This window comes from Candidatus Spongiihabitans sp., assembly GCF_965237845.1.
GTDB lineage: Bacteria > Pseudomonadota > Gammaproteobacteria > Arenicellales > Poriferihabitantaceae > Spongiihabitans.
The window spans coordinates 1,438,524-1,496,194 of record NZ_OZ250154.1 but is presented as its reverse complement, the minus strand read 5'-3'; the positions used below and the strand labels follow the sequence as shown (position 1 = coordinate 1,496,194).

58 protein-coding genes and 2 pseudogenes (2 of these 60 cut by a window edge) are annotated in these 57,671 nt (G+C 48.0%); 16 read left to right on the top strand and 44 right to left on the bottom strand.

The genetic code is table 11. The features are described 5' to 3' along the window. The 4 genes from ACPXXB_RS07220 to ACPXXB_RS07205 all read left to right on the top strand — a co-directional run. Window positions 1-2,297: the 3' portion of a BPTD_3080 family restriction endonuclease gene (locus tag ACPXXB_RS07220; RefSeq protein WP_423905972.1), read on the top strand. 577 nt of this gene lie to the left of the window's left edge; 2,297 of the gene's 2,874 nt are visible here — the last part of the coding sequence; its start codon lies off the left edge, out of view; the stop codon is at window positions 2,295-2,297. A gap of 322 nt (window positions 2,298-2,619) precedes the next feature. Beyond that, a complete protein-coding gene (locus tag ACPXXB_RS07215) occupies window positions 2,620-4,167 on the top strand; it encodes a DegQ family serine endoprotease (RefSeq protein ID WP_423905970.1) in 1,548 nt (515 codons plus the stop codon). A 124-nt stretch (window positions 4,168-4,291) separates the two neighbouring features. Then, the gene (gene cysE, locus ACPXXB_RS07210) at window positions 4,292-5,125 is read left to right on the top strand and encodes a serine O-acetyltransferase (protein WP_423905967.1); all 834 of its coding nucleotides are present in this window, start codon (window positions 4,292-4,294) and stop codon (window positions 5,123-5,125) included. 307 nt (window positions 5,126-5,432) lie between these two features. Continuing rightward, entirely contained in the window at window positions 5,433-5,660 is a 228-nt protein-coding gene (locus ACPXXB_RS07205) for a hypothetical protein (protein WP_423905964.1), read from the top strand. 164 nt (window positions 5,661-5,824) lie between these two features. On the opposite strand, the gene ACPXXB_RS07200 is transcribed toward ACPXXB_RS07205, so the two are convergent. The 7 genes from ACPXXB_RS07200 to ACPXXB_RS07170 all read right to left on the bottom strand — a co-directional run bounded on the left by ACPXXB_RS07200 (window position 5,825) and on the right by ACPXXB_RS07170 (window position 12,941). After that, the gene (locus ACPXXB_RS07200; RefSeq protein WP_423905961.1) at window positions 5,825-6,796 is read right to left on the bottom strand and encodes an ROK family protein; all 972 of its coding nucleotides are present in this window, start codon (window positions 6,794-6,796) and stop codon (window positions 5,825-5,827) included. A 14-nt stretch (window positions 6,797-6,810) separates the two neighbouring features. Beyond that, window positions 6,811-7,920: an ABC transporter ATP-binding protein gene (locus ACPXXB_RS07195; protein WP_423905959.1), complete on the bottom strand. Its 1,110-nt coding sequence runs from the start codon at window positions 7,918-7,920 to the stop codon at window positions 6,811-6,813. 3 nt (window positions 7,921-7,923) lie between these two features. Continuing rightward, the gene (locus ACPXXB_RS07190; protein WP_423905958.1) at window positions 7,924-8,778 is read right to left on the bottom strand and encodes a carbohydrate ABC transporter permease; all 855 of its coding nucleotides are present in this window, start codon (window positions 8,776-8,778) and stop codon (window positions 7,924-7,926) included. Window positions 8,779-8,791: 13 nt separating this feature from the next. Then, a complete protein-coding gene (locus tag ACPXXB_RS07185) occupies window positions 8,792-9,670 on the bottom strand; it encodes a carbohydrate ABC transporter permease (protein WP_423905955.1) in 879 nt (292 codons plus the stop codon). Between the two features lie 62 nt (window positions 9,671-9,732). Further along, a complete protein-coding gene (locus tag ACPXXB_RS07180) occupies window positions 9,733-10,980 on the bottom strand; it encodes an ABC transporter substrate-binding protein (protein ID WP_423905953.1) in 1,248 nt (415 codons plus the stop codon). Between the two features lie 35 nt (window positions 10,981-11,015). Beyond that, entirely contained in the window at window positions 11,016-12,512 is a 1,497-nt protein-coding gene (locus ACPXXB_RS07175) for an acyl-CoA dehydrogenase family protein (protein WP_423905951.1), read from the bottom strand. 183 nt (window positions 12,513-12,695) lie between these two features. Further along, window positions 12,696-12,941 carry a hypothetical protein gene (locus tag ACPXXB_RS07170; RefSeq protein WP_423905948.1) on the bottom strand — a complete coding sequence of 82 codons (246 nt, stop codon included), beginning with the start codon at window positions 12,939-12,941 and terminating at the stop codon, window positions 12,696-12,698. Window positions 12,942-12,953: 12 nt separating this feature from the next. Here ACPXXB_RS07170 and ACPXXB_RS07165 point away from each other — a divergent pair, with 12 nt between their 5' ends. The 4 genes from ACPXXB_RS07165 to ACPXXB_RS07150 all read left to right on the top strand — a co-directional run bounded on the left by ACPXXB_RS07165 (window position 12,954) and on the right by ACPXXB_RS07150 (window position 16,219). After that, window positions 12,954-13,430: a DnaJ domain-containing protein gene (locus ACPXXB_RS07165; RefSeq protein ID WP_423905945.1), complete on the top strand. Its 477-nt coding sequence runs from the start codon at window positions 12,954-12,956 to the stop codon at window positions 13,428-13,430. Between the two features lie 211 nt (window positions 13,431-13,641). Next, complete coding sequence (locus ACPXXB_RS07160; RefSeq protein WP_423905942.1) at window positions 13,642-14,829, top strand: penicillin-binding transpeptidase domain-containing protein; 1,188 nt, start codon at window positions 13,642-13,644, stop codon at window positions 14,827-14,829. 4 nt (window positions 14,830-14,833) lie between these two features. Then, entirely contained in the window at window positions 14,834-15,703 is an 870-nt protein-coding gene (gene thyA, locus ACPXXB_RS07155) for a thymidylate synthase (protein ID WP_423905941.1), read from the top strand. Continuing rightward, window positions 15,704-16,219: a dihydrofolate reductase gene (locus tag ACPXXB_RS07150; RefSeq protein ID WP_423905938.1), complete on the top strand. Its 516-nt coding sequence runs from the start codon at window positions 15,704-15,706 to the stop codon at window positions 16,217-16,219. 33 nt (window positions 16,220-16,252) lie between these two features. On the opposite strand, the gene cmoB is transcribed toward ACPXXB_RS07150, so the two are convergent. From cmoB to ACPXXB_RS07015, 27 genes and pseudogenes are all read right to left on the bottom strand, one after another. Continuing rightward, complete coding sequence (cmoB, locus tag ACPXXB_RS07145) at window positions 16,253-17,269, bottom strand: tRNA 5-methoxyuridine(34)/uridine 5-oxyacetic acid(34) synthase CmoB (protein ID WP_423905936.1); 1,017 nt, start codon at window positions 17,267-17,269, stop codon at window positions 16,253-16,255. Further along, window positions 17,269-17,994 (bottom strand): carboxy-S-adenosyl-L-methionine synthase CmoA, encoded by a 726-nt coding sequence (cmoA, locus tag ACPXXB_RS07140; protein ID WP_423905933.1) that lies wholly within the window; start codon window positions 17,992-17,994, stop codon window positions 17,269-17,271. Before cmoA ends, cmoB begins: the two co-directional genes overlap by 1 nt. Before the next feature lie 35 nt (window positions 17,995-18,029). Then, entirely contained in the window at window positions 18,030-18,434 is a 405-nt protein-coding gene (gene mce, locus ACPXXB_RS07135) for a methylmalonyl-CoA epimerase (protein WP_423905930.1), read from the bottom strand. Between the two features lie 42 nt (window positions 18,435-18,476). Beyond that, window positions 18,477-19,478 carry a methylmalonyl Co-A mutase-associated GTPase MeaB gene (meaB, locus tag ACPXXB_RS07130; RefSeq protein ID WP_423905927.1) on the bottom strand — a complete coding sequence of 334 codons (1,002 nt, stop codon included), beginning with the start codon at window positions 19,476-19,478 and terminating at the stop codon, window positions 18,477-18,479. 1 nt (window position 19,479) lies between these two features. After that, entirely contained in the window at window positions 19,480-21,522 is a 2,043-nt protein-coding gene (locus ACPXXB_RS07125) for an acetyl-CoA carboxylase biotin carboxylase subunit (RefSeq protein ID WP_423905924.1), read from the bottom strand. 13 nt (window positions 21,523-21,535) lie between these two features. After that, complete coding sequence (locus ACPXXB_RS07120; protein WP_423905921.1) at window positions 21,536-21,745, bottom strand: type II toxin-antitoxin system HicB family antitoxin; 210 nt, start codon at window positions 21,743-21,745, stop codon at window positions 21,536-21,538. A 128-nt stretch (window positions 21,746-21,873) separates the two neighbouring features. Next, window positions 21,874-22,011, bottom strand: a complete 138-nt coding sequence (locus tag ACPXXB_RS07115; protein ID WP_423905919.1) for a hypothetical protein — start codon at window positions 22,009-22,011, stop codon at window positions 21,874-21,876. 52 nt (window positions 22,012-22,063) lie between these two features. Next, a complete protein-coding gene (locus ACPXXB_RS07110) occupies window positions 22,064-23,176 on the bottom strand; it encodes a hypothetical protein (RefSeq protein WP_423905916.1) in 1,113 nt (370 codons plus the stop codon). Between the two features lie 335 nt (window positions 23,177-23,511). Then, window positions 23,512-23,730, bottom strand: coding sequence for a DUF1902 domain-containing protein (locus ACPXXB_RS07105; protein WP_423911044.1), 219 nt, complete (start codon window positions 23,728-23,730; stop codon window positions 23,512-23,514). 122 nt (window positions 23,731-23,852) lie between these two features. Beyond that, window positions 23,853-25,385, bottom strand: a complete 1,533-nt coding sequence (locus ACPXXB_RS07100) for an acyl-CoA carboxylase subunit beta (RefSeq protein WP_423905913.1) — start codon at window positions 25,383-25,385, stop codon at window positions 23,853-23,855. Window positions 25,386-25,435: 50 nt separating this feature from the next. Then, complete coding sequence (locus ACPXXB_RS07095) at window positions 25,436-25,756, bottom strand: hypothetical protein (RefSeq protein WP_423905910.1); 321 nt, start codon at window positions 25,754-25,756, stop codon at window positions 25,436-25,438. A gap of 2 nt (window positions 25,757-25,758) precedes the next feature. Then, window positions 25,759-25,977, bottom strand: coding sequence for a hypothetical protein (locus ACPXXB_RS07090; protein WP_423905908.1), 219 nt, complete (start codon window positions 25,975-25,977; stop codon window positions 25,759-25,761). A gap of 30 nt (window positions 25,978-26,007) precedes the next feature. Further along, on the bottom strand, window positions 26,008-26,370 hold the full coding sequence (locus tag ACPXXB_RS07085; RefSeq protein ID WP_423905906.1) for a hypothetical protein: 363 nt from the start codon (window positions 26,368-26,370) through the stop codon (window positions 26,008-26,010). Window positions 26,371-26,400: 30 nt separating this feature from the next. After that, entirely contained in the window at window positions 26,401-28,575 is a 2,175-nt protein-coding gene (gene scpA, locus ACPXXB_RS07080) for a methylmalonyl-CoA mutase (RefSeq protein ID WP_423911041.1), read from the bottom strand. 119 nt (window positions 28,576-28,694) lie between these two features. Continuing rightward, the gene (locus ACPXXB_RS07075; protein WP_423911038.1) at window positions 28,695-29,702 is read right to left on the bottom strand and encodes an alpha/beta fold hydrolase; all 1,008 of its coding nucleotides are present in this window, start codon (window positions 29,700-29,702) and stop codon (window positions 28,695-28,697) included. Between the two features lie 84 nt (window positions 29,703-29,786). Further along, the gene (locus tag ACPXXB_RS07070) at window positions 29,787-31,211 is read right to left on the bottom strand and encodes a glutamine synthetase family protein (protein ID WP_423905903.1); all 1,425 of its coding nucleotides are present in this window, start codon (window positions 31,209-31,211) and stop codon (window positions 29,787-29,789) included. A 115-nt stretch (window positions 31,212-31,326) separates the two neighbouring features. Beyond that, window positions 31,327-32,259: an NAD(P)-dependent oxidoreductase gene (locus tag ACPXXB_RS07065; protein ID WP_423905900.1), complete on the bottom strand. Its 933-nt coding sequence runs from the start codon at window positions 32,257-32,259 to the stop codon at window positions 31,327-31,329. 30 nt (window positions 32,260-32,289) lie between these two features. Next, window positions 32,290-33,546, bottom strand: coding sequence for a DUF1688 family protein (locus ACPXXB_RS07060; protein WP_423905898.1), 1,257 nt, complete (start codon window positions 33,544-33,546; stop codon window positions 32,290-32,292). An 11-nt stretch (window positions 33,547-33,557) separates the two neighbouring features. Next, window positions 33,558-34,812 (bottom strand): annotated as a pseudogene (locus ACPXXB_RS07055) (GTP cyclohydrolase II). Between the two features lie 19 nt (window positions 34,813-34,831). Further along, window positions 34,832-36,019 (bottom strand): ABC transporter ATP-binding protein, encoded by a 1,188-nt coding sequence (locus ACPXXB_RS07050; protein ID WP_423905896.1) that lies wholly within the window; start codon window positions 36,017-36,019, stop codon window positions 34,832-34,834. 5 nt (window positions 36,020-36,024) lie between these two features. Next, a complete protein-coding gene (locus tag ACPXXB_RS07045) occupies window positions 36,025-36,840 on the bottom strand; it encodes an ABC transporter permease (RefSeq protein ID WP_423905894.1) in 816 nt (271 codons plus the stop codon). 20 nt (window positions 36,841-36,860) lie between these two features. Then, window positions 36,861-37,721: an ABC transporter permease gene (locus ACPXXB_RS07040; RefSeq protein WP_423905891.1), complete on the bottom strand. Its 861-nt coding sequence runs from the start codon at window positions 37,719-37,721 to the stop codon at window positions 36,861-36,863. A gap of 245 nt (window positions 37,722-37,966) precedes the next feature. After that, the gene (locus ACPXXB_RS07035; protein WP_423905888.1) at window positions 37,967-39,121 is read right to left on the bottom strand and encodes an extracellular solute-binding protein; all 1,155 of its coding nucleotides are present in this window, start codon (window positions 39,119-39,121) and stop codon (window positions 37,967-37,969) included. A gap of 64 nt (window positions 39,122-39,185) precedes the next feature. Further along, the gene (locus ACPXXB_RS07030; protein WP_423905885.1) at window positions 39,186-39,824 is read right to left on the bottom strand and encodes a phosphoribosyltransferase family protein; all 639 of its coding nucleotides are present in this window, start codon (window positions 39,822-39,824) and stop codon (window positions 39,186-39,188) included. Between the two features lie 23 nt (window positions 39,825-39,847). Further along, window positions 39,848-40,540 carry a BtpA/SgcQ family protein gene (locus ACPXXB_RS07025; protein ID WP_423905883.1) on the bottom strand — a complete coding sequence of 231 codons (693 nt, stop codon included), beginning with the start codon at window positions 40,538-40,540 and terminating at the stop codon, window positions 39,848-39,850. A gap of 381 nt (window positions 40,541-40,921) precedes the next feature. Next, a complete protein-coding gene (locus ACPXXB_RS07020) occupies window positions 40,922-41,554 on the bottom strand; it encodes a glutathione S-transferase family protein (protein ID WP_423905880.1) in 633 nt (210 codons plus the stop codon). A 150-nt stretch (window positions 41,555-41,704) separates the two neighbouring features. Then, the gene (locus ACPXXB_RS07015; RefSeq protein ID WP_423905878.1) at window positions 41,705-42,577 is read right to left on the bottom strand and encodes a deaminase; all 873 of its coding nucleotides are present in this window, start codon (window positions 42,575-42,577) and stop codon (window positions 41,705-41,707) included. Between the two features lie 105 nt (window positions 42,578-42,682). On the opposite strand from ACPXXB_RS07015, the gene upp reads away from it, so the two are divergent. Continuing rightward, entirely contained in the window at window positions 42,683-43,309 is a 627-nt protein-coding gene (gene upp, locus ACPXXB_RS07010; protein WP_423905876.1) for a uracil phosphoribosyltransferase, read from the top strand. Window positions 43,310-43,422: 113 nt separating this feature from the next. Here upp and ACPXXB_RS07005 read toward each other — a convergent pair whose 3' ends face one another. Next, complete coding sequence (locus tag ACPXXB_RS07005; RefSeq protein WP_423905873.1) at window positions 43,423-44,379, bottom strand: NAD(P)-dependent oxidoreductase; 957 nt, start codon at window positions 44,377-44,379, stop codon at window positions 43,423-43,425. 180 nt (window positions 44,380-44,559) lie between these two features. Between ACPXXB_RS07005 and ACPXXB_RS07000 the strand changes: the two genes are divergently transcribed. The 3 genes and pseudogenes from ACPXXB_RS07000 to ACPXXB_RS06990 all read left to right on the top strand — a co-directional run. After that, on the top strand, window positions 44,560-45,153 hold the full coding sequence (locus tag ACPXXB_RS07000; protein ID WP_423905870.1) for a TIGR00730 family Rossman fold protein: 594 nt from the start codon (window positions 44,560-44,562) through the stop codon (window positions 45,151-45,153). 50 nt (window positions 45,154-45,203) lie between these two features. Further along, window positions 45,204-46,349: a hypothetical protein gene (locus ACPXXB_RS06995; RefSeq protein WP_423905867.1), complete on the top strand. Its 1,146-nt coding sequence runs from the start codon at window positions 45,204-45,206 to the stop codon at window positions 46,347-46,349. Window positions 46,350-46,432: 83 nt separating this feature from the next. Beyond that, window positions 46,433-46,528: pseudogene (locus tag ACPXXB_RS06990) on the top strand (DNA/RNA nuclease SfsA); the annotation flags it as partial. A 35-nt stretch (window positions 46,529-46,563) separates the two neighbouring features. Here ACPXXB_RS06990 and ACPXXB_RS06985 read toward each other — a convergent pair. Both ACPXXB_RS06985 and ACPXXB_RS06980 read right to left on the bottom strand, forming a co-directional pair. Further along, a complete protein-coding gene (locus ACPXXB_RS06985; protein ID WP_423905865.1) occupies window positions 46,564-47,751 on the bottom strand; it encodes a pyridoxal phosphate-dependent aminotransferase in 1,188 nt (395 codons plus the stop codon). Window positions 47,752-47,889: 138 nt separating this feature from the next. Then, on the bottom strand, window positions 47,890-49,248 hold the full coding sequence (locus tag ACPXXB_RS06980; protein ID WP_423905864.1) for an MmgE/PrpD family protein: 1,359 nt from the start codon (window positions 49,246-49,248) through the stop codon (window positions 47,890-47,892). Between the two features lie 111 nt (window positions 49,249-49,359). Here ACPXXB_RS06980 and ACPXXB_RS06975 point away from each other — a divergent pair, with 111 nt between their 5' ends. Continuing rightward, window positions 49,360-49,812: a DM13 domain-containing protein gene (locus ACPXXB_RS06975; protein ID WP_423905861.1), complete on the top strand. Its 453-nt coding sequence runs from the start codon at window positions 49,360-49,362 to the stop codon at window positions 49,810-49,812. On the opposite strand, the gene ACPXXB_RS06970 is transcribed toward ACPXXB_RS06975, so the two are convergent. The 5 genes from ACPXXB_RS06970 to ACPXXB_RS06950 all read right to left on the bottom strand — a co-directional run bounded on the left by ACPXXB_RS06970 (window position 49,809) and on the right by ACPXXB_RS06950 (window position 54,183). After that, window positions 49,809-50,834, bottom strand: a complete 1,026-nt coding sequence (locus ACPXXB_RS06970) for an aromatic ring-hydroxylating oxygenase subunit alpha (RefSeq protein WP_423905859.1) — start codon at window positions 50,832-50,834, stop codon at window positions 49,809-49,811. The two genes, ACPXXB_RS06975 and ACPXXB_RS06970, sit on opposite strands and share 4 nt — an antisense overlap. After that, window positions 50,835-52,106: a D-cysteine desulfhydrase family protein gene (locus ACPXXB_RS06965; protein WP_423905856.1), complete on the bottom strand. Its 1,272-nt coding sequence runs from the start codon at window positions 52,104-52,106 to the stop codon at window positions 50,835-50,837. It abuts the gene before it with no gap. Between the two features lie 57 nt (window positions 52,107-52,163). After that, window positions 52,164-53,129, bottom strand: a complete 966-nt coding sequence (locus ACPXXB_RS06960; RefSeq protein WP_423905854.1) for an electron transfer flavoprotein subunit alpha/FixB family protein — start codon at window positions 53,127-53,129, stop codon at window positions 52,164-52,166. Beyond that, window positions 53,130-53,879, bottom strand: coding sequence for an electron transfer flavoprotein subunit beta/FixA family protein (locus ACPXXB_RS06955; protein ID WP_423905852.1), 750 nt, complete (start codon window positions 53,877-53,879; stop codon window positions 53,130-53,132). A gap of 64 nt (window positions 53,880-53,943) precedes the next feature. After that, on the bottom strand, window positions 53,944-54,183 hold the full coding sequence (locus ACPXXB_RS06950; protein WP_423905851.1) for an integrase core domain-containing protein: 240 nt from the start codon (window positions 54,181-54,183) through the stop codon (window positions 53,944-53,946). Between the two features lies 1 nt (window position 54,184). Between ACPXXB_RS06950 and ACPXXB_RS06945 the strand changes: the two genes are divergently transcribed. After that, window positions 54,185-54,883, top strand: coding sequence for a hypothetical protein (locus tag ACPXXB_RS06945; RefSeq protein WP_423905848.1), 699 nt, complete (start codon window positions 54,185-54,187; stop codon window positions 54,881-54,883). Here ACPXXB_RS06945 and ACPXXB_RS06940 read toward each other — a convergent pair. Then, on the bottom strand, window positions 54,835-54,987 hold the full coding sequence (locus tag ACPXXB_RS06940; RefSeq protein WP_423905846.1) for a helix-turn-helix domain-containing protein: 153 nt from the start codon (window positions 54,985-54,987) through the stop codon (window positions 54,835-54,837). The two genes, ACPXXB_RS06945 and ACPXXB_RS06940, sit on opposite strands and share 49 nt — an antisense overlap. A 715-nt stretch (window positions 54,988-55,702) precedes the next feature. Next, a complete protein-coding gene (locus ACPXXB_RS06935) occupies window positions 55,703-56,038 on the bottom strand; it encodes a transposase (RefSeq protein ID WP_423905844.1) in 336 nt (111 codons plus the stop codon). Window positions 56,039-56,211: 173 nt separating this feature from the next. Between ACPXXB_RS06935 and ACPXXB_RS06930 the strand changes: the two genes are divergently transcribed. Together ACPXXB_RS06930 and ACPXXB_RS06925 are read left to right on the top strand one after the other, a co-directional pair. Beyond that, entirely contained in the window at window positions 56,212-56,601 is a 390-nt protein-coding gene (locus ACPXXB_RS06930; RefSeq protein WP_423905841.1) for a hypothetical protein, read from the top strand. Continuing rightward, window positions 56,601-57,671: the 5' portion of a 6-phosphofructokinase gene (locus ACPXXB_RS06925; protein WP_423905839.1), read on the top strand. 195 nt of this gene lie beyond the right edge of the window; only the first 1,071 of its 1,266 coding nucleotides appear in the window; its start codon is at window positions 56,601-56,603; the stop codon falls past the right edge of the window. Before ACPXXB_RS06930 ends, ACPXXB_RS06925 begins: the two co-directional genes overlap by 1 nt.

The window sequence follows — 57,671 nt, the reverse complement described above, 5'->3', positions numbered from 1 at the left end:
TCACCGTAAAAAACCGGTTGCAGGTATTGCAACCCGCTCATGAAGAGAACTATTACGAAGCATTTAATATCGTCCCGACCACTTTGATGGACAAACTCAGGCAGGGCACGGTGTTGATTCAGAACTGGCATACACTGGCATGGGATACCCAGGAAAAGCTTGATAAGAAGATTGAAAAAGGGCAATTGCGCTCGGTGGATAAAAGGAAGCGAACTGAAATAAGCGGGGCCGCCTATGTGCGGCAGGTTTTGGGCGAGATGGCCAATGCGCGGAATATTCTGGTTATTAACGATGAAGCGCATCACGCTTGGCGAGTGAACCCGGAGGCAATCGGCAAGTATCAGCGCATTGGCTCAGAGAAAGACAGCGCGGAAGAAGCCACCATCTGGGTCGGCGGTTTGGACCGGATACACGAGCAAAGAGGAATCCTGCGCTGTTTTGACCTTTCCGCCACGCCGTTTTCGCCTTCCGGCAAAAGAACAGCGGAGGACGCATTGTTCACCTGGATTGTGTCTGATTTTGGCTTGAATGACGCGATTGAATCGGGGTTGGTGAAAACACCGAGAGTGGTGGTTCGGGATGACAGCATCGTCACCAGGGAACTGAAATCACGGCTCTACCATATTTATGCCGATGATGAAGTGAAAGACGATATCAATCGTCCGGCGGAGGAGGCAGAGCCGCTGCCTGACTTGATCGCCAATGCCTATTATTTACTCGGCATGGATTGGCAAATCGCCAAACAAGCGTGGGAGCAAGCCAAGCATCCCGTGCCGCCAGTGATGATTACTGTTGCCAACAGAACGGAAACTTCGGCGCGGATAAAATACGCTTTTGAGCATAACAAAATTTTAATCCCTGAACTGTGTAACACAGATCAAATTTTGCAGATAGACAGCAAAGTGCTCAATGCAGCCGAAGCCGAAACGGAAGCGGTTGAAATCGAAGTGGCGGCCGGGGATGTAAACCAGGAAGCCGCGCCGAAACTTACGAAAAGACAGCAAGCGGAATGGTTACGGCAAACAGTCGACACGGTCGGCGAGGAGGGAAAGCCGGGCGAGCGGATTCAAAATGTAATTTCGGTAGGCATGTTGTCAGAGGGATGGGACACCAAAACAGTTACCCATATTATGGGTCTGCGCGCCTTTTCCAGCCAGTTATTATGCGAGCAGGTGGTTGGGCGCGGGCTTCGACGAGTCAGTTATGATGTCGGCGAAGACGGTTTGTTTGAAGCGGAATATGTCAATATATTCGGCATCCCTTTTACCTTTCTGCCGCACGAGGAAGGCGAGGACGGCCCACCGCCGCCGCCATTGCCGAAAACAAGAATTGAGCCGATGAAGGAAAAGTCAAAGCATGAAATTAGATGGCCGAATGTTATTCGCATTGATCATGTCTATCGCCCTTTGCTTACATTGGATTGGCAGAAGGTTAAAATCCTGGAAATAGATCCTTACGAGACGATTACCCAAGCGGATTTGGCCGCTATTATTTCCGGGCAGGCAAATCCTGCGGTTAAAGCGGCTATTGGCTTGGAGAAAATTGCAGCAGAGACAAGAGTGCAAACCATCGTTTTCAAGGTAGCCGCTTCGATCTACAACGCCGAGCAACGACCGGATTGGAAAGGTCCCAAGGAGATGTTTCTCGCAAAAGTTGTCAGGTTGGTTGAAGCGTTTATTCAATCGGGAAAAATTGTAATTAAAAACAATTTGTTTAATGAGGATGAGTCAAAAAATAAAATATTGATTATTCTCAACATGAATAAAATCATTCAATACATTTGGTCGGAGATTCGAGCAGAGAACACTGAAAAATTAACGCCAGTGTTTGACCGGGAAAATCCAATCAGATCAACCTCCGGGGTGCGAGCCTGGTTCACCAGCAAACCCTGCGAGCGGGTTGAAAAGTCACACCTCAGCCATTGCGTGTATGACAGTGGGTGGGAAGCGACGGAAGTTTATTTTCTTGAACAATCCGATCTAGTGACATCCTTTGTCAAAAACGACCATTTAGGATTTTCAATTTTGTATAATCACCATGGCATCATTAGAAAATATTACACCGATTTTCTGGTCCGGCTAGCTAACGGCGAATATTTGATACTGGAGGTCAAGGGTACCGATAGCCAACAAGATAAAACCAAGCGGAAATACTTAAACCAATGGGTGCAAGCCGTGAATGAGCAAGGCGGCTTTGGAACATGGCATTGGGATGTTTCTTTTCATCCCTCTGATATCGAACACAAAATCAGAAAATGTATGGAAAACTCGCCTGCGCCGTCCGTGGTTGCGGCATAAGTTTGGCAGATGAGGCATTCCTTAAAGCTTTTATCATTTTGAGGCCGACCTGTTTCCGCGCATTCTGTCAATTAATTGCCTCGTTCTTTAGCCAGCACGCCCTAATGAAGCAGAATCAATCTGGCATCGTCACCGACTGGCGCAAATTGCGGTCAAAAGCGGCTGGGCTGATTGTCTCCGACTAGCCCATTTGCAGCGAATAACCATTGCCGAAAAGTTCCCCGCTTTAAGTTACAATAATGTAATACCCGGTTCATGTATTATAAGCATTCGTTTGCTTATAATTGCGCCAATCTAACGTTTTTGAGGCAATATCAATATAATGAGCAACAGCAACCAACCACTCTCGGTTACAAACGCAAGACGGTGGCATGGCAAAGCACCGTTGGCAGTGTTGACCTTGCTATTAGCTGCAACTTTAGTAGCCGTCTCGGTTCTATCGAAACCGTTGCTCGCCAAGACAGAGCCTGCACATGCGGCTGCGAGTTTAACTAAAATCAATGTTGACGACGGTTTCGCCGAATTGGTGAAAGCGGTTAAACCGGCGGTGGTGAATATCTCGGTCACGGGACATGTCAACATGGGCGGCCAGGGTCAGCGATTTGATTTTCACGGTCAATCACCACAGTTGGAAGAATTTTTCAAGCGGTTTTTTGGCGAGCCAAACTCGAGACAACAGCAGAAAAAGTACAATCAGCGCCCGGTTGAGAGAAAAACCATAGCAGTCGGCTCCGGATTCATAATCGATCCTGCTGGACTTGTGGTGACCAATTATCATGTCATTGAAGACGCTGATGAAATTGAAGTGGTATTTGATGACGGCACGCGGATGCCCGTTATCCTTAAAGGCATCGATAAAAAAACCGACCTGGCGTTACTCGAAATTAAAACCGATAGCGTATTGCCATATGTTGTGTTTGGAAATTCCGATGAAGCCGAGGTCGGAGATTGGGTCATCGCAATCGGTAACCCATTTGGGTTGGGCGGCACCACCACCAGCGGTATTATTTCCGCCCGGGGTCGAGATATTCGATCAGGGCCGCTGGATGATTTTATTCAAATAGATGCCTCTATAAACCGTGGCAACTCAGGCGGGCCGCTGTTTAACACCAAAGGCGAAGTGATCGGCGTCAACAGCGCAATTTATTCTCCCAACGGAGGCAGCGTCGGAATTGGTTTCGCAATTCCCTCCGACATGGTTGCTAACGTCATCGCGCAACTACGGGAAAACGGCACCGTGCAACGAGGATATCTCGGTGTCCACATCCAGTCAATTACCGAAGAAATTGCTGAAAGCCTTGGACTGGATGATGCCAGTGGCGCGTTGGTAACCCAGGTTATGGAGGATAGTCCGGCAGACAAAGCCGGGGTCAAATCCGGTGATGTAATCCTCGCTTACGACGGCAAGAAAATTGCGAAGATGCGTGATCTGCCCAAGCTCGTGGCATTGACCACGAAAGACAGCGAAGTGGAGATAAAGTTATGGCGCAATGACAGCACTAAAACCCTGCGTGTCGCTGTGGGCAGTAATGATGAAAATCAGATCGCAAGCGTCTTGGGTAATGGCGATTCGTCACTCGATTTTGGTCTTAAATTGGCGAAAGTCGATAAGGATAAAGTTGAAAAATATAATCTCGATGAAGACACCGTCGGCGTCGTCATTGTCGATGTTGCACCTAACAGTTCTGCGCAACAACGTGGTCTTCGTGAAGGCGATGTCATAAAGCGGGTCAATAAGACTGTCGTAGTCAATCCTGCGGATGTTGTAAAAGCAATAGAATTATCCAGGGAAAACAAAAAAGAGTCGGTCCTGCTTCTGGTCGAAAGGAATAAACAGGCACGTTTTGTTGTTATCCCCATGAATACATAATACTAATCTCTGCACTTATGCCACACTACTTTGGCCGCGCGCAAGGAAGCGCACGCTGTATTCCAGTATGGCTTACACACCGCCAAATCCAATGCGCAAGCTTTATTTGTTATAATTCCGGCTCATGGCAAAAACTGCCCATAAGCGATTACCCAAGCGATTGCATGACACCAACGACATCTGGCTTTTATTGAGGGCCGAAGTAGAAGACTTGCTTCTCGCCGAGCCGGTTCTCGAAAAATTTTACCGCGACGCGGTGCTGGATCACGATAGTTTCGGTAACGCCCTGTGTTCAGTGCTGGCCTCTCGATTACAATGCGAAGTTCTCGATAAAGCAACTTTGGCAAGAACAATTTACAATGCCCTGCAAAACGATCACGATATTATCGATTCCGCAAAATTTGACCTCCTTGCATTTTGTCAGCGCGACCCCGCATGCAACCGCTATTCCTTGCCGTTTTTATATTACAAAGGCTATCAGGGGTTGCAGATTTATCGCGTAGGACGCTGGTTATGGAAAAACCACCATCGTGGGCTATCTCGTTTTTTGCAAAGTCGGGTGAGCCAAGTATTTGGCATGGACATTCATCCGGCTGCAAGCATCGGCAAAGGAATATTAATTGACCATGCCACCTCCATTGTCATCGGAGAAACCGCAGTGGTTGGGGACAATGTATCCATGCTCCACGAAGTTACCCTGGGCGGCACCGGAAAGGATACCGGTGATCGCCATCCGAAAGTCAACAGCGGCGTGCTTATCGGCACTGGCGCAAAAATTCTTGGCAATGTCAGCATCGGAAAAAATGCAAAAGTCGGCGCTGGCAGCGTCGTATTAAATGATGTGGATGATTATTGCACAGTGGCAGGCATTCCCGCACAACCCGTGGGAGATTGTGCCGATGGAACGCCGGCATTAGAAATGGATCATTCCTTGGATAGCGCCCTGAATAGCCCCTGAATAGAACATAATCATCCCGTGCAATGCCCATAAATAATTCACCAGAATCTAACGGAAACAACCATGAATTTTGAAAAAGTACTGTTTGCTTTAACCTGGTGAAGCAGCAATCCGATGAATGGGCGAGTGCGCTGGCGAACAAATTGACAGCATGCGAGGAGGGCATGAATCCGCTTTCCTGGGTAATCTCATTGAATCACCAACGCACCGCCGCTTTCATTGAACGATTTAACCGAGGGGATAATATCCATTTGCATCACTTGATGCGCGAACCCACTAATCGAAAGAAAAACTGCCCTGTGTGGCATTGTTGCTGCAGCGGCACGGCAAAGAACGATTACCGACCGAAATATTGCTGCCCGATGATAAAACCCGGGTACATCCTGATGACCGTATTTTGTTTGCCGGGGACATTAAAGCAAAATGGAAAATTAACCATATCATCACTTCCTCCGAGGCGTTGCGCTATACCCTCACCGGAAGCCATCCTCCAACCAGCATTTTCTGGCGCTGGGTCACTAGGGCATCAGGTTAGGGTCGGGCCAGGACATCAGGCTCACAAACCGGTTGATTAAAGTTAGCTCTGTTTTCGTGCAATATCCGGGCTTATAAATCCACGTTATTCTTTGGTGTCTCCTGTGTAACACTGCATTTCTGCGGAGCAACCGCTAAAATAGCAATTTAATCAAAAAGCGTTCATTAAGCTGACCTTATCCTTGCAGCTAGATACGGGTTATTGATGGCATGACGCGCACCTTTTAATCCTGAAAAAGGATCAATGGATAGCCACACAGGAATATCCGTTATAAAAGAGGATAACCTTCCTTTTCGGGTTAATCGATCCCAAAAAAGGCTTTGAGGAATAACCGACTGAATTTTTGGCATGATGCCTCCGACGATGACGATTCCTTGACGGGCGCCTAGCACAAGCGCAAGATCAGAAATTATCGTTCCCAGAAAATCCAACATCAAACGAACCGCATCTATTGAAGAGGCGTCACCGTTAATGGCGGCGTTTCCAATCTCTGCTGCATTAGCGTATTTTGCTGGTTTGCCGGATTGTTTGGTTAAATGCTGATAGAGATACTCAAGCCCAGCACCACTCACAACGCGCTCAACAGATACATGTGAATAACATTTTTGCAGGGAATGTAAAATATGTTGCTCAGCTTGATTTTGCGGTGAAAGTGAAATGTGTCCACCTTCGCCTTCCACCGGGAAAAATCCGTCATTCGTTGGAATCAAAGCGGAAATCCCTAATCCTGTTCCCGGCCCAATAACCAATAAAGGCGCAGTGGTTTCTGACTTTCCTTTACGCAACAATAATCTTTCGTCGTTGCTTGGAAGGGTTTGCGCCAGTGCCTGCGCGGTAAAATCATTAATAACCAATAATCTGGATAGATTTAGCCGACCCATCAGATCCCGCTGGCAAAATTGCAAGTGACTGTTGGTTACTGATATGTGATCATCTAATACAGGACCAGCTACGGCAATAACCGCCTCTTTGATAGATGATAAGTTGTGTAACTCAATATAGGATGAAAGTGCATCTAACAGGGTTTTGTGATGGCAGCCAGAAACAACTTCAATATCTGTTAGCGTGTCTGCAGTTGTTGGAATATGTGCAAAACGGATATTTGTACCGCCAATATCCGCAACCAATAGAGACATGCTATACCAACTTACTAGGTAAGTCTTTCGCCTGTTTTCTTATCAAAAAAAGAGGCATTGGATAAGTCGAAATAAAGTTGAGCCTTGCTTCCTGCCTGAATAGATTTATTTGCATTTAATCGAGCGGTTACGGTTTTACCGCAAAGCTCGGTAATGATATAGGTGTCTGCGCCAGCGGGTTCGACAACATCAATATCACACTTGCCTACGCCATGCTGTGCCGAATCGGTATTTTCAACATCCGATATATGCTCAGGACGTATGCCCAAGATTACCTGGCATCTTTTCTTGACATATTTTAGACAGTTGGGATGTCTAAGTATTATTTCTTCTCCGGCGCGATTATATAATTCGACCGTCATCCATGCGTCATCTGGTGTGACATAGGCATCAAGCAGATTTATGCTGGGTGACCCCATAAAATCAGCAACAAACACATTGTGAGGCTTATGATAGATTTCAGCAGGGGTCCCAATTTGTTGTGTCTCTCCATCCTTCATAACAACAATTTTTGTAGCCAACGTCATCGCTTCAATTTGATCGTGGGTAACATAAACCATCGTTGCACCGAGATCTTCATGAAGTTTTTTAATTTCTGTACGCATGCTGACACGTAGTTTTGCATCTAAATTAGACAGCGGTTCGTCGAAAAGAAACAAAGACGGTTCACGTACAAGAGCACGGCCCATAGCAACACGTTGGCGCTGTCCGCCTGAAAGTTGCCCCGGTTTTCGATGCAATAGATTTTCCAACTGTAATTTTTCTGCTACCTGGTTTAATTTTTCCTGTCGGGTTTTCTTGTCAATGCCACGAACCGCAAGAGAGAATGTAATATTTTTAGCAACGCTCATGGTTGGATAGAGCGCATAAGATTGAAAAACCATGGCAATATCACGATTGCCAGGATCCACATTTTGCATATCGCGACCGCTGATATTTATGCTCCCACTGGTTAACGATTCCAGTCCAGCAATGCACCCGAGCAAAGTCGATTTACCACAGCCAGAAGGTCCTACCAATACCAGAAAATCACCCTGTTTTATTTCAAAATTAATATCCTTGAGCACCTCGGTTGGGCCATAGGATTTGCATAGATTGGTTACCGATAATGCTGTGTTTTTCATAAATTATCCCTTGACTGAACCTGAGGTTAATCCCCGAACAAAATACTTTCCCGCAACAACATAGACCAATAAAGTCGGCAATGCTGATAACACGGCTGCCGCCATATCGACATTGTATTCTTTTACCCCGGTTGTTGAATTAACAATATTGTTCAACGCAACCGTAATGGGCTGCGTTCCTGCCTGGCTAAAAGAAACGCCAAACAAAAAATCATTCCATATTTGCGTAAATTGCCAAATCACGGTGACCACAATAACTGGTAATGACAGGGGAAGAAAAATAGACCAGCAAATTCTAAAAAAACCTGCGCCATCTATTCTGGCAGCACGCATCAGCTCCTTTGATATCGTCACAAAATAATTTCTGAAAAACAAGGTGGTGAAACCAATGCCATAGACTACATGGACCAGCACCAAACCCGGGATGGAGCCTGCGAGACCAAGCAATCCAAGCATTTTTGCCATTGGCAATAAAACGATCTGGAAGGGAATAAAGCACCCGAACAGCATCAGTGAAAAGATTAAATTTGCGCCGCGAAATTTCCATTGTGCGATAATATATCCATTGAGCATTCCAAGAATTGTTGAGATAGCCACAGCAGGAATAGCAATAATCACTGAATTCCAAAAGTAGGGCCGCACGCCGTCGCACTGAATACCTGCGCACGCTTCCGACCATGCTGTAATCCAAGGTTGGAATGTTAGCGTACGCGGTAGGGATATCAAAGAGCCGGTACGAATTTCCTCCATATCCTTCAACGATGTGATCACCACAATAAATAAAGGAATGAGATAAACCAGTGCCATCCCTATCAGCATAGCATACAGGCTGAAGCGTAAAAAATATCGGATAATCAATGCAGTAACACGGCTAAAATTGGTCTCGTGTGGAACGTAACTCTGAATAAAGGTAGGGCACCACAATGGCAAACACAATCATCATCATAATTGATGCCGAGGCGGCTGCCTGGCCTAAACTTCCTCGTGAAAAGGCCATGGCGTACATATAGGTCGCAGGCATATCGGTGGCATAGCCTGGGCCTCCCCCGGTCATCGAGATCACCAGATCAAAAGACTTTATAGCGAGATGTATTAAAACGATAAAAGATGAAAGAAAAATGGAAGACATCGCAGGAATAATAACCGATGCATAAATTCTATAGGTGGGGACACCATCAATTTGTGCGGCCTGGATAATTTCTTGATTGATAGATCTCAGGCCGGCTAAAAAAAGCGCCATAACAAATCCAGAGGCTTGCCAAATTGCGGCAATGACTATCGCATATATGGCCATATTTGGATCAATAATCCAATCAAATTTAAAATTTTCAAACCCTAATTCCTGCATCTGTGCTTGAAAGCCAAGACCTGGATTCATCAACCATTTCCATGCGGTTCCGGTAACTATCATGCTGAGTGCCATCGGGTAAAGATAGATCGTTCGAAGCACCCCTTCACCGCGAATTTTTTGATCAAGAAAGATCGCCAGAATTAAACCCAACAGCATCGATATAAGGACAAATACAGTGGTGAACACAAATAAATTATCCAGCGCAACCCCCCATCTTGGCGATTCAAATAGTCGGTTATATTGAATCGTGCCTACCAGGTCATACTTTGGAAGTAGTTTCGACTTTGTAAAAGAAATATAGCCAGTCCACGCAATAAACCCATAGACAAATACCAAGGTAACAGCAAATGAAGGGGCCAACACGAGCTTGGGGATATGTCTTTCTATCCATGTCATCATAGATTTTATTTTAGTTAATAAAAGAGCCTCACCGGGTAATGACGAGGTTCTTTCATGGGTAATTACAGAGAATTTTTAATCGCTGTCGACAAACGTCCGACTGCTTCATCTGATGACATATTACTGTTAAAGAAAGCAGTTACCACATCAGTGATTGCCCCAGCTTGTGCGCCGCGTAGCGCCATGCCATGCGCATAGGACGGTAATAACGAACCATTCACGGACGAAACTGCCATGTCATAGGCAGATTGCTGGGCGCAAAAGTCAAACTCATTCAGTGGAGTCGTTACCCGTGCCGGGATTGAGCCCTTATTCAGGTTAAACACTTTTTGGAAATTTTCACCCATAATGAGTTTTGCTAACAATGCCTGTCCTTCTGCTTTTTCACTACCGGAAACCCTGAACATCGCAAATGAATCCACATTGTAGAGGTAGCCTCCGCCAGGGGCTGAAGCGCACAAAAAATCAATGCCGGGCACTTTACCCGCCGCTGTAAATTCACCCTTTGCCCAATCCCCCATGATTTGAAAAGCGGCCTCACCATTGATGACCATGCTGGTTGCTAAATTCCAGTCGCGGCCAGAAAAATTATCATCAACAAAACCGCGTAAAATTCGCACTTGATCAAACACCGCTATCATGGTATTTGATTTCAGGCTGGCATCGTCCAATTCTACAAATGCCTTACGAAAAAACTCCGGGCCACCGATGCCAAGCGCAACCACCTCAAAAACGGTGGCATCCTGCCACGCTTGCCCACCGTGAGCCAATGGAATAATCCCCATAGATTTGAGTTTTTTTGCACTTGCATTAAATTCTTCCCAAGAGGTTGGCATTTCAATGTCTGCTTTGGCAAGAACCTCGGCATTCGCCCAAATCCAGTCAACTCGATGAACATTGACCGGAGCCGCACACCAGGAACCTTCACATTTCATATGTTGCGCGATGGCGTTTGGAAGCAATTTGTCCCACCCTTCCGCATTGGCCACCGCACTAATATCAGCCAGCGCATCTTCTTCATACCATTCCTGAATGGCCGGACCTTTCACCTGAGCGGCAGCCGGGGCATTGCCTGCCAGAACACGCGCGCGCAAAGCCGTCATTGCGGCATCACCGCCGCCACCCGCAACCGGCATATCTGTCCAGATTCCGCCATTCGCCACAAACTCCTTTTGTAAAACAGCGACAGAACGAGCCTCGCCTCCTGAAGTCCAAAAATGTAATACCTCTGCTTGTGGTTCGGCCATAGCCAGCGGGCTTAACCCGAAGATTGTTGCAACAGCAGCTAACACCAAGAATTGTTTACGCATAATATTTATTCCTGTTTCATTGGTTTAAATTAATTTTAGGGGTTTATTTCCGTTAAAACCCTGCCAAAAGTTTTAGCGGTAAAAAAGGCAAGGCCTCTGGAAAGCGCTTGTTTATCTGAGGCCTTTTTAAATTCTCGACTCTTGCTTTTCCACTGTTCATTTAAAGTTTTATCAGGAGAGTTGTCTTCGACAAACTTTGTTAACGACGAAAGCCCCTTTGTTTTTTCAATGGCTCTTAAAAAATCAAGACTCAAAACATTTGTGGACCCCTCCCAAATGGAAAAAACATGACTATCTCTAAGAAATCGAGAAACGCCCACATCTTCGACATATCCAGCGCCGCCAAATGTTTCGACGCACTCGCTGGCCGCCTTGATTGCAAATTTAGCTGTTACAATTTTAACAACAGGAGTAAGAAGTCTTAATAAATTTTCTTCTTCGGAACTGGCTTTTTTGTGTTCGACTTTACCAAGAACATTGCTGACAAAAAATGTGAGGCAAAAAAGTTCTTTGAATTCTTGCTTGAGAGTCTCTTGAGTTTTTTTATATAAAACCTGATCGCAAAGTTTTTTTCCAAAAACATCTCTAACTAAAGAGTATTCTTTCATTAAAGTCAGACACCGTCTTGCAGAGCCCATGCTACAAATTGAGTTGTAGAGTCTTGTGATGTTTAACATTGAGGACACAGTGGCAACACCTCGCCCGACCTCTCCAATAAGTTGAGCTTTGCATTTTTTTAAGGTCAGCTCGGCGGTGGGAAGAGCCCTTGTTCCCAACTTATCTTTTAATCGATTCACTTGAACGCCGTTGTAACTTTGATCTTTATTTTTAAGTTGAACAAAAAATAAACTGAGTTTATCGGGAGACACTTCATCAACATATGCCAAAGCTAAAGCCATTTGTGCATCTACCGCTGAAGTGAAGTGTTTGTCTCCTGTGAGTTCATAGTGGTCGCCCCTTTTCTTCGCCATGGTCGAAGTGCGACTCACATCTGATCCGCCCGCTCTTTCAGTCATCCACTGGCCCGAAGTCCATGCTGTTTTTGGATCGCAAGATGTTACTTTTTGAAGAGCCGCTTGAGTTTCGCGAGTTTTTCCATAAATATCTAAGATTTTTGCCGCTCCATCTGTCATAGCCATGGGGCAGCTGGCAAAAGCTGAAGAGGGATGAAAAAGATAGAGTTTCGCCATTTGCACAAGCCGTCCATGCTCTGCGTATTTTTTGTCATAGCCGATTGAAACAATCCCCTCTTGCTGAGCTTTCTGAATTAAAGATTTCCAAGCCGAAGAAGTTTTCACCTTGTCGATCCTCTCTCCCCATGCAGAGTAGGGAATGTGTTCTGGAATCTCTTTGTCGGCTTGCAGTGAAAGTTGGTCACCCTCGTTAGCAGCCCACTCACCGAGATTGGTCAATTCTTGAGTTATTTCTTTATAAATTTTTTCAGGCAAATATTTTTTAAGATAACCAGACAAAATATCATCGTCTAAAAATTGATTTTTAAGCTGAAAAGTTTTTTGGTAAAATTCACTCATCTTAAGAACCCCCTAAATAGTAACTTGCACATTGAACCAATTGTCCATTGCCTCGGCCTTCAACCAAGGCTCCTTGCGGTTTATCTGTCCAAGCATGAAAATCTATATGCGCTCCCTATATGCACTCAAGGGTAGTTTCCATTATTACTATGGCGGTGTCAAATCGTTGTTCGGGTTTACTGCCTATTGCGGCAAAATCCGGCAGTCATGGTGAGCTGCCGATAATACGCCATCGGTGTCATTAAATCCAGACTTGGGTGGATTCTGTTCATCACGGTAAGCCGCATCATTTAAAAAGTCGGGGAAAATTGCGACAGCAATTTTCCCCGACATAAGGGGCTGTAATTTTTGGCTACGCCAAAAAACTGCCCCTAAATACTGACAAAACCAATCAAAATCCATTACATTTAGCCTAATTATATTAAGCATTTTAATTCGGCAATGGCAGCAAGATTATTTCTCGCCCTGGTTGGTCTGATTGGTGTAATGTGGTATTTGGCCTGGTACCAGCGTGTCGACAATCAGCAACGAAATCGATCGCTACTCAGTATTTTACTATACGGAACCGCCGCCGCCCTGCTGATTCTGGTGCTGACAGGTCGAATCCCTTGGTTATTCGCCCTGTTCGGCGCCGCTGTGCCGTGGATAAATCGTGCGCTGACGGTAAGACAAATGTGGAACCGATTCAACCAAAGCCGCCATAACAATACCAACAGCGATAGAAGTCGATCTTCGACTATTGCCAAAATGACCCGCGAAGAGGCCTATAAAATTCTGGATTTACCTGTCGGCGCAAGCCAACAGGATATCATTGATGCCCACCGCAGGCTCATTCAGAAAATTCATCCCGATAGAGGCGGTTCGGATTTTCTCGCTGCCCAAATTAATCAGGCAAAAGATACTTTGCTGAACCAATGAACCTTATTTATGATTGAAATTCGGGCTACCCTGATATTTTATGAACAAACGAAGCGCACAAAAAGCTTAAATTCATCCGCCCATTGAGATAGAATCGGGGCGGTCTATAATTGTGGCCTAGGGTGATATCCTGATACATTTGGTTAGATACTTCTGGTTTAAAATCAGTTCCCTGATTATTATTCTGCTGGCATCTGCATGGCCCGCAGCCATGAGTCTGGTTGACTCTGAAAAAGGACGTAACTGGGGAATAACGGAACAACACATCGCACAGGTAATATCGTCATCGGTCCGCCTGAAAGCGTTCCCGGATAGTATTTCGATTCCCGGCCTGTCCGGCCCGTTAAACCTGTCCGATCCGTTAACAGTCAAATACACCCTTGATCCTGATCTACAGCTTGAGGCTATTCGACTTTTAAAAAAGTACAATCCTGATTATGGGGTGTTCGTTGCAATATCCCCGGACACCGGCCACATTCTGGCGATGGCGGATTCAACCCGTGATGGCCATGATGGCGCCAATCACGGGAATTTATCACTGGTCAATACTTTCCCGGCAGCCTCTATTTCCAAGATTATCACTGCTGTTGCAGCGCTCAATGAACATAAGGCAAATGGATCTACGGTGATCCCATTCAATGGAAAATCTACTTCGCTATACAAGAGGAATGTGTTTAACCACAAGAAAAACAAATGGACTCGAAATTTCACCCTTGATCAAGCCTTTGCCAACTCAGTAAATACTATTTTTGGGCGGCTCGGGGCAATCGAATTGGGTGGCGAAACCATGCTCGAATATGCCTACCGATTGGGTTTCAATGGCCAATTTGCCTCAGATATTTTATTTGAAAATGGACGGATTGAAATCGACCCGAACGATCCGTGGCAAGTGGCGCAAATGTCCGCCGGCTACACCACTAACAACACGCTGTCACCACTGCATGCCGCGATATTGGCGACCACCGCATTGAATGGCGGCAAAGTGGTTGCACCTGTTATCGTGGCGTCTCTTATCGGGCCATATGGTATTCCGCTTTACGTGCACGAACAACCTGCACTCTCTGTAGTCATGTCCGATTCTTCGTCCAGGCAATTGAAAAAAATGATGCAAACCACCATTACACAGGGATCTGCCCGTACTTCTTTTCGAGGGTTTCACAAAGGCGCGATGGCGAATGTCAATGTCGGCGGAAAAACTGGATCTCTTACGGGTTTCAAACCGCGCGGCAAGTACGATTGGTTTGTGGGTTTTGGCGAAAATGGTGATCAGAAAATTGCTTTCGCGATGTTATGTATCAACAAGGAAAAATGGTACGTCAAGTCCACTCGATTCGCCCGAGAAATACTTGAATTTTATTTCGCCCCTCAAAACAAAAGCAATTCCGAGAAATCCGCTTAGTACTTTGAAACAATATCTTGACGCCGCCAGGGAAGTCCTGGAAACTGGTCAGAGGAAGGCCAACCGCACCGGCGTGGACACCCTGTCCACCTTCAATATTAACTATGAGATCGATTTGAGAGAAGGGTTTCCGTTGCTGACCACGAAGGAGATATCCTGGAAAAATATTGTCATCGAAAATTTGTGGTTTTTATCCGGCAAAACGGATATTGCACTGCTAAAGAAACACAATTGCAAATTTTGGGATCACTGGGCCGATGAAAACGGCAAAGTGCCGAGTGCCTACGGTAGTTTCTGGCGCCACTTTCCGTTGCCAAACAATCAAACCAACGACCAAATCGCATATGTGGCAGCACAATTAAAATCCAACCCAATGAGCAGGCGAATGGCCGTTTCTGCCTGGGCCCCCGGTAATGCGCAAACCAGTGCATTACCGCCCTGCCACGCATTTTGGTTGGTCAACACCCAATTCGACGCCGACGGGTTGCCCTATCTATGTCTGCACCTGACCCAAAGAAGTTGTGATATCGCTTTGGGTGTGCCTTATAACATCGCCGGGTATGCTTTTTTACTTGCGCTTTTTTCTCGCTTCAGCGGAATTCCCGCGGGCATTTTTGGCCATACTCTGATTGATGCGCATATATATACGTCAAAAGCGGATGGAAGCATGGCAGAATACGATCATGCCCCCGGACTACGGCAACAACTAACCAGAGAGCCCCGAAAATTACCGACGTTGGAAATTAGCCCGGAAATTAAATCCCTTGACGATATCGAGCCTCTGTTATCTCTGGACACAGAGCAAATAATGTCCAAATTTATTGTCCATAACTACGACCCGCATCCAGCCATATCATTCAAGGTTGCGGTATAGATGGATCAAGCACACACTCCGATTCGGGGCGCCATCGCTGCCATGACTCGGGAAAATGTCATTGGATTGGGTGGAAAAATACCCTGGCATTATTCTGAAGATCTAAAGCGATTTAAACGCGTGACGCTTGATTGCACGATTATAATGGGCCGACTTACCTGGGAATCTATTGGTTGCCGACCCTTGCCCAGGCGCCGCAATATCGTAATCGGTCAAAATCCGACAAACAATAATCCGGTAAACACCGACCCTGCAAACCATGTTGAACATTTTCGAAGTATCGAACGGGCAATTGATGCTTGTGCGGGAGAGAATGTCTGGATTATTGGCGGCGGACAAATTTACAGTGCAATATTTTCCTGGCTGAGGTTATTGGATATCACTTACGTACCCGATGTGATTCAGTCTCCAAACGCAACCAGGTTCCCCGATATTGATCCAAACCAATGGCAGACAATAAGCACCACTCCAATAACAAATTCGCCGTTGATAAACGTTATATACGGTCGAAAATGATCTAACGCCGACCGAAAATTTACTGGTCGGAAATTATTTGACGCAGGTCACTACAATTCTTAGCGGCGCCGGATAGCCTTCAATGGTTTTCGTTTGATCCCCGGAATCGAGAAAATCTGACAATGATTCAAAGGTCATCCATTGCGTTCGTCGTTGCTCGTCTATGCGCGTTGCGGTGATATCAACTGTTGTTATCTTTTTAAATCCCGTCTCACTTAACATTTCCTGTAATTTCAATTCCGAAGGAATGCACCATATGTTGGACATTTTCGCATATGTGCTTTTCGGCACCAGTATATCCTGTGCATCACCGTTGATAATCAGGGTTTCCATTACCAGCTCTCCGCCTGGTTTCAGGCACCTCGCCAATTCAGCTAAATGCGCCATTGGTTTTTTACGGTGGTAAAGAACACCCATGGAAAATACCGTATCAAAACCAATGCCCTTGTCTTCAATTGCGTCAAAAGGGATTTCTTCGCAGCGCAACGGTAAAATTGAACTCGGTGATCCAGTCTCGTATTTTTCGGCCTCGTATTTTTTGGATAAGCATTTTTGCAAGGCGTTGTATTGAGCGATAAATAATTGGCAGGGTTCAATGCCGAGTACATATCTAGCGCCGGCGCCAAGCATTCGCAACATGTAGTATCCATTTCCGCAACCCACATCCAGAATCAGACGATCCTTCAGAGGGCGGATTACACTTTCCAGCCGACCCCATTTAATATTGGATCGCCATTCGCTGTCGACCAAGATGCCGAACACCTCAAACGGCCCTTTGCGCCAGGGTTGAAGTTCGAGCAATAGCTGTTTTAGTTGGTCCCTGGCATCGGCATCCATATCTTCAATTCGCCCGATTTTGACTACCGCCTGGTCCAGTTCAACAACCGATGGACAGGCTTCGGGTAATGCATCAATGATATTCACCCATTTGTCAAGATCACCGTGGCGACGATGATTCATTGCCGATATTGTCGAATGAATAAATGCCTCAGCCATGGATTCGAGCGGAGAGTTTCGTAATTGCCTACGCAGCGTTTCGGGTTGAATCATTATTTCACGCCGACAAAGGAAGCGAAATTAAAACTCTGGAACCATTGCACGGCATTTTTAAATCCAACCCGTCGAAGACGATCCAAGTGTTGTTCACGGTCATCAGGTATCATGACTCTCTCCAGGGCAGCGCGTTTTTGACTCACCTCCAGTTTGCTATAGTCATTGGAAATCTTGAATTGCTCATGCAGTTGTTGCTGCAATGTGGATTCCTGAGCGTTGCTGAAATCTATTTTTTCGGAAACGATAAATACCCCGTCAGGAATCAGCCCCTGGTATATACGCTCAACCAATTGGTCGCGTAGCGCCGGGTTGATGAACTGCAAAGTGAAGTTCATTACCACAACACAGGCATTGTCAATCGCTGCATCTTCTACATTTTTTTCAATCAATTGGAGTTCATGTCGGGGAATGACAGGTTGCAAAATCTTTTGGCACTCCTCCAACATCGCCGCAGAATTATCGATACCAATATACTGTATGGATTCCTGGTTTATTGCGGAGGACATAGACAACATTGAGGCGCCAAGAGCGCACCCCAGATCATAAATATTGGTAGCGGGCTGAGCATGTTTTTCTGCGATCAACCCGGTTAACTTGATAATGGTTTCATAGCCGGGCACCGACCGGCGAATCATATCCGGAAAAATCTTGGATACGGATTCATCGAACTTAAAATCGACAACCTGAGGAAGCGCTTGTGCAAAGAGTTTATCTTTATCCATCCGCTCAACCCATCCTCGAAATTAAAAACCCTGAGTCAGACCTGTTCAAGCTCGATTAACGTCCCCATCGTATCTTTGGGATGCAAAAAAATTACCGGCTTGCCGTGGGCGCCGGTCGTCGGTTTTCCATCCCCTAAAATTCGCATCCCTTGTTGTTGTAACTTTTGCGCCGCCCGCTCAATATCCTCGACTTCATAACACAAGTGATGAATTCCCCCATCGGGATTTTTTTCAAGAAATCGATCAATCGGCGATTCAGCCCCCAGTGGATACAGTAATTCAATTTTCGTATTAGACAAATCAACAAAAACGGTGGTCACGCCGTGGTCGGGCAAATCAACCTTTTCAGACACTTGCGCACCAAACTGCTCTCGATACAGTACGCTGGCAGCATCAAGGTCTGGAACAACGATTGCAACATGGTTCAATCTGCCAATCATTTAGGCAACCTCCATTAATTTATTCAAAATTACTTACCGCCATTACTTCCCGTCAAGAAATTTGGAAACTAATTGTCTGGCTGCGATGGTCGGAGGAATTTTCCCGTTGGCAACACTTTCCTGAAGACGGGATAACGACTCACGAACCTCTTGGTTATTCTTCAGCGCGGATAACAAAAGATTCTGGGTTTCCATCCATAATCCGGTTTTGGCCTGTTGCCGCCGACGCGATACGATCCGGCCATCGCCACTCAGCAAGGTCCGGAAATCATTAATTGAGGTCCAGATTTCTGCAATGTTTTTGTTTTCCAATGCCGAGCTGGTAATCACCGAGACTTGCCAATCCGGATACCGTGGTTTGATTAATCCGAGTGCATGCTGAATATCTGCTGCCGCCAAAGTTGCTTTGGATTGCAATTCACTATCCGCCTTATTGACAATAACCAGGTCCGCCAATTCCACAATGCCGCGTTTAATGCCTTGCAGTTGATCGCCGCCACCAGGAAGCAGCATCAATATAAACATGTCAGTCATTTCGCTGACCAGAGTTTCGGACTGCCCGACCCCAACCGTTTCAACAATAATGACATCAAACCCGGCTGCTTCGCATAAAACAATGGCATCTCTGGTTCTTCGAGCCACTCCACCGGAGGTCTCTCCAGCAGGCGTGGGGCGGATAAATGCTTTTTCATTAGTAGCCAGAGTCGGCATATGGGTTTTGTCCCCCAGGATTGAACCACCGCTTAATGTTGAGCTTGGGTCCACCGCGAGCACTGCAATTTTGTGCCCTCGACTAATGACATGATTCCCCAGTGTTTCTATCAGGGTTGATTTGCCCACACCGGGAACACCAGTTAAGCCAATTCTAATCGAGTTCCCGCTATAGGGCATGACCGACTGAATTAACGCCTCGGCTTGTTGCCGATGATCTTCTCTGGTGGATTCCAACAGAGTAATCCCGCGTGCCAGGGTGCGTCGATCAGCGCAACGCAACTTGTCGATATTGATCACTCGCCTTAACTTATCGTTTAAATTGCCGTTCAAATTACTGTTCAAATTCGAGGATGGCTTGATCAACTTCCAAAGTTACGCCGGCTTCCACTAACACTTTGGCAACCACGCCATCATGGTCTGCACGCAGCGAATTTTCCATTTTCATAGATTCAATCACTGCAAGTTCCTCTCCCGTCTTTACTGTCTGCCCCTGTTTGACACCCAACGATACCAACAATCCGGGCATGGGAGAGAGCAGGAAATGAGATTGATCTGTGCGTTGCTTCACTGGCATCTTTTCATTTAACTCGGCGGTTCGCCGGGTAAGGACATAGATGGTTTTCAAATTTCCTGCCTGGGTTACATCATACCCATAACCGTTCTTTTCAATTTGCAAATGAATCTGTTGTCCGTTGACTAGACCTGAATATATTAACTGGGCAGGTTGCCAGCCATCTTCCACCAAATAGCTTTGGCCATTAAAATTTATGCGGCTGAAACTCAGGTTGCTTTTTCCGTTTTCATCTTGTCCATTGGTTTTAGTGCTGGCGGCAACGGGATCGATGGCAATGCCGGTTTGATAATTATGCTGCCCAATGACAACCACCCAATTGGTTTCCACATTTCTATCGTAATCAGGCGCTTGACTGGAAACGCTCGCAGCACGATTGGTCAAACGATAATGCAATGCAGTCATTACACATATTAAATTGATACGCGCATGTTCGCTGGATTCAGGAGGAGAAAAGCCGTCAGGATATTCCTCTGCTATAAAATTGGTTGTGAATTCACCGGCCTGGAATCGAGAATGGCCCATAATTGCACAGATAAACGATAAGTTTGTTTCGACGCCTCGAATATAGTATTGACCCAGCGCGGTTTGCATATTAGCGATCGCCTGTTCCCGAGTTTCCCCCCAACTGATTACTTTGGCAATCATAGGATCATAAAACATCGAGATCTCGGCACCTTCTTCAACCCCGCTATCGACACGCAAACATTCACTTTCAAGCGGTGGCTGGTACTTCGACAACCGACCGCTTGACGGCAGAAAATTCCGATGCGGATTTTCCGCGTAGATTCTCGTTTCCATCGACCAGCCATTGATTTTCACATCGGCTTGCTTTATGGCAAGTTTTTCGCCAGCCGCGACTCGAATCATCAACTCAACCAAATCAAGGCCGGTGATCATTTCGGTCACCGCATGCTCCACTTGCAGGCGGGTATTCATTTCCAGAAAATAGAATTTATGATTAGCGTCCACAATAAACTCAACCGTGCCTGCTGATCGATAATCGACCGCCTTGGCTAAGACAATGGCTTGCGCGCTCATGGCCGCGCGGGTTTTTTTGTCGATGAATGGCGACGGCGCTTCTTCGATGACCTTCTGATGGCGCCGCTGAATCGAGCATTCGCGTTCATTCAGCGTGACCACGTTGCCATATGAATCGGCGATAACCTGTATCTCAATATGGCGCGGCTGGTCAATGAATTTCTCGATAAGAATACGCCCGTCACCGAAGCTGGAAAGCGCCTCACTGGCAGCGCGTTCAAATCCCGCCTCCGCCTCGTCCCGGTTGTGCGCGACGCGCATCCCCTTGCCGCCACCGCCGGCGCTGGCCTTGATCATCACCGGGTAGCCGATTTCCTCGGAAATTTTCACCGCTTCGGCAGCATCGGCCACCACTTCGCTGTGGCCGGGGATGGTGTTCACGCCGGCTTTTTGCGCCAGTGCCTTGGAAGCGAGCTTGTCGCCCATGGCTTCGATGGCGTCAGGGCCGGGGCCGATGAAGGCGATGTCTGCCTGCTTAAGCCGACCAGCGAAAGCAGCGTTCTCGGAGAGGAATCCATACCCTGGATGAACCGCTTGGGCATCGGTTTGCTTGCATGCAGCAATGATTTTGGTGCCGTTCAAATAACTCTCCGCCGCAACCGCATCGCCAATATGCACCGCCTCGTCAGCCTCGGCAACATGCCTGGCATTACGGTCGGCATCCGAATAAACCGCCACCGTGGCGACACCCATACGCCGCGCCGTTTTGATAATGCGGCAGGCGATTTCACCGCGATTTGCAATCAGGATTTTTTGGAGCATTGGGATGTTTTATTCAAACTCGCGGCGAGGCATATATTTCTCCTCTTAATCGTTCCTTGATTTCATATTCCGATGCACATTCAAAAAACAACTCCAGTGCCTCTGTCAGGTTTTTGCGGGCTTCATCAACGGTATCGCCTTGGCTTGCCACCTCCACCTCGGGACAAAGCGCGACATAGCCGTCTTCTTCTTTCTCGATAATTACGGTTAGTGTGGCTTGCACTGTTCAATGCCTCTTGTGTGAATCACCATGATGGAGAACAGGAAGATTCTTCGTGTCCTTGTTTCTTGGTTTTATACAAGGTCTGTATGATTTTGATTGTTCTTTTCAAGCAATCCAATGCGTCTTCTTCATTCGGCAGCAACATCGCCAGCGACCGAGCTGCCCGTCTGGCGATAATGCTCAAAATCCAGGAAATACAGGAGTTTGAATAACTTGATCGTGTAGCAATATTTGGTGTTGCGGGAGAAATATGCAATCGCGTTCAACAGTTTCTCTCGGCGATGATGAATGAATATAGATGACATTTTATTGGTCGGTTTACGGTTCACTTGTCTTGTAGAGAATTTTAAGATCGGTCCTATAATTAATTCGAGCCACTTCACATGCAGCCTTGATAATGTTTTCAATGGTTTCTCTGTTGTAATTTGTGCTGACCCAATGACCAGTGGAAAGTTGACGAGAGGAATCTCTACAAAGATCAGGACGGTTAGGGTATAAATCGATCTGTTTACTCGCAAGCCAACGGCGCTTCCCTCCAGGATGAATTTCCATAAATCTGTCAGGAAAAGAAGAGTTCAGTTTTATCAGTTCCTCAAAAACGGCGACCAAAGTATTGACGCCATTGCGTGCATCATGTCTCCTGCCGTGCAACTCAAAGCCTTGCAGTTTTTTTGAGCCGCTCGTTGGACTCCTCTTTCTCTCGGTGACCACAGGAGCCGATCTCGGCGGTTGTGGTGACACCATCGTCTTTTCAGATTGTGTCCTGATAAATACCTTCACAGCATCGGCATCCGGATTGTAACCGCATATATCTACAACTTTATCTTGCAGAATTTCTATCAGCCTATCATCACACTCCGACAAAATTCGGACCCATGCTTTAGGGAATGCATCCTCGATATCCTTGGCTCGGGCTTTATCTTTGTGATCTTCCTCGGCCATCTTCACGGCTTGCTCGTTACACACATCTTGACAAGACAAGTACCGCCTCAATCTATAAACAGATTCCTCAATGCTGCGAACAGATATATCAAGTTTGTATACCTGTCGATCTTGATAGGCCCCTGCTTTCAGGGGCAAATAAAACTCCCACTCTTGACCTGTTGTTAATACTGCAAGCGAAACTCCGGCGTGGTACGTATATTCAAATAACTGCTTTTCGGCACCATCAGCACTGCCTAGCTTTTTGACTTCAAGTACCACATGTGTCCTATCTTCATGCTCAAGAGCAATATCGGCTTTCCCTTTACCGAAGTTTTTTTCATAGCGCACCGTATCAGGGTTCGATGTATCCCAGCCCAGCAATCTGAGAATCGGCTCCACTACCTGTCGTGAAATACTGGCTTCATTCGGAAATGAACCTTTCTCCAAGGCTTTTCGTATATTCCCAATAAATTCTTCAAGTGTCATAATCTCGCCCTCATCGCTCATAGTTTTTTTCTCATCAATATAATTATCACAGCGGTATATTCCCATGCTTCCGCCACGGATTTTCCAGTTTCTTGTTCCGCAACATCGCCAGCGATATACACAACCGTTTGCGATCGCGTCTCTGCAGTATTGTCTCTCATACTTTTTCAGAAAGAACGGTCAATATGAGCCGCTTTCAGTATGGCGTTAGCGGTATGTCTTGATTTGCAATTATGTGGCACGCTGATTGGATTGCACCCATCTTTACCCCCAGTATTCGTGAGATCCTTTTGCGGAACGAGGACATGCCCAACCATGTTTCTTCAATATATTTTTTACGGCTTTTTCATATCCAATCATGCCATCGCCATATGATCCTTAAATACAACCTCAGCAGAAATTTTATGGAATGCTTTATTATTTTTTAATGATAATAAGTTAGGAATAGCTTCTTCTGTTTCACTTTCAAGATCGACAAATGTTTCTGCTTCTACAACCAGGCCGGGAATATCAGTGCTTGTGGCAATAAATACTTTTGCTACAGGGTCGAAAAAAAGTCGACGTGTATAATTAATGTCGCACCAAGTCGTGCAAACACACTTGCTAAAGGAAAACTAATAGGGTATTTCATAATACCTTCATAGTAATTAAGTAATGACGTTTGTAAATCGTGCAATCAGTAAAATACCACATCCTATCACAACGGTATATTCCCATGCTTCCGCCATGGATTTTCCAGTTTCTTGTTCCTCAACATCGCCAGCGACCGGCATAACCGTTTGCGCGTATCGCGGGGGAATATTACATCATCGATATAACCCCGCCGCCCGGCCACAAACGGGTTGGCGAATTTTTCCCGGTATTCCTCGGTGCGCGCTTCGATTGCGGCCGGGTCTTTTGCTTCTTCTCGGAAGATAATTTCCACCGCGCCTTTCGGTCCCATCACCGCGATTTCGGCGCTCGGCCAAGCTAGGTTGACATCACCGCGCAGATGCTTGGAGGCCATCACGTCGTAGGCGCCGCCGTAGGCTTTGCGCGTAATCAGGGTGATTTTCGGCACGGTGCATTCGGCGTAGGCGTATAAAAGTTTCGCGCCGTGTTTGATGATGCCGCCATATTCCTGAGCAGTGCCGGGCATGAATCCTGGCACATCGACCAGGGTGACGATGGGAATGTTGAAGGCATCGCAAAATCTGACGAAGCGCGCCGCCTTGATGGACGCATTGATGTCCAGGCAACCGGCCAGCACCATCGGCTGATTAGCCACGAAACCGACGCTGTTGCCTTGCATATGTGCGAAGCCAATGACAATATTTTTGGCGTAGTTCGGTTGCAGTTCAAAAAAATCACCCTCGTCAATTATCTTGACGATAATCTCCTTGATGTCGTAAGGCAGGTTAGGATTGTCCGGGATTAGCGTGTCCATGGATTTTTCCGTGCGCGCGGGAGAATCGTCGCTACTGAGATGCGGTGGACGGTCGCGGTTGTTCGATGGCAGAAAATTAAAAAATCGTCGGGTCATCAACAGTGTTTGCACATCATTCTCGAACGCCAAGTCGGCGACGCCGGAACGGCAAGTATGCGTTGTCGCGCCACCTAAATCTTCCGCGGAGACTTCCTCATGGGTCACGGTCTTGACCACATCTGGGCCAGTCACAAACATATAGGAACTGTCTTCGACCATGAAAATAAAATCGGTGATGGCCGGCGAATAAACCGCGCCGCCGGCACACGGCCCCATAACTAGGGAAATTTGCGGCACCACGCCCGATGCCAACACATTGCGCTGGAATACTTCGGCATAGCCGCCCAGGGAAGCGACCCCCTCCTGAATGCGCGCGCCGCCGGAATCGCTGATGCCGATAATCGGCGCACCCACTTTCATCGCCTGATCCATCACTTTGCAGATTTTTTCCGCATGGGCTTCCGACAGCGAGCCGCCAAACACGGTGAAATCCTGGCTGTAGATGAACACCAGCCGGCCGTTGATGGTGCCGTAACCGGTGACCACGCCGTCGCCGGGGATGGTTTTTTCCTGCATGCCGAAATCGGTGCAGCGATGCTCGACAAAAATATCCCACTCCTCGAAGCTGTCTTGATCGAACAAAACCTCGATGCGCTCGCGCGCGGTCAGTTTGCCTTTGGCGTGTTGCGTCTGGATGCGTTTTTCGCCGCCGCCCAGTTTGGCAAGTTCGCGCTTTTTTTCCAACTGTTTGATTATTTCATGCATGACGATGCCGTCGATAAAAAAGAGGTCGCTTGTTGGTGGAAAAGATAAATCTATGTAGAAATAGTAAATTTTCCATTTGCTTGCACGGTCATTTCAAATGTTGGAGGACAACCCGGATCCCATGGCGCTTCTTTGGTTTCACGCAGCCAATCTCGTATTTCTTTGTTAATCAACTCTGGGCATTTATTCCAAAATGATTTTTTATCAACATTCACTTGTATTTCTTTACCGGTGGGCAAAACGATTGTTACAGTCTTCCAGCCTCTATCAAAATATTTTTCTCTATCACATGGTTTTACCTTAAAACCATACGCCGTTGCGGGGCAATCATGCGCCCCATTTGCCCATGCCGTGACTTTCATTGTGCTCATAACTATCTACCCAGAAAATAAAAATCCAGTTCGCGAAATAATCTATTGCGATATTTTTTGATTAATTTTTGGTAAGAAACGCCTTGTCGTTCCCAACCCTTATACTTTCCGCGTATTCTAATCTCGTCATCAAAAAAATATGTGCTGATAACCGTCCCGTTTTCTTCTACTTCAATGTTGATTTTTAACAAAATACTAAACTCTGTATCAGGGTCAGACATACTATGAAAAATGTTAACAAACGCAACTGTCTATATAGCAGGAGAAACTAAATATGATTCTGCTTTATGTATCACTACACGCAGCGATTTGTTTGCCGTTTCTGAAATTTTTGTTCGTTGTTCAAAATATCTCCGCAAATCTGCTTCCACCGTATCCTGTGTTTTTTCTGGAACACTGATGGACACAAGAGCGCTAGCGAACACTTGCTGAAATTTATGCTCCACATCTGGCGCCTTATTGATAATTTCAACCACAGTTAACTGAGGTTTATCCGCAACTGGAGACGGTCCACTATAAATTGAACCTGACAAATCAATTGGCGGGCGGGATGAAACGCATCCGCTTGCGTTCAATATCGCCCGCAACAAAATCGAAAAACAAATTACTTTCATTAGAAAATTCTCGCGTGATAACGTTACCGTTTATTGATTGGTTAATTTATCGGTAAGAAGACCCAAAACTTCCTCAGCGGCATCAGGAATATTCGTGCCCGGTCCAAAAATCGCGGCAACCCCGGATTGATACAACATATCGTAGTCACCCGGAGGAATCACGCCACCACAAATTACCATAATGTCATCACATTTCCCTGCCCGTAATGCCTGCATAACTGCCGGCACCAGCGTTCTATGTCCCGCGGCTTGAGACGAAATTCCAATAATGTGCACATCATTTTCAAGCGCCTGATTGACCGCTTCTTGCGGCGTTTGAAACAGGGGACCAATATCCACATCAAATCCCATGTCGGCAAATGCCACAGCAATGGTTTTCGCACCTCGGTCATGCCCGTCCTGACCGAGCTTGACCACCAGCATCCGTGGATGTCGCCCTTCTTTTGCCGCAAACACTTCGATTTGATCTTTCAGCATCGTGAATTTTTGATCGCCTACATAAGCTGCGCTGTACACGCCGCCCACTGAGCGGATTTCCGCACGATGACGATTATATACGCCTTCCAATGTATCAGAAATTTCTCCCACACTGGCGCGCGCCCGAGCCGCCGTTATCGCTGCCGCCAACAAATTTCCATTGCCCGATTCGGCCCCCGATATTGCAATGAGTCGCAACTTATCGAGCGCGCAATCGACCTGTGCGCCGTCTCGGGACTGCCTAACTGTTTGCAGTCGTTGAATTTGTGCTTCTCGAACCGCATTATTATCGACCACTAAAATATCCACCTCTGCTTCATCCTGCAACTGATATTGATTAACCCCTACGATAATCTCTTCACCTCGATCAATTCTGGCTTGTCTTTTCACCGATGCCTCTTCGATTCGTAATTTTGGCAACCCCGCTTCAACCGCTTTTGTCATGCCGCCCATTTCCTCAACTTCATCAATTAATTTCCGCGCATCAATCATTAAACTATGAGTCAGACTCTCGACATAATAGGATCCCGCCAAAGGGTCAACCACACGAGTCACGCCGGTCTCATGGCGTAGCACCAATTGGGTGTTACGGGCAATACGCGCCGAATTTTCCGTGGGTAGCGCCAGCGCCTCGTCGAAAGAATTAGTATGCAGCGACTGCGTTCCGCCGAGCACCGCCGCCATCGCCTCAATGGTGGTGCGAATAACATTATTATACGGATCACGACTGGTCAGGCTCACCCCGGAGGTCTGGCAATGGGTGCGCAGTATTTTTGAGGTCTGGTCTTTCGGTGAAAAATATTGTGCCATTAATTCCGACCACAATGTTCTGGCGGCGCGCAACTTGGCGATTTCCATGAAGAAATTCATGCCGATGGCAAAGAAGAATGACAACCGAGGCGCAAACCTATCGACTTCCATCCCGCTGTCAATAGCGGTGCGGACATATTCAATTCCGTCAGCCAGGGTATATGCCAATTCCTGAACGATGGTGGCACCGGCTTCCTGCATATGATAGCCGGAAATGGATATTGGATTAAAACGCGGCATATACTCAGCCGTGTAGGCAATGATATCGGCAACAATTTTCATTGATGGTTGTGGCGGGTAAATATAGGTGTTGCGCACCATGAATTCCTTGAGAATGTCATTTTGCAGCGTGCCCGACAAAGTCTTTTGATCTGCGCCTTGCTCTTCGGCGGCAACAATATACATCGCCATGATTGGCAGCACTGCGCCGTTCATGGTCATAGACACCGACATTTTATCCAGCGGAATACAATCAAACAAAATTTTCATATCTTCGACCGTGTCGATGGCTACTCCAGCCTTGCCGACATCGCCTTCCACGCGCGGGTGATCCGAGTCGTACCCGCGGTGGGTGGCGAGATCGAATGCCACGGACAATCCGGTTTGACCGCTCGCCAGATTTTTGCGGTAGAAGGCGTTGGATTCCTCGGCGGTCGAGAATCCGGCGTATTGCCGAATGGTCCACGGGCGACCGGCGTACATCGTTGCCTTTGTGCCACGGGTGTACGGCGGCAACCCCGGCATGGTATTGATGTCAGAAATGCGCTCAATATCCTCCAGCGTGTAGAGCGGCTTGATTTCGATGCCTTCCGGAGTGTGCCAATGGATATCCTGAACCGGCTTGCCTTTTAGTTCGGTTTCAGCAAGCGTCTGCCAGTCCCTTGAATTTTTAGATGATTTATTCGCCGAATTGGCCATGCTGTGCATTAATTGTTAACATTTTTATGTCAACAAGTTTAACTTAAATCCCATCAAAGTTCTTTTAGGCAGTTTTTGATGCAACCGATATTTCAGGCAATCGGCAGTTTGAACCGACTCTAAACCAGCAGTTCACGGATTGCGGCATCCAGGTAATCGCTAAAACTGGCGTCATTACCGGGGGCCGCCACGCAATGCCCCCAGGGCGAGTTGTAAACCCGCAGTTCAGCCCCAGCAATATGTTTTGCTTCAATACGATTATCTTCAGGGGTAAAATACATGTCGTGGTCACAAGCGATAATGATGGTTTTTGCTTTTATTGCAGATAGTGCGGCTACAAAGTTTTTTTCATACAATGGGTTATTACTGATATCGATCAATTGCCAAGTGTTTAACTTGCACAACAAATCATTGGCATCCCGGTTCAGGTGATCACCCTCCCAATCCTGCAACAGATGTTCGGCGTTTTTAAAACCGAGTTGGCGAAATAACTGCTCACGATAAAACGTTTGAGAAAAAGCCCATCCCGCATAGACCCGAGCGAAAGCCTTTAACCCCGCTACAGGTGGCTTAATGTAGTCACCCCCATTCCAGTTTTGGTCGGCCTGGAGTGCCGCCTTGACTCCTTCCAAGAAAACAATGTTGTGGATTGAAGTCTTTGCCGAAGCACAAAACGGTAAAATGCTTTTCACCCGATCCGGGTATTGCGCGCCCCATTGGAAGGACTGGCAACCCGCCATTGACCATCCTGTAACCAATGCAATTTCTTCGATGCCGAATAAATCTGTCAGCAGTTGATACTGTGCAGAAATATTGTCGTATAACGTTATAACTGGAAACCTTGATCGATCATATGGCACAGGTGTATTACTCGGTGATGATGAAATCCCGTTACCAAACAAGTTGATCGAAACAATGAAGTGCTTGCCGGGGTCGATGGCTTGACCGACCCCAAAGAATCCTTCGTTTCGTACATGGCTGCCGGTATAGAACGTCGGTAAAACAACAACATTGTCCTTTGCCCGATTCAACCGGCCATAGGTTTTGTAGGCTAACCTGGCATTGGGCAGTGTGTCGCCACATTGCAACGACAACCTGTCAATGCAGTATGATTTATAGTCTGCCACGGCCCGCCATGCCAGTGCAATACGTTTGGTGCAATGCGCTTGGTGCAATGTGATTAGCGCAACACGATTAGTCCGGCCGCCGAGCTAATATAGACGCAGGTATTCCCGCACTTCCCAATCCGTTACGGTTTGGTGATAGCGCTCCCACTCGTCGATTTTATAGGCCACAAAAGATCTCATCATGGCTCGGCCCATGACTTTTTCAGCAAGATCGCTTTTGGCCAGCTGTTCCACCGCTTCCAGCAGATTTCGCGGTAGCGGCGTTATATTTCGCTTGGTTTTTTCCGCCGCATCCATCACATACAAATCCTCATCCAATGACCGGCCTGGATCAGTTTTATTGACCAGACCATCCACACACGCCGCTAGGGTAAGCCCGAGGGACAGATACACATTCATGCACATATCCGCGGCCCGGTTTTCAATCGCATACCTGCTTTGCGGCAAGCGAAGCATGGCCGAACGGTTATTCCTGCCATATGCCATATGGGTTGGCGCCCAGGTGTAGGTGCCGCCTTCCAAGCCGCCTACTTTGGGGACCAGACCGTTATATGAATTCACCGTGCAACAGGCAACCGCAGTAATCGCCGAACCGTGTTTTAGCAATCCGCCTACGGCATGGAAAGCATCATCGCTCCATTTGCCCTGTTCGCCCTGATATATATTTACGCTGGGGTTGTCGACTTTTTGCATAGACGTATTCAAATGCGCCCCGGAGCGCCAATCACCGGTGGTCGGCTTTGGCATAAAGGTAACGAACAGGCCATGTTTCTTGGCGACTTCCTTTAATAACACCCTTAAGAAAACAAACCGATCGGCCATGGCCAGCGTATCGGTGTAGTGAAAATCCAGTTCAAATTGAGAATAGGCCCCTTCCGTAACCACATCATGGATATTCCATCCCAATTCCTCGATGATATCAATGAGTTCACCCAGAAATCCCATGGCATCGACGGAAAATTCAAGGTCGTATCCAAACGCCTGTCGGCGTGGGCGCAGTCCTTCTCCCGGCGCCGGATCGTTATCAAAGGCTTTAACCGGTTGTCCATGATCGTTCCATTTCATAGTGATAAATTCCGGCTCTATGCCGGCAAACATGGCATAGCCTTTATCCGCAGCTTCGGCGATTGCCCGCTTTAACGCTTGCCGCGGGCAAAGATTGTAAGGCTTTCCTTCCCACCACAGATCGGCAAACACCCACGCGCAGGTTCTATCCCATGGACAAATGACGATAGTGTCGATGTCGGGCACTGGAATTTGGTCTGAATCCGCCGGGCCGAGTTCGGGCACAAATGATACCGAATGCACTGCGAACTGGGGTCCCTTGCCGGCACACAGCAATTCAAAATCACTAATCGGTATCGGCTTGGTTTTTGGTATGCCGAACATATCGATCCAGCACGACAAAATGTACTTTACGCCGGCAGATTGAAGTTTTTTCTTTTGTTCGGCGACTCGCGCTGGATCCGGTAAGGCGTCTGCAAAATTTTCGAAGTAATGTGAGCTCATGATTAACCTCTAGTGCTTTTCCTGGATTGGTTTCTTAAATTTTTTATGGCGTTAAATCACTAATTGATAACAGATTCTATCTATTGTTTTTGTTGCCGACCATATAAATGACCGGTCAATAACCCAGTTTTCGACTCACTTCATGAATCAAAGACGAACCATTACTGAGTGCATGGTAGTTGTCGGCGACAACCTCCAGACCTTGCAGATGCCAGCCGGAAATATGCGGCGTTACGGTGACTGCGGGGTGCGCCCATAGCGGACTATCCTCGGACAACGGTTCCTGCTGAAACACATCCAACACGGCATGGGCTAAACAATTATTATCCAAAGCCTCGATCAAATCCTGCTCGACAATCAACGTACCGCGCCCGATGTTGATTATCGTGGCGCCCGGCTTCATTGCCTTGAAGCGATGACGATCGAATAGATTAAAGGTATCGGTGGTGGAAGGTAATATACAGATGACATAATCGCATTCTGCGAGGATGCCGTTTATCGCATCCAGACCCCATCGACAATCCACGCCGTCTATGGATTTCGCAGTCCGACTCCAGCCGATCACATGAAACGCCAGGGACTGGAAAAGTCTTGCTGTTGTTCCGCCAATATGTCCCAACCCAAGCACGCCAATAGAAATATCGGAGGGTTGCTGAGGCTCTTTAGGCATCCACTTGCTGTTTAATTGGTGCTGGTGGTGGAACGCGAGATGATGAACATCCGGCAGCACCCGGGCGAGACAAAAGCGCGCCATTTCCATGGCTGCGATTTCCGGCTTTAGCCGAGTCACCCTGATATTTTTGGGTAAATCAGGATCGTAAATAATGGTTTCGACTCCGGCGCCGAGTTTTTGAATGAGTTCAAGATTCGGCAATTGTTTCACCAGCCCCGGCCGCAACTTGTCGCAAATAAGCATCGCGATATCCTCGGGCGTTCCGGTCGCTGGATAAAATCGAATTTGGCTGCTCGGAATACCGCCGTTCAATGACTTGATGAATTGTTGATTGGTCATCCAGTTTTGATCGTTGATATCAACAAGGACAGTCATTATTGGTGCTGCTCGTTTAAAAAATGGCGTTTAAAAAATAGTGCCGTCGATAGCAAGGTTTAGCGGAGGCGTGGCCTGGGGGCGCAAGCGCGCGGCAAGCTCTCTCCCCGCAGCCCAGGTTCCCCCTTGGAGCACTGAGCACAGCGGCAGTTGCTTTGCCGAAAGTTTCAGTGTTGCGCGCAACTCGACTGCGAGTCGATCAAGCATGTACACCGTCAACGCCCGCCACTCCACTACTGCCTCGGAATCCAGGGTTAACCTGGAATGCAATAAACTTTGATCCAATGGCTGCAAGGAACCGGTATCTATAAATAATCCACCGTTACGATATTCCGGCAGCCCGGTCAATCCATCCAGGTTAACCACCTCGATGCCAGCCCATTGTAGCGGCTCAATCAAGGAATAGGTTAACCATTGCGATAGTTTGTGAAATGGAACTATGCCATCGGTTTCATCGCCGGTAGTCAGCTGCGAATGGTAACCACAGTCCCCCAGGTTCAGCCGCTCGTGGCCCTGGTGAATATAATAACCGTTCGGCCAGATTGCGCCAAAGCGTTTTAAGACTATAGCCAGCACCTGAGTGGCGTCAACAGAAACCTTTCCACGAAAAGACCTTTTGGAAACCGCCAAACATTCATCAATCAAATTACCGGGCCGACCGTATAGTTGCTGATCGGTTCTGTAATTTTCCAGAACGGATGCCAATCCTTGAAGCAGGGAAAATCGTCCGTCAATGCCTAACAGAGGGTTTTTGCACGAATGTTGAAAGGTGCTGGCCAGTTTTTTTGGGGTCACCAATTTCAAACTATCGGCATCCATAATCCATCCTTTGACATGTTCAAATCTTGCGATATGGTTAAAGAACAATTCGACGCTGGCCGCTGCCAACCCTTCCGATCTGGATAGTGATTTTCCGGTTACCGGGTCTTCAAACACCCAATCCTCTCCAGCCCCTGCATCCAGCAACACGCTCAAGAATACCAAATCAATTGCCGAACGGACCAGTTCAATTTTTTCACCATTAAAATTTTGTGTGTAATGCTGCCATAGATCGGTTTCCCCAATTTCAAAATGACGCCACCGACTATGGCAGGGGATATTCAGGTCAGGATAATTTTTTAAGCAGGTATTTTCGACCAGCTTCACGCATCGCCGAAAGTTGGTTTCATTGATAGAAAACCAATTGGCTTGGCCCACAATGGCGAGCTCACCGATCCGTCGACAGCGCTCTCGAACTGCGCCTGCGGAAAGCAGCGATTCAAATGCTCCAAAATCCTGCGCAGACAATACTTGCTTACTCAGTATTCTTCCAGGCCTCTGCCGTGAGTTTCTTTAAGATCATTCTCTGAAGGCACCTCGCCATCAGTGAAATAACCCGCAGCTTTCTTTGCATCCATTTCGACTTTTGCATCCGAGGGAATACTGTGTTCGGGAATGGCTATTCTATGAACGATTTCGATACCCTGACCAACAATGGCATCATATTTCATATTGCTCATGGAGATGAAGCGATCGATACGGGTTACCCCCCAGCCAATTCAAAACATCCGGCATCAATTCCTGAAAGCGCATATCCTGGACTCCGGCGACACACTCGGTGCGCTCAAAATAATGTTCCGCGGTATCCCCGCCTGCCTGGCGCTTGCGTGCATTGTAAACCAAAAACTTGGTCACTTCGCCGAGCGCCCTGCCTTCTTTTCGATTGTAAACAATTAATCCTGAACCACCCTGCTGGGCTGTTTCGATGGCATCTTCAATGCCATGCACTAGGTAGGGTCGGCAGGTGCAGATATCCGACCCAAACACATCGGAGCCGTTACATTCGTCATGGACACGGCAGGAAAGTTCGCGCGCCGGGTCGATAATGCCTTCAAAATCTCCAAAAATATAGGCAGTGATGCCACCAATAGGCGGGAGAAAAATATGAATATCCGGCCGCGTCACAAGTTCGGAAAACATGCCTCCGGTTTGCTCAAACAATGAACGCCGCAGAGCATGTTCATCGGTATTAAAGCGCGCAGCGATGCCGGGTAGATACCAAACCGGCTCGATCGCGATCTTGGTAACATTGACTTCGCCCGTTTCCATCAACACCCGACCGTCTGGCAGCAAATGTTTACCCTCTGTTCCACTGAAAAACTCAGGCACCGACAATCTGGCCCGGGTTACTGCGATAGTGGGCCTGACATCGGTGCCTTGCTCAATGTGATCACTAAACGCCTGGCCGACCACGTGGCCCCAGGGATCTATGGAGACAATCTTTGTTGGATCATCCCATTGCGGATAAGGGCCTATTTGAATCGCCGGCGCTGTGTTTGTAAGATCCGGTTTGTGCAATGGGTCAAGGGTTCCGGCAGCGACCGCCAGCGCACGGTACACGGCATATGAGCCCGAATAAGAGCCTATGGCATTCCGATCTCCCGAGCCCGCAGGCGTTGCCACCACGGGCCCGCGTTTTTTCGGGTCCGATGAACCCCATTCAACCGCGACCGGCTTTTGGTCGCCGGTTGGGTGCGAGGTCAAGGTGATGTGTTTTGAAGAATTCGTCCTCATAGAATATTATACATCGCTATCAGCCTGTCGAAAATGCTGGGGGACCGGTGGGTGAATCGGGCGACGCAAATTTAGCCGACTGCTTTGCTGGCACAATGTAAACGCTTTCCCCCGGCCAGGAAACCCACAATTGTTGGCCGGTTTCGAGATTCACATTGTCCAGGTCGTTGTTCAGGTCGTTTTCCAGGTCTTTTTGCTGTTTTTGAATTTTTAGCTCAGTGCCTTTTTCGGTTTCAACCAACAGCGTAACAATCGCACCAATAAACTCTTCGCTGACCAGTTTACAGCGATATTTATTCGGCGACAAATCAGCCTCATTGAGAAAATCCGGACTGTGGATATTAAGGCGATCGGCACTAATCACAATGTCAACAGAACTACCTGTCATTAATTCATCATGCCCTGATTGATCCGCGATCACAAGCCCGATTCCGGTATCAACATGCAATTTTTGGTTTTCAATCTTGCTGATTATGCCGCTCAAAATATTATTCGAGCCAACGAATTCGGCAACAAATCTGGTCGCCGGTTCACGAAAAACTTGTTTCGGCGTGCCAATCTGTTCGATTACGCCCTGGCTCATTATGACCACACGATCGGCCATGGCGAAGGCCTCGGATTGACTATGGGTAACGTAAACAAATGTGATACCCAATTCTTTCTGTAATTTCGACAACACCCCTTGCATCCGTACCACAAGATTTGCATCCAATGCACTAAGGGGTTCATCAAGCAGCAACACAGGCGGCTCGGTAACCAATGCCCGCGCCAGAGCGACGCGTTGCCGCTGTCCACCGGACAATTGCGTCACCGGTCGATTTGCCAATTCCGAAATCTCCATCCGTTCCAGCCATTTCATGACACGCTGTTCTCTTTCCTGATACTGAATGCCGCGCATTTTCAAACCGAACTCCACATTTTCGATAACATTCAGAAAAGGGAATAATGCCAATGACTGCCAAACCAGTGGTGTATTGCGCTCCGATGGTTTTATTTCATTAATGCGTTTTCCCGCGAGTCGAATTTCACCTTCGCTTGGCGTTTCCAAACCGGCAAGCATGCGTAAGGTAGTGGTCTTGCCGCATCCGCTTGAACCCATAATCGTCAGGAATTCACCTTGCTCGATTGAAAAATTCATTTTATCCACGGCCACGGCATCACCGTAGCGCTTAATAATATTCTCGAACACAATCTGAGGTTCAGACATGGGCTTCAAACATCGGCTGGCTGCTTGGGTGAGCGTAAAATAAAAAACAACTGCGCCATTATAACCAGGGTGATTGAGGTCACAAATACGAATGTGCCGATTGCATTAATCTGGGGATCGATATTTCCCTGCAATATCTCAAGGATAATAACCGGGATGGTTTTATTTAATCCAGACACAAACCAGGCTATGGCAAATTCATCAAAAGAGACCGCCATGGTCAGGCACAACGCGGAAATTATCGCCGGCTTGGTAAACGGCAGCACAATATTTCTCATCGCCGCCCACTCGCTGGCGCCCAGATTCCAGGCCGCGGATTCCAGATCGGGATCCATTTGCTGCAACCGCAAGCGGATTACCGCCATGGCGAACGGCGCGCACAATACAGTGTGGGCAATAACAATAGTCCAAATTTTTCCGGAAATCCCCAGCCTGGAAAACCAGGCCAGCATCGCCAAAGCCAAAATGATCAACGGTATTGTTGGCGGTAGCAACGCTAAAACCAGATAACTGTTTTTGCCACGAAATTGATAACGAAAATCCGTGTAGGCTGTGCAAAAACCAATCAAGGTTGCGAGAATGCTGGTGCTGATGGCAACCATAACACTGGTTTTTGCGGCCTCCCAAACATCCGCGTCGGCATAAATGGTCTGGTACCATTTCCAGGTAAAGGATCCGAGTGGAACTGTGGGAAAACGCTCAGAATTGAAAGAGAAAATTATGCTGGTTACGATGGGGGTGAATATGAACAAAAAAACCAGAGCCAGATAGCCGAGTAGCAATAAACGTAAGATATGGTCCGCGTTTGTTCTGAGGTGCATTCTGAAGTTCATAATTCGGCTTAGGTTTTCTTGCTATAAGCCAGCTTTATTGCGGTAAACGCCACAATCATCAGTGTTGTCATCATCATCACCGCTACCACGGCTGCTCTTGGCCATTGCTGGCCTGATTTGGTGGTATCGATAATCAATATCGATAAGGTTGGCGGCTTCGATCCGCCTAAATAATACGGCGCGACAAAATCTCCGAAAGACAAAATAAAACAAAAAACCGCGCCGATAACCAAGCCTGCTTTTGCAGACGGGATGATTACCTTGAATATTACCTTGAATCGCCCGGCGCCTAGGTTTTGAGCGGCTTCGATAAGATTTTTATCCACATTCGCCATGGATAAAGTCTGCAAAATAATCACCAATGGCAAGGTCAGCGTCATATAACCCACCATAGTCCCAAATCGGGTGTTGAGCATGGTATAGGGCCCCAAGCCGATATAGCCCAGAATATTATTTATGACGCCGGATTCGGCAAGAATCACATACCACGAGAACGTTCTTACCAAATAACTGGTAAAAAATGGAATAATCAGAAGAAAAATTATCCAACGGCGGGCACTGTCAGAAACTTTGAAGGCAAGCCCAAATGCCGCCGGGAAAGCCACGCAGGTGGCAACAATCGTGGCCCATGCCGCCAATGCCAATGTTAAAAAATACGAATCCCAAAAATACCCTTTGCCGAACATTTTAATCCAGCTTGTCGTCTCAAAAGCTTCGACCATGCGGTAGTTTTTGACCAGAAAAAAACTCATCGCAATCATGAACAGCAATGGCCCAACGAAAAACAATAACTGCCACACCATTACCGGCAACCGCCAGGTCATGGCGTACCAATCAAATTTTCTCTTTGTAACAGAACTTTCGGGCATGGCTGGCTTAGGTCATTTCAAATCGATCCGCTGTCCATAAATATGAACTATGAATATGCGCCATAACGAAAGGTGGAGGGCAAAACCATCCATTTTGCAAAATAACTGTCGACCCAACGACACCGAATGCAAAAATATTTCATGAGAGATGCTCCGAACTACCACTCAGACTCGGTGGCTCAAGTTCGATGAGGGGGCTCAGCCACCGCCCTCACCCGCAATGACAATAAGATCTCAGGAATATCTCAAGCGTTTTTATACTCCGACCAGAAGTCATTCCAGTCTTCCAAAGTTTGCTGATGCGGGATATCCCGATAATGAATACGACCTTCTTTGATCAGGGTTATCGGGTTGTTTGCTGCTCCCTCAATCTGTCCGGTTCGCTCAGCCTCGACCATATTTACGGCACGCAATGCTGCAATCCCGGAATGGGTTATGCAGAATCCCGGATAAGCAGCCATCTGTGCAGAGCGTACCTGACCAACCGGAGTCAGCATGTATTGAATAAACTTGTTCACGAGCTCCGCATGTTGTGAACCTTTGCCAATACAGTATGACTCGGTCCACTGGATTCCACCTTCTTTTGGCACTACCGATGCGACTGGCACCCCGTCTTTTTCCAGAACGCCGGTAATCCAGTCACCAATGCCGCACATTGCCAGCATTTCGCCATTTTTCAACGAGCTGAACGTGCCGCCGTAGTCAAAGAATCCGCCGACCTGGGGGCGCAGGCTCATGGTTGTTTCCTGTACCGCCTCCCATGCGCCATCATCAATATCAAACGGGCTTGGATCATTGTTTCCGTTATACAAACTTATCATGCCCAGGCTTGGCAGATGCCAATCAAAATGGCCCACCTTGCCGGTTAGTTGCGGTTTCCAGAAACATTTATAACTTTGCGCTTGTTCGGCAGTCACCGCGTCCTTATTATAGGAAACTCCCAGATGACCGTAACGCACCATGGTGGAATATAATTTCCCGTCTTTCCAGTGCCCGGGAAATTGAGTGAAATCCTGGTACACGAAATCATCGAAAGGATAATCGTCGGGATTCAACTCCTCGATATAATCCGCGGCATTTAACTGTTGCACGAATTCCGCGTCAGACAAAATAATGTCATATGTTCCCGGCGGTGATTGAGCTATCAATCCAAGCATGTTGTCACCACCAGCATAGTATTTGGCATTGAATTTAACATTATTCTGAGCCTCAAATTCCTCCACTATGTCCGGTTCGCCATGTCCATACCAAGCCAACATGTTGATCTCTGTCGCCTGAGCCCGGGCCTTATTGGCGGTAACAATCATCGGCATCGCCAATGCCCCGGTTACAACGGTGGAAGTCTTGATAAAATTTCTTCTGGATAATCGGTTTCTTTTCATCATGTCTTTTTTCATCATGCTGTGCCCCCCGTAAAAGTCTATTAAAAGTGACTTTGAATGTCGCATGTTTCAAATTATATTGTTACCCAAATCCGATATCAGGGAAACAGAGTTCCGGTTTAAAAGTCTTGAAACTGTCTAGTGTTTGCGCGTTGCATTGTACCTGCATTTTGGAACCAGGCACAACACAGGATGCCATTTTATATCGTTTATACATCTCTCTGGTCGCATCATTGTCCTCAATACAAACTGCGGCAATACCCGCGACGATGCCGCCCTGCCGTTCTACTAACTGAATTCCAGAGGTCATGGTGCCACCGGTTTCAATCCATTGATCAACCAACAGCACCCGGGTCGCTTTTGCGAACGCAGGCTTGCGCATCTCCATTTCCTGGGTTTGCCCTGAATAGTTGCACATAGACACCGCATCATAATCCACTGGAATCTTGCCGCCCTTGCGTATGGCAAGAAACCCCTTGCCCAGACGGGTTGCCATACCCGCCCCCAATACAAATCCCGCAGCGTCATATCCGGCAACCACATCAACCTCCTGTTCACTGAACGGTTCCAATAAATCATCCAGCATGGCATTAAAGGAGCGGGCATTGACATAAGCGGAGGATGGGTCAAGCCAGGCATATTTTTCTCCCCGTGACCTCGGCGCCATCAAACTCAGGTACCAGCGATGGTTTCGATCATTGTGTATATCAATATCAGGCATGGTTGCACCTCCAATTTTCTTGGTCAGTTTGCCGAATCAGTTTTTTTGATCAGTCTGCATAAACGAGATTGATCAATGTTATAAAAATCACCCGCAACATTGATTCCAGTCGCCACTAGAATTGCATCCAGGTGATTTGCGTATCTACCCACATTCTCCGCGGTTATTCCCGATGCCAATGCCAAAGCGCTCTCTCCAACGCCTTCTCTAAAAATTTTTGCTTTCTCGACGCCAGCCTCTTGGCCAGTCGCCGCCCCGGATGTCGTAACCACATCCATCCATCCGGCCGCGACCGATGCCGCTGTTTGAAAATATTGTTGGTCAACAATCCGCTGCTTTTTAAATGCCGTGCCTCCAAAATACAGGCCTCTCCAGCCGCACTTTTTTTTAATCGCTAATATTTCGGTGGCCTCGGGCTGGTCATCGGCGCTGCTTTGTTCATCTATCCTGGCATCGTCAGCCCAATAACCGTCCACAACACATCCATCTTTCTCCAAACCAGCAAGCATGGGAAACGCTTTCTTGCCAGTGACCGCAAGGAAATTAACCCCCAGCCACACCGACGGATACGCAGATCTAACGGAGCGAATAATGGGCAAAAACCGGTCGGCCTCAAAGTCATGGTTGATCAGAAACACCCCGGCCGCCCGTTCGTCCATCGCGATGCCGACATTGCGGCTGGTTTGCTCATGATCCAGCACATGAATGACTGGCAATACCGCCGGCCCATGCGAGCAAAAACCATGCGACCTAAAATGCTTTTTAAACTGAAATCTGTTCAATTGATGATAGCCCTCATCGCGCCGGTCCCGGGAAATGAGACGTTATAATCAGGCATTTAAGTTTCCGCTTTTTTGGTATTGTTACCACATGATTTTAATACCTTGTGAAAAACCTCCTCACAACCTGGAAATATCTGAAAATACAGTGCTTTAATCTTGGCATAGACATATTTTACACCATTATTAGAGACCTTTGCATAATTCAAAATACTATCGGAAGTGGGACTTTAGTCTCGCTATCGGCAATCATCTTGCGCGGCTAAAGCCGCACTTCCGGTAATTATGCAAAGGTCTCTATTAAAAGCTGGCGTCCCGTTATCCCGGCAACGGAATTTCCTTCTGCCCGTCGGGGACGCTGTATCCCCGTTGCACCGCTGGCCGGGCCGCGATCGCCAGATACCAACGTTTTACATTCGGGTATTCGTTCAGGTTGATTCCCTGCCATTCGAATCTTGCGATCCAGGGCCACGAAGCGATATCGGCGACTGAATACTCGCCCGCCAGGTATTCGTGATTTTCAAGTTGCTGCTCCATGACATCGTATAAACGCTGTGCTTCAATGGAATAGCGCCTTGAAGCGTAGTCGCTGACCCCTTTGTTAAACCTAAGAAAATGGTGCGCTTGTCCGAGCATCGGCCCGAGGCCGCCCATTTGAAACATCAGCCATTGCATTGTGCGCCAGCGAGCGGCCTCGTTGCACGGCATGAAGCGTCCGCTTTTGTCGGCCAGATACAGCAGAATCGCGCCGGATTCCATCATCGCCATACCGTTGTCGTGATCGACGATCGCCGGAATTTTATTGTTCGGGCTGATCTTCAGAAAATTGTCATCAAACTGCTCATGGTTGGTGATGTCGATGGGATGCACCGTGTATGGCATGGCGATCTCCTCCAGCATGATGGAAACCTTTTGCCCATTGGGCGTACTCCAAGTGTATAAATCAATCAAGGGTAATCTCCAGGGTAATTTTCGAACGGTTGATTAAGCGCTGCTTCGCAATGTTTTCGTGAGCATGACTTTAGTAGCTCAGGGCAGATTCAGGCGAGTGGCACTGTTTCACTCGCCCCAATCGCAATAAAAGGGATGCCACCCTTGCCACTAAACTTCTTCGTTACCGGCGATGTCTTCGAACCAAATGTCAGGACATTGTTCGATAAACTTCGACATCAGAGCTTTACACTTCTCGTCATCGGTTAAAACCACTTCCACGCCATGCTCCCGAAGAAACGCTATGTTTCCCGGGAAGTTCTGGTCTTCACCGACGACCACGCGATTGATGCCAAAATGCACGATAGCCCCGGCGCACATCATGCACGGGCTTAACGTGGTGTACAGATCGATATCGCTATAATCAGTAATAATCCCAGCATTTCGCAGGCAATCGGTTTCGCCGTGAATGATTGGGTCTCCCTGTTGCACACGTTTGTTTCTGCCGCGGGCAATGACCTCGCCATCTTGAACCATCACCGCACCGACCGGAACACCACCTTCCTCGTACCCTGCCACGGCTTCCAGATAAGCCTGTTGTAAAAATTTTTGATCAGCTTGGTTGACAGTCTGCGTGCTTAATGCCATACACTGGTGCATTGGCGAAAATGTGATCGGGATGTTTTTTATTTTCAACAGGTTAATGGCCTGATTTAATGTTTCAGGCAGGCCAATAACCAGGCCGCCAATGGCAAACTGTAAAATCGTTCCTGCCACCAACATATCTGGATATTGGGTGGTGTATAAAACCAGTTCCGCCTGATCGCTTCGTCGACCGGCCCGGCGAATACAGTCCATTTCCGCTGCCGCAATGGGGTCATTAATTTGCTGACTGCGATCATGACTGCTTGCAATAACTTCTCCGTTCTTCACTAATACCGCACCTGCCGGGATTCCGCCCTCGGTTTCGCTTTGGCGCGCATGAGCCGCCGCAATTTCAAGAAAGTTGCCTTGCTGCAATTTTGAACACTTCAATTTTGCCAATTTTAAACGCCTGCCTCAATAACAAAAATTTGTGACATAATTCTATAATAGAGTGTACATTAAATCATCCATCAACAAATTCGGACCCCAAATCAGGACTTAATAATGAATGCAACCATCGTTAATCACCCTCTGATTCAACATAAACTCACTTTGATGCGGCGCAAGGAAACTCCGACCAGTTTGTTTCGACGGTTGGTGAACGAAATAGCGATGTTGCTTGGATACGAAGTAACCCGGGATCTTGAGCTCACCAAGCGGGAAATCGAAACGCCACTGGAAGCTATGAAATCGCCGGTGTTGGCTGGAAAGAAACTTTGTTTCGTTTCGATTTTACGCGCCGGCAATGGTTTGCTCGACGGCATGCTCACTCTAATGCCTTCGGCCCGAGTAGGTCATGTCGGGTTGTATCGAGATCCGACCACCCTAGTTGCCGTCGAATACTATTATAAAGTACCCCGGGACATCAGTGAGCGCCTCGCCATTGTTGTGGATCCCATGCTGGCCACGGCCAATTCAGCAATTGCCGCGGTGGACCGATTAAAACAAGGCGGCGCAAACAAATTGAAGTTTGTTTGTTTATTAGCGGCCCCAGAAGGTGTCGAGGCGTTTACCCAGTCACACCCGGATGTGCCCATTTTTACCGCAGCTATTGACCGCGAATTGAATGACCACGGTTACATCCTGCCGGGGCTGGGGGATGCTGGCGACCGAATTTACGGAACGCGTTAACCTACGCAACTGGGCGCACACCCGGCGCGGGCAGTCCTTGTCTGCCCATGTTATCGCTCATGTTATCGCCCATATTATCGAGTGGCATTGATGCCCCTATAAGCCCCTGCAAATTAATTTTTGGGAATAACCTCATAACCTGCTTGTTCCGGTTCATCGTCCAGCATCTGCGAGGGAAAGCCGGGCGCGCGTATATCCAGTTCTGTCGCCTCCTCCAGTCGTCGAACAATATTCGGTGAATATTCCCGAGCGCCGTAACGTTTTTGCCCGTCTTTAAAAATAGCCACCATAAGCGGGGCAAGTTCTAACGGCACATTGCCGCGTCTGGCCACTTCGCTGAACAAACCAATATCCTTGCACACTAAATCCATGGTGAAACTGATGTCGCGGCTGCCGTTCAAAATAACCTGACTTTCGGTTTCATGGACAAATGAATTGCCGGATGAAATTCGGATGGCTTCGTAGGCGATGTTCAAATCCATGCCTGCGGCTTTGGAGGTAACCAAGGCTTCGCACAGTGTGAGCAGGTTTGCGGTGGCCAGATAATTGGTCACCACTTTGAGGATTGACGCCGACCCAAGGGCGCCGGTGTGCAAGACCCGCCGACCCATTGTGGTCAATATCGGCAGCATGCGCTCAAACACGGCTCTTTCGCCGCCCGCGAATATGGCGATGTTGCCGGTGGCGGCGCGGTGACATCCGCCGGAGACCGGACAATCCATCGGCTCGGCACCTACGGCTTTGACTAATGCGCCAAGCCGGCATACTTCCGCTTCATCTGTGGTACTCATTTCCGCCCATATTTTACCATCTCTCAACCCTTTCAATGCGCCATCGTCGGCTTCCATAACCGCCGCACTGGCAGCCGGATTTGGCAGGCAGGTAATCAGGATATCAACATTTTCGGCCATTTCTTTTGGGCTATTGCCCCACTTGGCGCCGCCATCCAAAAACAGCTGGGCCGCCGGTTTTTCAAGATCGCGAACTGTCAGATCAAACCCATTACGCAACAGGCTGCCAGCCAGCTTACCGCCTATATTGCCCAAACCGATAAAACCTACTTTAGTCATAAAATTGCTCCGCCAAGATGAAATTACCCGATGAAATTAAAAATGAGGGGCGGGAAATTCAAACTTCACGGATTATTTCCTAAATTATTGATTGAATCAAATATAATATTGTTGCCAGTCAGTGTATTCTTTGGCTTGCTCTATAGATAAAACAGCACATTAAAACAGAAGAAGAGAATAATGAAAAGAATATGCGTTTACTGCGGATCAAAACCCGGCAGTCGGCCAGAATATCTGGAATCAGCAAAAAATCTGGGGCAGGCTTTATTAGCCCGCAATATTGGGTTGGTATACGGCGGGGCGAGCGTCGGACTTATGGGAAAAATTGCGGTCACCATGATAGAGAATGGCGGAGAAACTATCGGCGTTATTCCGCAATCGCTGTTTGATAACGAAATCGTCCACCCTGGACTAACCGAATTGATTACTGTCGAGAATATGCACCAGAGAAAAGAGACCATGGCTTCCCTGGCGGATGGCTTCATTGCACTTCCCGGCGGTTTTGGAACTCTGGAAGAAGTTTTCGAAGCCATCACCTGGTCGCAATTGAAGATTCATATAAAACCCATCGGCTTGCTCAATGTATGTGGATACTATGACCCGTTGTCTGCTTTCATTGACCATGCAGTGGCTCAAGAATTTATCAAACCAAAGCATCAATCGTTATACACCATCCATGATGACCCTGATAATCTGTTGGATGAAATGCGCGAAACCATGAAGCGCCTCAGCAAACAAACTGAGCATAAAATTGCAGCGGGAGCGTGTGTTTAGTTTGTCAAGATATTGGTAGAATTTTAATTTCACGGGGAGTTGTTCAGTAAATGAAGAAAAACAAAAAATTTTGGGTCTATCTGGCAGGTCCGATTGTCGGTTGCAATGAGGTTCAGATACACCGGTGGCGGGAGGTCATCAAGAAAAGTTTTGGACAGTGGATGGATTTCATAGACCCGACCGAAAAATTGCTACCGTATAAGGAAAGGAAATACAAGTTTATCCGCTCCGATCTTGACTCCATTGAGCAAGCGGACGGACTGCTGGTCAATATGTGGCGGGAATCCATCGGCTCCGCTCTCGGTTTGGTACACGCCCACCAAGCGGGACGCCCTGTGGTTGTCGCTAATCCCAACCATCTTCACAACAGGATGCTTGAGTTCTATGCGGACGCTACGGAGGATACGCCGTGGAAAGCCGCAAATGCATTGCTGAATATTCTTAGGGCAGAGGCAAACTGGTCGGTCAAAAAATCCTGCGGACGGGAAACCGAACCGTTTCAACGCCAAAAACTGATGAAGTCAATCAGCTACGCCTGCCTGACGGTTGATTGCGATGGAATCATCATACCCCGGCTGGTTTTACCGAGAGCGATTGAGCGGCTGAAAAAGATAGACCGCAAAATAAAGAAAGAGATTGATATCGGTGATATCCGCATGGCAGTTATGGAAACACTGGACGAACTGAAAGAGTCGTCTCAGATACCGAACATTAAGAAAGTCATGAATGAGTGGCAAAAAGACAAAACGCCGCAAAGGGGACGCCTCCCCACTAATCAGAACCAACCGCCATTCGATGCGACAAAACCGCGGCGGCCGGCAAGAGTTAAAGTAGCAAGCCACGGTAGCCACGGCACAATCTGGGGGAAATCAAAAAACCGACTTGAAGATATTCCATCTCCGGCCCGGGAGGTATTTGAGGTTATTCAGCAGGTTCCCGGAATTACGGAAATCTTGTTGCATCGTTTTAACAGACAGAAATCGGGGCTCCCCTGTGAAGCGGCTGTCTCTTTATCCAAGACACCATTTCGCATTGAAGGGAAACTGTTTGACAACAAACAAAGCGTCAAGGGAACATGCCAAACATTTCAGGTATCGATACAATTCGATGACCAGAAAAAAAGAATATTGGACAACATCAGGAGCGGACTAAAAAAGCAGAATCTCCTTAAATCAGGACAAGACGGCGCGGCCTAAATCCATCTGATATTGCTAAAGTGCAACAAAGCCGAAACACAAACACCAGCCGAGGCGCATGGCGACCCGATGGCAACCAGCGACTTGCGCGATACAAGCGGTTTCTGGCTGATGTGGAGCTGGCGAGCAGAGAAATCTCTACCGCGCACTGCCCCGACACCGTCGCCGTGAACGACTGTACAGCGACCGCTGCGTCGCAGCTTTAAATTGCTTATCAACCCAGGTTTTGCTTCAGGGTTTTGACGTACTCAATTATTCTCTCACAAGCGATAATCAATTTATCCTCGGGGACACATAAACTAATCCGAATCAACCCCCGGCCCGAGGCGCCGAATCCATCACAGGGCAATACCGCGACATCGTATTGATCGAGCATATTCCGAGCAAAATCCCGACTGCTAATTCCTGATTCACGCACATCCACGACAACGTACATCCCCCCCGCCGAGCTGAAGACATTCAACCCATCAATTCCCAGTAATTTATTAATCAAAATTTTTCGTCGGGAATCCATATTTTTTCTGACTTTATCGGCGGTGACCGGCCCCATCTTAAATGCGGTAACAGCAGCGTCCATAATAAATTCCGGCAATCCATATGTCATGCACATGGACAAGTTATACAGGTTTTCCATTAGCGGTTTTGGCCCGACTATCCAACCCAACCGCCAGCCGGTCATGCGCTGGGATTTAGACAAACTGGAAACGGTAATGCATACCTGGTCGGCACCCGCTAAACTGGCTGGACTGGCACGCTCCTGCGGCAGCAGAATTTCCTGATAAACCTCGTCATTGATTAACCAAATTTCTTTCTCGACACAAATATCCACAATGGGTTTGAATTGTTCCAGGGTGTACACCGCCCCAACAGGATTGTTCGGAGAATTCAGGACTATTGCTTTAGTTCGTTTGGTAATCGCCGCCAAAACATCATCAGGATCAATTTGAAAATTATTTTCAGCGGTTACTGGAACGCTCGCCAGAGTCGCGCCCGATGCGGTGAAGGTTGCTAAATATGTGGTGTAGTACGGCTCAATTAGAATGACTTCATCACCATGTTCCAGCACACACTGCGCCGCGGCGAATAACGCATTTTGAGCGCCCGTGAACACCGCGCAGTTTGATTCATCCACCCCTTGCCCGGTTAATTCATTGTGTCGCCTGGCAATGGCTTTACGCAATGCCAACGTGCCCTCAATCTGCGCGTAGTGATGTCGTCCATTTCGCAGACTGGCGATTGCGGAATTTACGATTTCATCATCGGTGTATTCATCGGTTTCCTGACCCACACTTAGAATAATGACATCTTCCCCCGCTTCCCTTCTCGCCAGTCCTTCATAGTGCACTTCCCAGGCATCAACACTTTCCCCGGAGATTCGTTGTGTCAGGGTTGAAAATTTCATCAGTGTTTTAGTCAATAGCATGAAAAACCGAATAGTATCACGCCAGATTTGAATCAAACCATTAGCAAATAAGCTTATTCATAAATGGGCGACCAGGCATCATAATGAATAGAGCCAGAATAAATAATGGCGCGCCGACTAAAATGCCACGCCAAAAGATTCAACCTCCGGCAGCCCCCAAATCACATCAATTATTGATTCCATTTCCGCGCGCTCCATCACCCCGCTATACTGCGCCAGGTTAATCGCTTTTGTTTCCAGCTCGTCTCTGGTTAGCATATTTTCCGGATCGCCTTTTGGCGTATTCACAAATGCTTGCAAAATTCCGCCAGAATGCAATTTCACCTCCACTCTGGCGCCCCACTTTTCGGGATACTGCTGATCGATATCCGCGTCAACGATCATATGTACGCGCTGCCTAAGATCAGCATTGATCGGATCAGAAAGCGCTTGCTCCGAGAAATCAGAAATTCCGGCGGACCGATGCCGTGCGATCAACGCCAGCACGAAGCCCATGGAAAATTTTGATTGGTGGATGGTATTTGGAACATCGACTGCACCCAAGACATCTTTGGCTGCTTGATAAACATAAGCCCGGATATGTTCAATATCCCTGAAATCCAAGTCATGTTCGTGGCAAATCTGAAGCAGCGCGTCCGCAGCGGGATGGGTATGGCGGCACGAGGCATGAAACTTGAATGAGGTCTCCGTCAACGCCCAGCGCACACCGAGACGGTCGGTTAGTTTAGCGCTATCGCCCTCGCCTAACATACCTTCCGCCATTCCTTGTTGTCCTTCAAGTATTTGGCTGGCGGCGGTCAAGCCGTGTTGCGCGCTATAAGCCGCAAGCAAGCCGTCCGCCGCTGCTTTGGCCGTATGCAGTTGTTTGGAATCAGCCGCATCCCGTAAAAATTCCCACAACCCGCCGGCCTGGGTTCCGGCCGAACCCAGGGCGTGGCGTGTTTGCTCTGGATTGAGATTGAGCATTCTTGCCACTGCCATCGCCGCAGCCAGGGTGCCTGCGGTGGCGGTGGTATGAAAAACCCGATAATGCGAGCGCCCCAAAAATTCGCCAATGCGTATTCCGCATTCGTAACCCACCGCGGCGGCGGTTAAAAAATCCCTCCCGGAAACAGCGGGCAATGACTGCGCCACAGCAAAAATCGGCGGAAACACCACCGTGCCCGGATGCAAAATCGAAGCGTTATGTATGTCATCCTGCTCCACCATATGCGATGCCGCTCCGTTCACCAGAGCGGCGAATAGCGGGCTGCTGGATTGTTCACTGCCAAACAACTGACACGGCCCTGATTCGGGACCCATATCCCGAGCAAATCGTTTAAATACCGCAGCACTGCGGGACCTGCATCCAGCGAGTGCCGAGCCGTACCAGTCGAGGAATAACCATTGCGCGCGGCGGATTACATTTTCGGGAATTTGGTCAAACGCCAATCCAGATGCAAATGTTGCCAATTGTTTGGATGGGGTATCCGGCATAAAATATTATTTTCAAATCGACTAAAATTATTTTGAATTGCTGTTGTCTTATTTGTGTTGCAATTCATTACGAATTGACATTATTAAGAATTCACATTAAGGCGTATAAGTATGACTCGATTGGCAAAAACTTCAATAGTATTGTTCCTGGCATTGTTCATAACATTGTTCTGGACTACACTTTTAATTAATTCGAGTTTCGCCGGTGAAAGTGAAATTGCCAGCGGGACATGGACGACAAAAGGTTATGCCATAAATGGCGGATGGAAAATCGTGGCGCGGGATGATAAAAAAATTATCATTTTTGATGAACACTTCAAAACCAAAAAAGGTCCCGATTTGAAAGTTTATCTTTCCAGGAAATCAATCAAAGACATCGGCGGCGGCGATGTTATCCAATCCTCGGTAAAAATCAGCCCGTTGAATTCCCACAAAGGCGCGCAGGAATATGAAATTCCAAACAATGTTAATTTAAACGACTTTGCCTCTTTGTTGATTCATTGCGAAGCTTATGCCCATCTGTGGGGTGGTGCGGCACTGAGGTGGAATTTGGAGAATAACTAACGTAACGCCTCTTTTACGCATTGCTGGAAGAAAATCGCGCCCGGTTCTTGTTGCATGGAAAGCAGCCCGGTTTGATAAACGCCGCCTTCAAGGTTTTTTTGTACCCGGGTGCAAATACCGATATCCTCTTTCATCACCTGGCTGGAAAATTCGATCGCCTGTTTGCGTTGCGGTTTATCGATCGATGGCTTAAACCAGAACCATCGTTGCATAACTGTCGTTTGTGGACCAATCGGAATCACGCGCTCGATATTAAAACTATTCATGGAAAAATGCAGCAGCATGCCGGGAAACTTATAAATCCAAAACCCCGAAGAACCGTCTTGCGAACGGTCTTTATAAACCACCTCAAAGCCAACAAATTTACCGTTTTCATATGCTGCAATTCGGGTTTGTTTGCTGACCAACGCGGCATTAAGCCCAGGATGAATCGTCGGCAGGTGATAGCCCTCCGCAGAATTATCACTGTAGTTTTTCCAGTTTATGCTGCCTTCATTGCTGCGCATGGCCTCGAAAGTCATTTCAGAAATCGTCGGATAATTTTCCGATATTCGCACAATATCCCCCAACCAAGACTCAAGCGAGGCACACTCCCGGTCCAAACAAGCGAACACCAAACCATTCCAGATATCGACCTTTACCGGAATTAAACTAAATTTTTCCGGTGTCACCTGTTCGCCCATCTTGAACCCGGGCGCATTCTTTAATCTCCCATTCAAGTCATAACTCCAGGCATGATAGGGACAAGTGAATTGGGTCAGCGAGCCGTTATCTTCGGTGCATATCGTTGAGGCGCGATGACGGCATAAATTAAGAAAACCTTTCAATTCGCCTTGCAGGGTACGAACAATAACGATGAATTGGTTGGTAATTGTTGCGGTGACAAACTGCCCCGGTTTCGCCACTTCGGCACCATCGATAATGAAAGTCCAGTTTTTTTCAAAAATATTTTTTTGTTCGCGACGAAAAACCGCTTCATCGTAATACCAATTCGCCGGCAAGGATTCCACAGTGTTTGACATTTATCTGCTCTGATCTATTTGGCCTATCCGCGCCATCTCGTTACGGTAGGCGAATATTGCCGGCGCGCCTCCAGTATGAATCACAACAATTTTTCTAAATCGAGACAGCGACCCGTCCTCAATAAGTTTAATGGCGCATGCCAGGGTCTTGCCCGAATAAACCGGGTCCAGCAGCAATCCTTCGCAGGTCGCCGCCATCTGAATGGCGCGATTCACAAGCGCCGACATCTGGCCATAGCCCGGCGCCAACGCGCTGTCATCGGTCCAAATATCTTCATCTTTCACTAAAGTCGACAACTTCAACATCGCCGATAAATTCGAGCAATGGGATTTGATGCGGGAAAATTGCAATGCCTTGTTTCTTCTTACGCAAACGCCCAGCACCGCAACACTCGACCCATGCAAGCGCAATCCAAACAACAGCCCGGCATGGGTCAAGCCGCTTCCAGATCCCACGACAATCAAATCCGGAGCGAATTTCTGCTGCGCAAATTGTTCAATTAATTCTTGTGCAGCGACCATATACCCGAGCGCGCCTTTAGGCTCTTTTACGGGCATCAAGGGAATAACATAGGGTTTCCTGCCTTTCTGTTTTAACTCATCGGCAATGCGATTTATTTCTCCATCCGCGCCTTGTTCATCCTCTCCATCGGCATAGTGATGAATGGCGGCGCCGAACATACCTGTAAGCATTCGATTGCCCGAATTTTGATAGTCGGTGGATTGATTATCCACTCGATCCTCTAACTGGATATGGCATTCCAACCCCAGATTGCTCGCTGCCGCGGCGATGGTACGCATATAATTTGATTGTACTGCGCCGGTACTTAACACCGTATCGCAACCTTTATCCAGGGCATCCCCAAGATAAAATTCTATCTGCCGCACCTTGTTTCCGCCAAACCCAAGACCGGTGCAATCATCTCGTTTTACATAAAGTTCGATGCCGTCATACTTAGCAGACAATCGCGGCATGTATTCCAGCGGCGTAGGGGTATGCGCCAATTCAACTCTGGGAATACCGCGTAGCACGGCAGCTAATTTACCCGCGGTTGATTTATGCGTGGAATTCATCTCAATAGTATAATAGTCGGTTACATCCAACATGCCATACCGATTCGATAAGGCAATTTTAGCGGCACATTCAACAATTCGATAGGCCATTCTCCAGCACAATAATATGCCACACTCTTTATACTTGCCCGAAGAAATGGGAACTGCCGTGGTGCAGCCGACCGGGGAATTCGAGGCCGGATCATACCAATCTTTCAAACTTACTTATTTTGTTACACAAAAGTTTGACCGGCAACGCGCCGATTTATTTGGCAGTTATTTCTCCAGTTCCGCCTGTAACGCGGGCACCGCAACAAACAGGTCCTCATTCCATCCATAGTCTGAAACCTGAAAGATGGGCGCTTCCTCATCGTTATTAATGGCAACTATGACTTTCGAATCCTTCATCCCGGCCAAGTGCTGAATCGCGCCGGAAATACCGACTGCCAGATACAGATCCGGGGCCACCACTTTTCCGGTTTGTCCAACCTGATAATCATTGGGAACAAACCCGGCGTCAACCGCGGCACGGGAGGCACCAACCGCACCGCCAAGTTGATCGGCTAGTTTTTCGAGTAAGGGAAAGTTTTCTCCGCTTTGCATACCCCGCCCACCGGAAACAACCACTCGGGCGGAGGTTAATTCAGGTCGTTCACTGGGGCTTAATGACTGCTCAATAAACTGTACCCGATTCGTGGCGCCGGCATCGTCAATGCTCTCAATTTCTGCCCATTTACTTTGGTCGGCACTTTCGCCATCAGCAAGCTCAAACGCCGTAGTGCGCACGGTCAGCATTTTCACTGCATCCGAGGATTTCACTTTTGATAATGCATTGCCGGCATAAATTGGTCGCACAAAAGTATCGGCATCGACTACTTCGCTGATATCCGATATCGCCTGAACGTCACAAAGCGCGGCAACGTAAGGAATCAGCGCCTTGCCGAATGTCGAGGCCGGCGCCATCACATGGCTATAGCTATCGTCTTTGCCATCGCCATTGACTATAGATTTTATCAGTGCTGCAGTGTTTTCAGTGATTTCATGGGCATAGGTAGCGCAATCACATACCCATACCTTGCTAACCTCGGCTATTTTTGCAGTAGCATCAGCAACACCAGCACAGTCTTGGCCGGCAACTAAAACATGCACATCGCCCCCCACTTGCCCAGCCGCGGTTACGGTATTGAGCGTTGCCGGCGCTAATTCAGATTTATCGTGTTCTGCTATTACTAGAATACTCATTTAGATCACCTTCGCTTCATTTTTTAGTTTGTCAACCAGTTCCGCCGCACTTGAAACCATAACCCCCGCGTCCCGCGCTGGTGGTTCGGTTACTTGCAGTACCTCAATACGGTTGCTGATATCCACACCCAATTGTTCCGGCGTTACCATATCGATGGGTTTCTTTTTCGCCTTCATGATATTCGGCAAGGAGGCATATCGCGGTTCATTCAGTCTTAAGTCCGTGGTCACCACTGCCGGAGAGGTGATTTGCAGATTTTCCAGCCCGGCGTCAATTTCTCTGGTAATCGCAAACCCGCCGTGGTTCTTTTCTATTTTCGAGATATAGCTTCCCAGAGGTCGTTGCATAATCGCTGCCAGCATTTGACCGGTTTGATTATTGTCGTCGTCAATAGATTGTTTTCCAAGAATAATCAGGTCGGCCGACTCTTTTTCCGCAACCGCTTTAATCATTTTGGCAATTGCCAGCGGTTCCAACGTCGCCTCAGTATTAATATGAACACCACGATCGGCGCCCATTGCCAGACCAGTACGAATAGTTTCCTGACATTTTTCAGGGCCTGCGGAGACCATAATCACCTCTTCGGCATGTCCGGCTTCTTTTAGACGCAGCGCTTCTTCTACCGCAATTTCACAAAATGGGTTCATCGCCATTTTGACATTGGCTGTTTCAACACCCGTTTGATCAGCCTTGACTCTGACCCTGATGTTTGCGTCGATAACGCGCTTTACTGGTACCAGTATTTTCATTTCGTGGAGTCTCCTCGAAAAGGTGATGAATAGCAAAAATTGGACGCGGATTTTACCCTAATATTTATGCAATGAGTAGCAGATGTATAAGTCCACCCCATATGGCACTCGGGTTGATTATGGATGAGGAAGTTGCAGGAGATTGCAAGCCGAGGCTATGATGGAGCAAGACGGTGTTGCAGTCGACCAGCCAGTCGGCCAGTTTGCGGTTAAAGCCGGGCAGGTCATGGAATAGTTGATCCTCGTGATAATCGACGAACTGCTCTTGGATGGTGCGGTTGAAGCGCTCGGCACAGGGGTTCATTTTGTTCGTATCATCCCTGAAACGAATCCGCTTCGCGGACTACGCGCCATTTCGCTCCCGTCGAAATGGTGGGCGATTTGGGATAAGTCCGCCAGTGGGTGATGCCGTGGGCATCGAGGCGTTGCTGGAGGCGGCCCATGAACTTGGAGCCGTTGTCTTCGATTCTGAAGCGCGGCGGTTGTGGCAGCAGTTGGCACAGCGCGTCAAGGGCGATGGTCGCCTGCTGGCTGGACTGGGCGGCGGCGAAGGCGGTAGCGAAGCGGGAGTGAGGGTCGATGAAAGTGAACAGGCAGCGGCGCAGTCCATCGCGCAGGCGCACCACAGTGTCGCAGGCGAACACTTCAAGCGGTGGATGTTTGCCGCCTTTGGGCTTGCGGGTTTTGCGGTTGCGGGGGATGAGTTTGTGGCGGCCGCGGGCACTCAGTCTGGTGGGGGAATGGCGCATTTTGTTTGGGTCGCGGGCGATGATGCGGCCGATGGCGGAGACGCTGGGCTGTGCAATGTCTTTTTGCCTACACCAGGGTCGCAGCAAGACCCGCAGTTTGGCTTTGCCGAGGTTGGGGAATTGCTCGCGCAGTTGGCGGATTTCCTTGACCAGCGCCGGGGGCGCCTGTGGCTGTCGCCAACGCTTGGGGGCGCAGGATTTGGCAGTCAGGGCGGCCGGGTCGCCGCCGGCTTGGCGCACTGTTTCCAGCGATAAAGCGTTCTGCGACTGACATCGAAGGCATCACAGGTCGCGGCTACGCCATGATCCGCGAAGAAACCGAGGATTTTGAGGCGTTGTTGAGCATGTTTGGAAGTCATCTCCCAAAGCTGCCCTAAACAGGCTACGCGGCAAAGCCTTTGCTCGGTATCCGATATGCTGATGTTGCATGACTCTCCTTCTGCATCGGAGCGCCAAAGGTATCTGGCGCTTATACAGCAGATTATCGGACCATTAGGGTAAGGAAACTCTGATTTAAGGCGGTGACACTCAAATTGTCGAATTTTATTCTCAAGCATTTATTATCTGATTGGCGGGATTTCTTAACGGTATTTGACTTGTCTTTCGCCGCCTTTAGCCGCTGATCCCCTTATTCGCTTGCTCCAGGCGCAATCATCATAATGCCGGCCTCAATAAGCGCTTCTTGGCCATCGCCAAATTAATCAACGCACAACTCGTGAACATATGATTCGTGTTCTTGTCCAGAACCTATGTATCTCACCTTGGTGAAATGGAATTGGCGTTTCATCACAAAAAACATATGCTCCGCTTTGCGCCGCGCTTTTGACTTGTTCCGATTCCTCCGCCTTTCCCCACCCGATAACTTGCGGCATCCCGCCCCTTCTTGCGGGTATCGTCCCTTGCCTTCGGCGCACACCGGCTGAGCGCCTTTTTCCGATCGCTATAAGCCGAGCCCCACACACCCTGGTTTCCCCGCCATGCAGCCACTCTTCCAATACCTCAGAATCAGGCGTTTTCGCCGCACCGCTACCGAGTGAATCAGTTTGCTCTGGCTATCCACCCCAACATGCGCCTTCATCCCGAAATACCATTGCCTCCCCTTGCGCGTCGAGCGCAGGTCCGGGTCGCGTCGCTTCGCCTTATTCCCGTCCGAGGCCGCTCAATCAAGGTCGCATCCACGAGCGCGCCCTTCGACGCAAACAGCCTGTTTTCTGTCAAATATTCACTCACTAAATGAAACAACCTCTCGCCTAGCCCCGCCCCTTCCAGTACATGCTGAAACTTGCATGTCGCGGTCTCATCCGGTGCCGTTTCCCGACCCAGGTCAATCCGTGCGAATTGCCGCAAACAAGCCATGTCATAAAGCGCGTCCTCCATCCCCGGACCGGATAAGTCAAGCCAATGCCGCATCAGAAGGCAATATGCTTATTCATCATTGCGTTTAGAACGATCAGTTTGTCGCGTCAAACTTAAGATCGCCCGAAATAAACATTTTTCCCACAGACACTTAACACGGATACTTCGACCCGCAGATAAAGGAATTATTGTAGAATTGCCCCTTACAAATTTTTTTTCTTATCATCATGTCATTGGTATCCGATTTTACTGATTCCGAGCTGCATAACATTCGTGAGATGCTGACGCAACGATATAAAAAGGATGTGGAGATTGAGCTTGCCGATTGCGAACTGGCGCTGGATAAAAAATCTGAACAGGTCACCCATTGCCCGACGGTATTCTGGCACGAAAGAGGCGCCAATTTTGTAGTGTTCAAAGTCGGGTTGTTTCAGTATCGGACGCAATTTTTTTACACGCCGCACGATCAATACGGCACCGGGATTGACCAATACAATGACCTGGACGAGTGCGTCGCTGCGGTGCTGCAAACCCAGGCCGATCACGAGCGCGAGCGGCAGGGCGTGGGTTCCGGCAGTGCTGGCGAATCCCTGAAGCCTGCTGAAATCGCGAAATAATGAACATCAAAAAGAACATTTTTTACGCGCAGTCTGGCGGTGTCACGGCGGTAATCAACGCTAGTGCCGCTGGCGTAATTGAATCCGCGCGCAAGAATAAAAATCGCATCGGCAAAGTCTATGCCGGACGCAATGGCATTATTGGCGCATTGACCGAAGATCTTATCGACACCTCGCGCGAAAGCGCCGCCGCCATCCGCAAATTACGCCATACGCCGGCCGGCGCATTCGGGTCATGTCGTTATAAACTCAAAAGCGCCGAGGAAAATCGCCGTGAATACGAAAGGTTGATCGACGTATTCGAAGCCCACAACATCGGTTATTTTTTCTATAACGGCGGCGGCGATTCGGCGGATACCTGCCTGAAAATTTCACAACTCTCAAAAACCTTGAACTACCCAATCCAGGCGATACACATCCCAAAAACCGTGGACAATGATCTGCCCATAACGGATAACTGCCCGGGCTTCGGCTCGGTTGCAAAATACATTGCCGTATCCACCCGTGAAGCCAGTTTTGATGTCGCCTCCATGGCAAAAACATCCACCAAGGTATTTGTGTTGGAAGTCATGGGACGCCATGCCGGCTGGATTGCAGCGGCTGGCGGCATGGCTTCGGATAGCAAAACCGAAATCCCGATCATCGTCCTGTTTCCTGAAATACCGTTTAATCGAAAGAAATTTATGGCGGTAGTTAAACAAAAAGTGGCCGAATTCGGTTATGCGTCGGTGGTGGTTTCGGAAGGCGTTGGCGATAGCAATGGGCGATTTCTTTCCGACCAAGGTTTGGTCGACGCCTTCGGTCATGCCCAGTTAGGCGGTGTCGCGCCGATCGTCGCCAATATAGTCAAACAAGATTTGGGTTGCAAATTTCATTGGGCGGTGGCGGATTATATGCAACGCTCGGCCCGGCATATCGCCTCGAAAACCGATGTGGAGCAAGCCTATGCGGTCGGCAAAGCCGCGGTGAAAATGGCGCTCGCCGACGATAACGCGGTGATGCCCACCATCGTTCGCGTCAGCGACAAACCATACCGCTGGAAAATTGGCAAAGCCAGTCTCGGTCGTGTT

What these genes read in the sequence shown, in the direction of transcription:
- ACPXXB_RS07215 (WP_423905970.1), top strand. Translation starts at nt 2,620, where the DNA reads ATGAGCAACAGCAACCAACCACTCTCGGTTACAAACGCAAGACGGTGG.
- cysE (WP_423905967.1), top strand. Translation starts at nt 4,292, where the DNA reads ATGGCAAAAACTGCCCATAAGCGATTACCCAAGCGATTGCATGACACC.
- ACPXXB_RS07200 (WP_423905961.1), bottom strand. Translation starts at nt 6,796, where the DNA reads ATGTCTCTATTGGTTGCGGATATTGGCGGTACAAATATCCGTTTTGCA.
- ACPXXB_RS07195 (WP_423905959.1), bottom strand. Translation starts at nt 7,920, where the DNA reads ATGAAAAACACAGCATTATCGGTAACCAATCTATGCAAATCCTATGGC.
- ACPXXB_RS07185 (WP_423905955.1), bottom strand. Translation starts at nt 9,670, where the DNA reads ATGATGACATGGATAGAAAGACATATCCCCAAGCTCGTGTTGGCCCCT.
- ACPXXB_RS07180 (WP_423905953.1), bottom strand. Translation starts at nt 10,980, where the DNA reads ATGCGTAAACAATTCTTGGTGTTAGCTGCTGTTGCAACAATCTTCGGG.
- ACPXXB_RS07175 (WP_423905951.1), bottom strand. Translation starts at nt 12,512, where the DNA reads ATGAGTGAATTTTACCAAAAAACTTTTCAGCTTAAAAATCAATTTTTA.
- ACPXXB_RS07170 (WP_423905948.1), bottom strand. Translation starts at nt 12,941, where the DNA reads ATGCTTAATATAATTAGGCTAAATGTAATGGATTTTGATTGGTTTTGT.
- ACPXXB_RS07165 (WP_423905945.1), top strand. Translation starts at nt 12,954, where the DNA reads ATGGCAGCAAGATTATTTCTCGCCCTGGTTGGTCTGATTGGTGTAATG.
- ACPXXB_RS07160 (WP_423905942.1), top strand. Translation starts at nt 13,642, where the DNA reads ATGAGTCTGGTTGACTCTGAAAAAGGACGTAACTGGGGAATAACGGAA.
- ACPXXB_RS07150 (WP_423905938.1), top strand. Translation starts at nt 15,704, where the DNA reads ATGGATCAAGCACACACTCCGATTCGGGGCGCCATCGCTGCCATGACT.
- cmoB (WP_423905936.1), bottom strand. Translation starts at nt 17,269, where the DNA reads ATGATTCAACCCGAAACGCTGCGTAGGCAATTACGAAACTCTCCGCTC.
- cmoA (WP_423905933.1), bottom strand. Translation starts at nt 17,994, where the DNA reads ATGGATAAAGATAAACTCTTTGCACAAGCGCTTCCTCAGGTTGTCGAT.
- mce (WP_423905930.1), bottom strand. Translation starts at nt 18,434, where the DNA reads ATGATTGGCAGATTGAACCATGTTGCAATCGTTGTTCCAGACCTTGAT.
- ACPXXB_RS07125 (WP_423905924.1), bottom strand. Translation starts at nt 21,522, where the DNA reads ATGCTCCAAAAAATCCTGATTGCAAATCGCGGTGAAATCGCCTGCCGC.
- ACPXXB_RS07110 (WP_423905916.1), bottom strand. Translation starts at nt 23,176, where the DNA reads ATGAGCGATGAGGGCGAGATTATGACACTTGAAGAATTTATTGGGAAT.
- ACPXXB_RS07100 (WP_423905913.1), bottom strand. Translation starts at nt 25,385, where the DNA reads ATGCATGAAATAATCAAACAGTTGGAAAAAAAGCGCGAACTTGCCAAA.
- ACPXXB_RS07095 (WP_423905910.1), bottom strand. Translation starts at nt 25,756, where the DNA reads ATGAGCACAATGAAAGTCACGGCATGGGCAAATGGGGCGCATGATTGC.
- ACPXXB_RS07090 (WP_423905908.1), bottom strand. Translation starts at nt 25,977, where the DNA reads ATGTCTGACCCTGATACAGAGTTTAGTATTTTGTTAAAAATCAACATT.
- ACPXXB_RS07085 (WP_423905906.1), bottom strand. Translation starts at nt 26,370, where the DNA reads ATGAAAGTAATTTGTTTTTCGATTTTGTTGCGGGCGATATTGAACGCA.
- scpA (WP_423911041.1), bottom strand. Translation starts at nt 28,575, where the DNA reads ATGGCCAATTCGGCGAATAAATCATCTAAAAATTCAAGGGACTGGCAG.
- ACPXXB_RS07070 (WP_423905903.1), bottom strand. Translation starts at nt 31,211, where the DNA reads ATGAGCTCACATTACTTCGAAAATTTTGCAGACGCCTTACCGGATCCA.
- ACPXXB_RS07065 (WP_423905900.1), bottom strand. Translation starts at nt 32,259, where the DNA reads ATGACTGTCCTTGTTGATATCAACGATCAAAACTGGATGACCAATCAA.
- ACPXXB_RS07050 (WP_423905896.1), bottom strand. Translation starts at nt 36,019, where the DNA reads ATGTCTGAACCTCAGATTGTGTTCGAGAATATTATTAAGCGCTACGGT.
- ACPXXB_RS07045 (WP_423905894.1), bottom strand. Translation starts at nt 36,840, where the DNA reads ATGCACCTCAGAACAAACGCGGACCATATCTTACGTTTATTGCTACTC.
- ACPXXB_RS07040 (WP_423905891.1), bottom strand. Translation starts at nt 37,721, where the DNA reads ATGCCCGAAAGTTCTGTTACAAAGAGAAAATTTGATTGGTACGCCATG.
- ACPXXB_RS07035 (WP_423905888.1), bottom strand. Translation starts at nt 39,121, where the DNA reads ATGATGAAAAAAGACATGATGAAAAGAAACCGATTATCCAGAAGAAAT.
- ACPXXB_RS07030 (WP_423905885.1), bottom strand. Translation starts at nt 39,824, where the DNA reads ATGCCTGATATTGATATACACAATGATCGAAACCATCGCTGGTACCTG.
- upp (WP_423905876.1), top strand. Translation starts at nt 42,683, where the DNA reads ATGAATGCAACCATCGTTAATCACCCTCTGATTCAACATAAACTCACT.
- ACPXXB_RS07005 (WP_423905873.1), bottom strand. Translation starts at nt 44,379, where the DNA reads ATGACTAAAGTAGGTTTTATCGGTTTGGGCAATATAGGCGGTAAGCTG.
- ACPXXB_RS07000 (WP_423905870.1), top strand. Translation starts at nt 44,560, where the DNA reads ATGAAAAGAATATGCGTTTACTGCGGATCAAAACCCGGCAGTCGGCCA.
- ACPXXB_RS06995 (WP_423905867.1), top strand. Translation starts at nt 45,204, where the DNA reads ATGAAGAAAAACAAAAAATTTTGGGTCTATCTGGCAGGTCCGATTGTC.
- ACPXXB_RS06985 (WP_423905865.1), bottom strand. Translation starts at nt 47,751, where the DNA reads ATGAAATTTTCAACCCTGACACAACGAATCTCCGGGGAAAGTGTTGAT.
- ACPXXB_RS06980 (WP_423905864.1), bottom strand. Translation starts at nt 49,248, where the DNA reads ATGCCGGATACCCCATCCAAACAATTGGCAACATTTGCATCTGGATTG.
- ACPXXB_RS06975 (WP_423905861.1), top strand. Translation starts at nt 49,360, where the DNA reads ATGACTCGATTGGCAAAAACTTCAATAGTATTGTTCCTGGCATTGTTC.
- ACPXXB_RS06970 (WP_423905859.1), bottom strand. Translation starts at nt 50,834, where the DNA reads ATGTCAAACACTGTGGAATCCTTGCCGGCGAATTGGTATTACGATGAA.
- ACPXXB_RS06960 (WP_423905854.1), bottom strand. Translation starts at nt 53,129, where the DNA reads ATGAGTATTCTAGTAATAGCAGAACACGATAAATCTGAATTAGCGCCG.
- ACPXXB_RS06955 (WP_423905852.1), bottom strand. Translation starts at nt 53,879, where the DNA reads ATGAAAATACTGGTACCAGTAAAGCGCGTTATCGACGCAAACATCAGG.
- ACPXXB_RS06950 (WP_423905851.1), bottom strand. Translation starts at nt 54,183, where the DNA reads ATGAACCCCTGTGCCGAGCGCTTCAACCGCACCATCCAAGAGCAGTTC.
- ACPXXB_RS06940 (WP_423905846.1), bottom strand. Translation starts at nt 54,987, where the DNA reads ATGACTTCCAAACATGCTCAACAACGCCTCAAAATCCTCGGTTTCTTC.
- ACPXXB_RS06935 (WP_423905844.1), bottom strand. Translation starts at nt 56,038, where the DNA reads ATGCGGCATTGGCTTGACTTATCCGGTCCGGGGATGGAGGACGCGCTT.
- ACPXXB_RS06930 (WP_423905841.1), top strand. Translation starts at nt 56,212, where the DNA reads ATGTCATTGGTATCCGATTTTACTGATTCCGAGCTGCATAACATTCGT.